This window comes from Pseudomonas sp. NS1(2017) (assembly GCF_002269425.1).
Lineage (GTDB): Bacteria > Pseudomonadota > Gammaproteobacteria > Pseudomonadales > Pseudomonadaceae > Aquipseudomonas > Aquipseudomonas reactans.
In genome coordinates, this window is the sequence record NZ_CP022960.1 from 6595592 (window position 1) to 6651750 (window position 56159).

Consider the following 56159-nt stretch of genomic DNA (forward strand, 5'->3'; position numbering starts at 1 on the left):
GCGCGCTTCGCAACTGGCGATCCTGAATGCCAACTACATTTCCCGTCGCCTCGAAGAGCACTACCCCGTGCTCTACACCGGCAGCAATGGCCTGGTTGCACATGAGTGCATCCTCGACCTGCGCCCACTGAAGGACAGCAGCGGCATCAGCGTGGACGACGTGGCCAAGCGCCTGATTGACTTCGGCTTCCATGCGCCGACGATGTCGTTCCCGGTGGCCGGCACCTTGATGATCGAGCCGACCGAAAGCGAATCCAAGGAAGAACTGGACCGCTTCTGCAACGCGATGATTGCCATCCGCGAAGAAATCCGCGCGGTGGAAAACGGCACCTTGGACAAGGACGACAACCCACTGAAGAACGCGCCGCACACCGCCGCTGAATTGGTGAGTGAGTGGACCCACCCGTACACCCGCGAGCAGGCGGTGTACCCGGTGCCGTCGTTGATCGAAGGCAAGTACTGGCCGCCGGTTGGGCGTGTGGATAACGTGTTTGGTGATCGCAACCTGGTGTGCGCGTGCCCGTCGATCGAGAGCTACGCATAACCTTGTAGGAGCGAGCTCGCTCGCGAAAAACCTGAGGCCCCCCGCGACCATCCTGAAGGAACGCGGTGCCTGTGGGTTCTTCGCGAGCAAGCTCGCTCCTACAGAGGTCCAGGTATCCAATAATAAGAAACCGGAGAACAACTCATGTCTTTAAGCGTGTTCGACCTGTTCAAGATTGGCATCGGCCCCTCCAGTTCCCACACCGTCGGCCCGATGCGCGCTGCCGCCCGATTCGTCGAGGGCCTCAAGCGTGACAACCTGCTGAGCGCCACCACCGGCATCAAGGTGGAACTCTACGGCTCGCTGGGCGCCACCGGCAAAGGCCACGGCAGCGACAAGGCCGTGCTACTGGGTCTGGAAGGCGAACACCCGGACACCGTGAATACCGAAACCGTGGCCACCCGCCTGGCGCAGATGCGCAAGGACGGGCGCCTGAATTTGCTCGGGGAACACAGCATTGCGTTCAACGAGAAAGAACACCTGGCGATGATTCGCAAACCCCTCGCCTACCATCCCAACGGCATGATTTTCCGCGCCTTCGATGCGGCCAATATCCAGATCCGCAGCCGCGAGTATTATTCGGTCGGTGGTGGGTTTGTGGTGGATGAAGACGCCGCCGGCGCCGACCGGATTGTCGAAGACGCCACACCGCTGACCTTTCCTTTCAAGCATGCCAAAGACCTTCTCGGCCATTGCACCACCTACGGGTTGTCCATCAGCCAGGTCATGATGACCAACGAAAGCGCTTGGCGCCCTGAAGCGGAAACCCGCGCCGGGCTGCTGAAAATCTGGCAGGTGATGCAGGACTGTGTGGACGCAGGTTGTCGTAACGAAGGGATTCTGCCCGGTGGTTTGAAGGTCAAGCGTCGCGCCGCAGCCCTGCATCGCCAACTGTGCAAACACCCGGAGTCGGCGCTGCGTGATCCGCTGTCAGTGCTGGATTGGGTCAACTTGTACGCCCTGGCCGTCAACGAAGAAAACGCCAACGGCGGCCGCGTGGTCACGGCGCCCACCAACGGCGCGGCCGGGATCGTGCCGGCGGTGCTGCATTACTACATGCGCTTTATCCCCGGCGCGAACGAAGATGGCGTGGTGCGCTTTCTGCTCACTGCCGCCGCTATCGGCATTCTGTACAAGGAAAATGCGTCGATCTCCGGCGCCGAAGTCGGCTGCCAGGGTGAGGTCGGCGTGGCTTGCTCCATGGCGGCCGGCGCGTTGTGCGAAGTCTTGGGCGGCAGCGTTTCCCAGGTGGAAAACGCCGCCGAAATCGGCATGGAGCACAACCTCGGCCTGACCTGCGACCCGATTGGCGGGCTGGTGCAGGTGCCCTGTATCGAACGCAATGCGATGGGCTCGGTCAAGGCGATCAATGCGGTGCGCATGGCCTTGCGCGGCGATGGGCAGCACTTCGTGTCCCTCGACAAGGTCATCCGCACCATGCGCCAGACCGGCGCTGACATGAAAAGCAAATACAAGGAAACCGCCCGTGGCGGTTTGGCGGTCAACATTATCGAGTGCTGACGCCCAAGGCGCGCCAGCACGTTTTTCAGGAGCTGAATATGTCCACCGAAACCCTGTTGAAAACCCCTCTGCACGCCCTGCACATCGAGCTGGGCGCACGCATGGTGCCCTTCGCCGGCTATGACATGCCGGTGCAATACCCGCTGGGCGTGATGAAGGAACACCTGCACACCCGTGATCAGGCCGGGCTGTTCGACGTGTCCCACATGGGCCAGATCCGCCTCACCGGAGCCAATGCTGCTAAAGCCTTGGAAACCCTGGTGCCGGTCGACATCATCGACCTGCCGGTGGGCATGCAGCGCTACGCGATGTTCACCAATGACCAGGGCGGTATTCTCGATGACCTGATGGTGGCGAACCTGGGTAACGACGAACTGTTCCTGGTGGTCAACGCCGCCTGCAAGGACCAGGACCTGGCCCACCTGCGCCAACATATCGGTGACCAATGCACCATCGAGCCACTGTTTGAAGAGCGCGCCCTGCTAGCCCTGCAGGGCCCGGCAGCGGTGAAGGTGCTGGCGCGCCTGGCGCCGGAAGTCACCAAGATGACCTTCATGCAGTTCGCCACGCTGCGCCTGCTGGGCGTGGACTGTTATGTCAGCCGTTCGGGCTACACCGGCGAAGACGGCTTCGAGATCTCCGTGCCTGCCGCCAACGCCGAAAGCCTGGCCCGCAGCCTGCTGGCCGAGACCGAAGTGCAGGCCATCGGCCTGGGCGCCCGCGATTCGCTGCGCCTGGAAGCCGGCCTGTGCCTGTACGGCCACGACATGAACACCGACACCACACCGATCGAAGCCAGCCTGCTGTGGGCAATTTCCAAGGCCCGCCGTGCCGAGGGTGCGCGCGCTGGCGGCTTCCCAGGTGCAGACAAGATCTTCACCCAGCAGCAAGCCGGTGTGAGCCGCAAACGTGTAGGCCTGTTGCCACAAGAACGCACGCCGGTGCGTGAAGGTGCAGAAATCGTCGACGCAGACGGCACCGTGATCGGCAGCGTGTGCAGCGGCGGCTTCGGTCCGACCCTGGGCGGCCCGCTGGCCATGGGTTACCTGGACAGTGCCTTCATCGCACTGGATACCGAAGTCTCTGCGTTGGTACGTGGGAAAAAGGTGCCACTTCGTGTAAGTAAATTGCCATTTGTGCCGCAACGTTACTACCGTGGCTGATTGACTGTTTCTATAAGTAACGCGATTGCGTTAACGCGCACTAATTTGTAACGCAATCGCCATAAAACAGTGCACTCCCGATAGTCTTTCTTATAGGGACCAAGCTATAACAAGTGATCAACTCTATCGAATAAGTGGGATCCACTACATCCACCCAAGTGCCATAAGCCCAAGCAAAACCTGGGCTTTTGGCAGGGCTTGTTTTTTCTCCATTAGTTGGCGTAGAGTTTGTCCACTGTGTTTGCATGGGTCGCTTTGAACCTGGACCTGGGCAGTAGCTGAAGTAGTTGCGCTACAACCCGTTCGACGTCTTACTTTCCTGCAATCCAGCCCAGTACTCTTTCATGCGAAAGGGGCTGTCATTAATTTTTAGCGTCAAAGGAAAGAAGAAAATGTCTGATCGTCAGAGCGGTACCGTCAAGTGGTTTAACGACGAAAAAGGGTTTGGTTTTATCACTCCAGAGAGCGGTCCGGATCTGTTCGTGCATTTCCGCGCTATTCAGGGCAACGGCTTCAAGAGCCTGAAAGAAGGCCAGAAAGTGACGTTCGTTGCTGTGCAAGGCCAAAAAGGCATGCAGGCTGACCTAGTACAAGCAGAAGGCTGATCCCTCCTGCGACAAAAAGCCCCTGATGGTGACATCAGGGGCTTTTTTATGTGCGTTTGCTCGTAAAATGGCTTTTTAACAAGAGAGCCCTGCCATGTCAAAACCCCAGCTGAGTCCCCAAGGCGAGTTCCCCGCCGTTGGCCTGGGCCGTCGCCTGGCAGCGATGTTCTATGACTTCCTGTTGTGCACTGCCCTGCTGATCGTCACGGCGTTTATCTACAAGCTGATCTGGATCGCGTTTGTCGGCGAGGCGAAGATGCGTACCCTCACCGAATCCGGCGCGCTGGACGGCGACCCATTGCTGTCAACGATTCTGCTATTCGTGCTGTTCGGCTTCTTCGCCAAGTTCTGGACCCATTCCGGGCAGACCCTGGGCATGCAGGTGTGGGGCGTGCGCGTGCAGAACGCCGATGGCTCGCGGATCAGCCTGTGGCAGGCGCTGTTGCGCTTTGTGGTGTCGATTGCGTCGTGGTTGTGCGTTGGGCTGGGGTTCATCTGGTCGCTGTTTGATAAGCGCAAACGCAGCTGGCATGACATCTATTCCGACAGCCAGCTGGTTCGCATCCCCAAACAGAAAAAGTAGCGACTCAGGCGTTGCCGGCCAGCTTCAGGCGGGCAGCCTGAGTGAAATCAAGCATGCGCTTGAGCGGGCGCACTGCCTGCGGGATCACCGACGGCTCAACGAAGATCTCGTTGCTGCCCTCACGCAGGCACTGCAGCGTGCGCTCCAGCGTGTTCATCGCCATCCACGGGCAGTGCGCGCAACTGCGGCACGCAGCGCCGTTGCCGGCGGTAGGCGCTTCCACAAAGACCTTGTCCGGGCACAGCTGCTGCATCTTGTAGAAAATGCCGCGGTCGGTGGCAACGATGAAGGTCTTGTTCGGCAGGCGCTGAGCGGCAGCAATCAATTGGCTGGTCGAACCTACGGCATCCGCCAGTTCGATCACCGAGGTCGGCGACTCAGGGTGCACGAGGATGGCGGCCTCCGGGTACAGCGCCTTCATGTCTTCCAACTGCTTGGACTTGAACTCTTCGTGGACGATGCAGGCACCGTCCCACAGCAGCATGTCGGCACCGGTCTGGCGCTGGATGTAGGTGCCCAGGTGTTTGTCCGGCCCCCAGATAATCGTCTCGCCGTTGTCCATCAGGCTTTCGACGATTTCCAGCGCGCAACTCGATGTCACCACCCAATCCGCCCGGGCTTTGACCGCCGCTGAGGTGTTGGCGTACACCACCACGGTGCGCTCGGGATGCTGGTCGCAGAACGCCGAGAATTCCTCCACCGGGCAACCCAGGTCCAGAGAACACGTGGCTTCCAAGGTCGGCATGAGGATGCGTTTTTCGGGGGTGAGGATCTTGGCGGTCTCACCCATGAAACGCACACCGGCGACCAGCACAGTCTTGGCCGGGTGGGCGGCGCCGAAGCGGGCCATTTCCAGGGAGTCGGAAACGCAGCCGCCGGTTTCTTCGGCCAGAGCCTGAATCACCGGGTCACAGTAGAAGTGGGCAACCAGCACCGCGTCCTGAGCCTTGAGCTCGGCGGCGATGGCGGTACGCAGGCTCGCCTCTTCATCGGCGCTGAGAGCCTTGGGCTGTTTGGCGTCGAGGTGGGCCTGAACCAGAAGGCGTTCGGAAATTTGCGTCATGTTCGCAAGACCTGCAGGCGCAGCTGCGCGAAAGTCGAGTGTACCACCGGCTCTGGAGCCCTTCGGGCGCCGCCGGACGAAGTGATTGTGTTCATCAAGCACGGGTTAAAGTGAAGCTGCGCAAGGCTACAGAATATCCAAGGCTTTCAAAAGCCTAATCTGGTAATCGCAGGTGTGTCTGTCGGGCAAAAAAAAGGCGCCTCCATCACTGGAGGCGCCTTTTTTACAGCCGTGTCAGCGTGCCAGTGCGGACGGATCTTCCTGCAACAGCACCGAAGCATGCAGGTTGGCCAGGGCTTCCTTCACCGTGGACTCCTCCAGCGCATCCTTGGACCTTTTGCTTTCCTTGGCCGCGTATTCGAGCAGCACCAGGTAGTCGCGCTTGACCGACGCCTCTTTCGGCACCGTGGTGTCTTCCACCAACTTGCCCATCGCATATTGCTGCGTGCGGGTGTTCTGGCTGGCACTTTGATCGAGGGTTGCACTGGCCAGCAGGCCATCTTTGTAGGAGAGCCTGGCCGAACTGCTGGCGTTGTCCTGCACTTGCACGTAGCGATAGTTCTGCGACTCTGCGTTGCCGTCCAGGGCTGGCGCTTTGCCGCCCTTGAGCCCTTTATGGAAACTCGCGGAGAGGCTCGACTGCTGGTCCTGGCTGACACTGCGATCCAAGGTGCTGTTGCCGCCGATGCGGGTCTTTTGCGAAACCTCATAGGCGAAACTGTCCACCTCAGACGGGCGCATCGGGTTAGGCGATTCGCTAGCCTGTTTGATAGATGCCTTGAAGTCCGCCAAACCGGTCAGAAAGCCTTGGTCAGTCGAATTGCGTGTCAACGCTTCGGGCAGGGTAACGCCCTGTGGATAATGGCTGTTCATGGCGCTGAAGGCGTCTTTGAACATCGCCATCAGCTCTGGCTTGGCAGTGCCGCGCTCCTGCGCCCGGTCGAATTGGGCGAGATAGCTTTGCAGGGCCTTGGCTTGTTGCTTGGCGTTGCCGAGGATCGCGGCGTTTTTCAGGTCGACGGCCAGGTTCAACTCGCCGAGCGGGCCACTCATGCGGGTGGTGCGGCTCTGGCTATCGGCATGGAAGGCCAGGCTCAGGTCCTGACCGTCCAGGGATTTGAGCGTGGCATTGAGGTCCACCGACGCCAGCAGCTTGGTATCAAACTGCGTCAGTTGGCTCAGGTCGAGCTTCGGCGGCATTGCGGTCAACCCATCCACGGCAGACTGGAAGGCACTGCCCAGTTTGCCGACGGCCTTGAGCTCCTCATCGCTCAAGGTGCCACCGTCTACCGTGGCCTGCACACCCAGGCCATCTTTCTGGCTCGAGAGGCTGAAGGTAACGGTCTTGCCGCTGGCGGTCTTGATGCTGAGGCTGATCAGGTTGTCGGCCTTGGTGTGCAGCAGAGCCTGATCAAGTTTGATTTCACCCGCGTTCGCCGCGCGGTCGGCACTCGCGAACATCACCGACTGGGAAACCCCTGCCCCGTCCTTGGCGAACTGCGCAATCAGGCCGGCGCCCAAGCCGTTGAAGCGGTTGGCCGTCGACTGCGAGTTGAAGTTGGCGTTGAGCGATTTGCTGAGCGCGTCCTGGCTGTCACTTTCCCAGGCGCGCACGGTCTCTTGACCCGGCAATTGCCCGCGACGGGAATAGGTGTTGGCAAGCGTATCGGAGACGACGTTACCCAGATTGACGACTGAAGAGGGCCTCTTCGCACTGACTTCGAAGTTTTGAGCCAGGGTCGTCGCGGGCGTTTCCGTCGGCCGGACGATAAGCGTATTGGCTGCGCTGATGGGTGAAAGCGTGGTCATGACGATCCCTGTCTTGAGCTGAACAATGCTCAATTTAACCAAGTCTTTGGCCGATTGACAGCACATAGGTAGCAAAGAGCCATGCCAAAAACCTGGCTCCTTGCGGTATTGAGAACATTAGAACCGGTAAGTCACCGACCCACCGAACCCATTGGCGCTGTTTTCATACTTGGCATCGTAGGTCAGGCCCACCTGGGAAAGGTTCTGATGGACCTTGATCGGCTCTTCCTTGAGGTAGGAATACGCCACATCGAAGGTCAGGTTGTCGACTGGCGTCCATCCGGCGCCCAGGCTGAAAACAGTGCGGTCACCCGTAGGAATCCGCACGGAACGGTCGGTGTTGTTGGTGGGCGTCTGGTCCACCGAGAACCCGGTCCGCAGCACCAGTTGTTTGTTGACCCGATACGCCGCGCCGATGGCGTGGGACCAGGTGTCATGCCAGTGCTGTTGCTCGGTGATCGAGTCCAGGCCGCCGAACTGCGCGGTGAGGTCGGATACACCATCGTTGTTAATCGTGATCTTCTTCAGTTGGCTCCAACGGGTGTAGGTGCTGCCGAGGTAGAGGGTCCAGTCGTCATTGAGTTGATGGGTGACAGAGAAGTCGACCGAAGACGGTGTGGTGACGTTCAAGCTGGCGTCATAGCGCTGTGGCCCACCGTCAAAGGCATCGGAAATCAAACCGGAGGCGTGGGTCTTGCCGGTGAGGTGGTACACCACCTGCGAGTGGTAGGTCACGCCGATACGCGTACTTTCGAGGGGTTGCACCAGGATACCGGCGTTGAACCCGGTGGCGTTGTCGTCGCCTTTGACCTTCACGCTTTCGCCCGCGCCGCCACCCAGCGGCACATTGGAATCCAGCTCGCCACTGATGCGGTTGAAGGTCGGGCCGAAGCCCACCGACACTTTATCGTTGAAGGCATAGCTGACCGTCGGCTGCACGGTGATGACCGAAACCTTGCTCTTGCTGCCGAAGCCATTGCCCTGGAAGCTGTGCTCATAGTCGGTCACCAGGCCGAACGGTGCATAGATACCCAAACCGAACGCCCAGTGCTCATCGATGGGCGTGACCAGATAGCCCATCGGCACGGCAATACCGGGCACCATGTCGCCTTTGTTGGTGCCTGGGTTGTCGGCACCGAACTGCGAGGAACTGGCGTTTTTGATATCGGTTTTGGCATCGAGGTAAGTCGCACCGAGGCTGACTTCATTCTGCTTCAGGCGAGACATACCGGCGGGGTTGCCGAACACGGTACTGGCGTCTTCGGCCGATGAGGAACGACCGGCATAGCCCGTGCCCATTGAACTGATACTTTGTTCATTGAGCGCGAAACCACCGGCGAACAGCTGGGTTGAGGCAAGGGAAACGGCGAGCGCCAAGGCGCCTTTAAGAGTTTTGTTATTCATTATTAGGACTCGAATTGTGGGGCAGCGACGAGGAAGCTACCAACGTTCGAGCGAGGGGTTTATGAAGAGTTTTTCATGCGAAGGATTGTCGGACAATTCTATGTATATCAAAGACTTTTGTTATTTTACTGTCTCTTTTTTTGACCTTTAAACCCTGTTATGACCGGTCAGTTTCGGTAAGCCAGCAGAGACCGCTGGCTGCCGGGTCGCGCTACACGTTCCAGTATTTATTGGCCGCCGCAATCGTCGCAAATTCCGTCGCGACCACGTGCCCAATGCTGATCAGCATCGCCGCGTCATTGGCATACACATCGCGCAAACGACCGCGTACCGCTTCATCGGGTTGCGTAGCCTTGATCACCAGCCGCGCCATTTTGATAGCCAACTCGCGCCCCTCTTCGGGGGTTGCGGTGACCAGTGAATTGTTGGGTATCAGACTCATCAGGCATTTCCTTTTTATAGATCGCACAGTGCGATGGCACGGAGGATTCTAATCACTGCGAGACCATATTGACAATATTTGTTGTCATTATTGTTTTTTGCTCCGTAAACCGGATTTGATAACGCTATACTCGCTACCCCATCGCCAGCGAACCTGACCGCCCGTGAGTACCAAGAGCGACATCCTGCACCTTCTCCAGCGCGAGCCACTGACCGTGGTGCAGCTCTGCGAACATCTGGCCGTGACCCGCAATGCGGTGATCGTGCAGCTCAAGCAGTTGGAGTCGGAGGGGTTGGTGCGCCGCAGCAAGATCCGTCCGCCCAACACTGTGGGCAAGCCTCCCGTGATCTTCGAAGCAGCACCGGGCAGCGAGGATGTCACCTCAACGGCTTATCAAATTCTGCTCACGCAATTGCTGGCCACCCTGAAGGACCGCTACAACGTCGACGAGCTGGGTGATGTGCTGGAGCAGACTGGCCGCCAATTGGCTCAACGTGCAGGCCTGGCCAAGCCTGAGGGTTTTGACAGCGGCCTGCGCGCGGCCATGGCCGCCGCCGACGCATTGGGCGCGAGTACCGAGGCGGTGCCCCAAGAAGGCGGTGTGATGGTGCGCAACTTCACTTGCCCGGTGGGTAGCGTGGTACGTGAGGAGCAATGCGTGTGCAGGGCGATGGCGGCGTTCTTTTCCGAAGCCACCGGGAGGCCGGCGAGCGAACAGTGCTTGCGGGAAGATCGTCTGATTTGTCAGTACTTTATTGAGCACAGCGCCTGACAGGATTTCCTGAGAAGCAAAAAAGGCCCCGGACTCTTCACGAGCCGGGGCCTTTAATAACGTTTCGAACAAGCAAAAAAAAACCCGGAAATCCTCACTTGCGTGGGCCTTCCGGATTTTCTAAACCGCCAAAAATGGTGGGTCGTGTGGGATTCGAACCTACGACCAATTGGTTAAAAGCCAACTGCTCTACCAACTGAGCTAACGACCCGCTGTGTGGTGGCGCGTATAATACTGATTTCTAAGGATTATTCAACACCTTATTTGAAATAAATCAGAAATAACGCGTTGGGTCAGTAATTCCGGCCGCTTGGAAGCCTTCTGCACGCAGTCGGCAGCTGTCGCATTTCCCACAAGCACGGCCGTCATCGTCTGCCTGATAGCAGGAAACAGTCAGCGAATAATCCACGCCAAGTCCTACACCAGCCTTCACGATATCGGCCTTGCTCAGGTTTTGCAGCGGCGCCAGGATACGGAAGCCCTGCCCTTCTACACCGGCCTTGGTCGCCAGGTTGGCCATGCGCTCGAACGACTCGACGAACTCTGGGCGGCAGTCCGGGTAACCGGAGTAATCCACTGCGTTGACGCCGATGAAGATGTCCCGGGCGTTAAGTACCTCTGCCCAACCAAGGGCCAGGGACAGGAACACAGTATTGCGTGCTGGCACGTAGGTCACCGGGATGCCTTCGCTGGGCGCTTCCGGTACGTCGATGCTGCTGTCGGTCAGCGCGGAGCCACCGATGCCGTTGAGGTTCAGGCCGATCACCTTGTGCTCGACCACACCCATCTCACGGGCGACACGCGCCGCGGCGTTCAGCTCGGCGCGGTGACGCTGGCCGTAGTCGAAGCTCATGGTGTAGCAGCTGTAGCCTTGCGCCTGGGCCATGGCCACCACGGTGGCGGAGTCGAGGCCGCCGGACAGCAGGATTACCGCGCGTTTTTGATCCATTGTGTGTTCAGTCATATCAGCGTCCTGGCTCGTCGTTCCAAAGGTATTTATGCAACTGCAATTGCAGGCGCACCGGTAGGTTGTCTGCAACCACCCAATCAGCGAGGTCGCGTGCGTTCAGGTCATGGTGGCTAGGCGAGAACAGCACTTCGCCTGCGCGGCGGTCCAGCCCGTATTGAATCAGCTTGGAGTTCGCCCAGTCGTAGTCGTCGCGGGAACAGATGACGAACTTGACCTGGTCATTGGCCGTCAGCAGCTCGATGTTCTCGTAGCGGTTGCGGTGCGCTTCCTTGGAGTCGGGGGTCTTGAGGTCGACCACGCGGCTGACACGGGGGTCGACCGCTGAGATGTCCAGGGCGCCACTGGTCTCCAGGGAAACCTCGTAGCCGGCATCACACAGCTGCTTGAGCAATGGGATGGCATTGGGCTGGGCCAACGGTTCACCGCCGGTCACACAGACGTAGCGCGGCTTGTAGCCGGCGACCTGCTCCAGGATGTCATCGAGGGTGCGCACCGTGCCGCCACTGAAGGCATAGGCGCTGTCGCAGTATTGGCAACGCAAGGGGCAACCGGTCAGGCGCACAAACACTGTGGGCAGGCCAGCCGTTCGCGTTTCACCCTGCAACGAGTAAAAGACTTCGGTAATACGTAATGTGTCTTGCATAGTCGCCACGGGCGTAACAGCTAAACAGGCTGTCCGCCTCCGTCAGGCACTTAAAGGAACCCCGCCAACGCGCAGGCCCCAAAAAGCGTGTTTCATAAAAGGGCGTGGATTCTAACGAAAAAACCCGCGCCAGGCGCGGGTTTCTTCTAAACGGACTGTATCGCTTACAAGCGCTGCAGATCCCGTTGAGCCAACTGGGCAGCGGAAGTCCCCGGATATTGGGCCACAACCTGCTGCAGAATGCCTTTTACCTTGTCGGTGTGACCCAGGCGGCGCTCTACGTCAGCGAGTTTGTACAGCGAGTCCGGCACCTTGGCGTGCTTGGGGTACAGCTGGCTGACCTTGGCAAATGCCTGGCCCGCGCCCTGTAGATCACCCTTGGCCAGGTTGACTTCACCCAACCAGTATTGGGCGTTGCCCGCGTACTGGCTGTTCGGGTATTTGCGCAGGAAAGCAGTAAATGCCTGGCTGGCCTTATCGAAATCCTTGGCTTTGATCAGGTCGAAGGCTGCATCGTAGTACAGCTTTTCCTTCGCCGGATCACCCGGTTCGCTGCTCGCAGCAGGGGCTTGGCTGGCAGCCGCCCCTGCTGCTGCACCACCGGCAGCAGCGCTTGGCGCGCCACCGGCAGAAGAATTATCAGGAGTTGCGGCAGGTTGCACGCCGGCTCCAATGCGTCGATCAAGATCCTGGTAACGCTCCAGGCCTTCTTGCTTCAGCTGGTTCACTTGGTTCTGCAGTACTTCAATGGTGCCTTGTTGCTGCGCCAGTTGATCCTGCATACGTTGCAGCTGGTTGAACAGTTCGCCCTGTGCCGAGGGAGCGGACGTAGCCGCTCCCCCCGCATAGGCGCCGTTCGTGCCATAACCCGCTGGCGGATAACTGCTCCCGCTATTGTTATAGCCAGAGTTGCTATCTTCCACAGGAACCGCAGCCCACACCGCAAGCGGTGCGAGGCTGAGAGCCAATACAGTTAGAGCACGACGGCACGTTCGCATGACGAATTACTTACGCAGTTCGACGCGACGGTTTTGAGCCCAGGACTGCTCGTCGTGGCCAGTAGCAACTGGACGCTCTTTACCGTAGGAAACCAGTTCCAGTTGGCCTGGAGCAACACCTTGCAGTACCAGGTAGCGCTGAACGGCTTTCGCACGACGCTCGCCCAGTGCCATGTTGTACTCACGAGTACCACGTTCGTCAGTGTTACCTTCCAGAACAACGCGAGCGCCGTTAGCTTTCAGGTCCTTCGCGTGAACGTCCAGAGCGCGCATGGCTTCTGGCTTCAGGTCCGAACTGTCGTATTCGAAGTAGAAAGTGGTGATAGCGCGCAGAGCAGCTTCTTCGCTCAGGGAGCCGTCAACCGCACCAGTGTTAGCGCCGTAACCAGCGTTTGGATCAACAGCTGCGCCTTCACCGGCATTGTCGCCGCCTTTAGACGAGCAACCAACGGCTACGGACAGAGCCAGAGCCAGAGCAGCAAACTTACCAAACTTCAGCATTTCCATCGTGAAACTCCTAATGAACCCCAGTGTGTTAAGCAAATCTTTTTGTAGCGCCGCGTCAGTTCAGGTAAGGGGACCAGGATGGTTCTCTGACTTCGCCTTGTGCGGTAGGAAGTGGGAGCCTTACGCGTCCATTAATGGACACGAGCATCAAGACTCCCCGGCCCTGCTGGCGGGTGGCGTAGATTACCATGGTGCCGTTGGGCGCAACAGTGGCTGACTCATCAAGGTTGGTATCTGTAAGGATTTTTACGGTTCCGCGCTGCAAATCCTGGGCCGCAACCCGGAAATTAGTGAAACCATCCTGACGGTGAATCATCACCAACGTCTTTTCATCGGCCGAAAGCTTAGGGTTGGCGTTGTAGTTACCGATAAAAGTAACGCGCTCTGCACCACCACCATTCACGTTCGCCTTGTAGACCTGTGGCTTGCCGCCGCGGTCAGAGGTGAAGTAGATGGTCGAACCATCCTTGCCCCAGAACGGTTCGGTATTGATACCCGGGCCGCTGGTTACACGGGAGATCTGGCGCGAAGCCATGTTCATCACGTAGATGTCCGGGTTGCCATCCTTGGACAGCACGAACGCCAGGCGCGAACCATCCGGCGACCAGGCCGGTGCACCGTTGAGGCCTTCGAAGTTGGTGATCTGCTCACGACGGCCAGTATCAATGTGCTGGACGAAGATACGCGGACGCTTCTGCTCAAAAGACACGTAGGCAATACGCTTGCCGTCCGGCGCAAAGCGCGGCGACAGGATGGGCTCACGTGATTGCAGCAATGTCACAGCCCGTGCACCGTCGTAGTCCGAGCGCTGCAAAGTGTAACGAGTGTTGTCTACGGAGAAACGTTCAGCCGTTACGTACAGCAGACGCGTCGAGAAAGCACCCTTGATACCGGTGAGCTTTTCAAAGGACTGGTCCGAGATGTAGTGGGCCATGTCACGGATCTGCTCGGCCGTGCCCGACACGCTACCGGTCAGAACCTGCTGCTCGGTCGCCACGTTGAACAAGGTGTAGGTGATTTGCAGACGACCACCGGCTGGCGTGATATTGCCGACCATCAGGTACTGCGCACCAACCGCTTTCCAGTCGCGGAACACGACTTCGCTGGCCTGGTTTGGCTGGCTGATCATGTTGCCTTTTGGAATCGGTGCGTAGTAGCCGGAGTTGCGCAGGTCGTCACTGACGATCTGGGCCATGTCGTCCGGCAGCACGCTGCCGCCCTGCCAGCCGAACGGTACTACCGCGATCGGGGTGGCCCGATCGCTACCGCTGGTGACCAGGATGTTCTTTTCATCCGCCGCCGCTATCCCTGCCATACAGCAAATAACGACAAGCATTCCTCGAAGAAGGTTTCTCACAAGGCTAGATCCTCAGGTGTGAATGTCATCTTGAATGAACGATAGGGAGCGAAGTCGCTTGGTTTCATTCCCTGCATCTCGGTCAACCGGCCAATATTCTTGACCGCGGCAACCGCCGAACTGTCGAACGAACCGTCACCACTGGACTTGGACACGCTGACCGAAGTCACCGTACCGTCCGGCAACATGCCGATCTGCAGCACTACTGTCATGCCTTTACGTGCCGAAGGTGGACGTGTCCAGCCCTCTGCTGCCCGCGCCCGAATCAGGTCGTCGAAACTGCCCGCGACTTCATCACCACGTTCATCGGCCAAGGCTTGCTGACGCTGCGGCGTGTCGGAGAGCAAGTCTGCCAAGGCCTGGGCCTTTTTCTCTTCGGCGGATTTGCGCGCTGCTTCCTGGGCCTTTTTCTTCTGGGCGTCGGCGGCAGCTTTCTTCTTCGCGTCGTCGGCGACTTTTTTCTTCGCCTCGTCTGCTTCAGCTTTTTTCTTGGCGTCTTCGGCGGCTTTCTTCTTCGCGTCTTCGACTATTTTCTTCTTGGCGTCTTCAGCGGCCTTTTTCTTGGCCTCTTCTTCAGCAGCCTTCTTGGCTTCTTCTTCAGACTTCTTCTTGGCTATATCAGCCAATTGTTTCTCTTCGGCCTTTTTGGCTTCGGCAGCTTTCTCGGCTTTCTTGGCTTCATCAGCCTTTTTCGCCTCGTCCGCTTTCTTGGCTTCGTCAGCCTTTTTCGATTCCTCGGCCTTTTGAGCCGCCTCTTCTTTCTTTTGTTCCGCAGCAGCCTTCACCGCTTCCTGCTCGACCTTCTTCTGTTCCATCTGTTCGACTTCAGTCTGGCGCGCAGCCGACTTCTGGGCCTCACCCGCAATCTTCTGATTGGTCTGGGTGGTGGCCTGACTTTTCGATTTCAGCTGATACAGGGTCGCCTGCACGATCGGCTTGGCTGGCGGCAGGTCCGGGGTCATGGCAAAGCTGACAAACAGCATGCCAAACACCAGGACGTGCAGGGCAATTGCCCAGACGCTAGGCCAGAAGTAGCTTTCCGAGGCGGACGGCTCTCGCTGTTGCTGCATCAGGGCGCCTCGGTAATCAAGCCAACGTTACCCACGCCGGCCTTCTGCAGCCCGCCCATGGCGCCCATGACGGAGCCGTAGTCGACCGATTTATCACCGCGAATGAAGACCTGGGTGTGCTTGCCGCCTTCGTTACCGGAGCGAATGATCTTGGTCACCGCGTCGGTCATCGCCGGCAAGGTCAGGGCCTTGTCCTGCTGCTTCTGAGTGTCGACTTCGCTGCCAAGGTTCCAGTAATAGGTCTTGTCGGACTTGATCGAAATGGTCAGCACCTGGGTGTTGTTGTCCTGGGGCAAGGCTTCGCTGGAAACCTTGGGCAGGTCGACCTTCACGCCCTGGTTGAGCATCGGCGCGGTCACCATGAAGATAACCAGCAGCACCAGCATCACGTCGATGTAAGGCACTACGTTCATCTCGGCGACCGGCTTGCGCTTGGTTCGAGCTCGAGTGATTAAAGCCATCGTGAGATACCTGCTTATTCTTCGCTGGTGTGCACTTTACGGTGCAGGATCGCCTGGAATTCATCGGCGAAGGTGTAGTAACGGCCAATCAGGTTCTCGCCGCGGGCGGCAAAACGGTTGTAGGCGATTACTGCCGGGATAGCAGCGAACAAGCCGATCGCGGTGGCGATCAGGGCTTCGGCAATACCCGGGGCCACGGTGGCCAGGGTCGCTTGCTGGGCCTGGGCCAAACCACGGAAGGAGTTCATGATGCCCCACACAGTACCGAAGAGGCCGATGTACGGGCTTACAGAACCGACGGTGGCGAGGAACGGCAGGCTTTGCTCAAGCTTCTCTTCTTCGCGGGAAATGGCGACGCGCATGGCACGGGCCACGCCTTCCATCACAGCTTCCGGGTCAACACCGGGCTGCTGGCGCAGGCGGGAGAACTCCTTGAAGCCGGCGCGGAAGATCTGCTCGACGCCCGAATCCGGGTCCGGGTTGCTGCCCGCCTGACGGTAGAGCTTGGACAGGTCGATACCCGACCAGAAGCGCTCTTCAAAGCTCTCCAGGGCACGTCGACCGGCACGCAGCAGATTGCTGCGCTGAAAAATCATGACCCAAGAGGTAACCGATGCGGCTACCAGGGTCAGCATGACCAGTTGAACCACAACACTGGCATTGCTGACCAGGCTCCACATGGAGGAATGGTCGACGACGGTAGGTTCCACGCTAAATCTCCTGCTTTGATTGTTTACCCGCGCCGCTTACGTCGGCAAAGGCCGCACGTAGAGCTTCGGGAATGGCCCGGGGTTTCAAACTATTGGTGCGCACACAGGCCACCAGGAACTGCCCCTCACAGAGCAGCGTTGCATCCGTTGCCCGCCTGACCTGCTGCTTGAAACGCAGGCTGACACGGTTCAATTCGATTACTTCAGCGCTGACCAACAACTCGTCGTCCAGCCGCGCCGGCGCGTGATACCGCGCCTCGCTGGAATGCACGACGAATAACAGGTCCTCCCCTGCCAGCTGGGATTGGGCAAAGCCCAGCTCCCGTAGCCGCTCGGTTCGAGCCCGCTCCATGAACTTGAGATAGTTGACGTAATACACGATGCCGCCGGCATCGGTGTCCTCGTAATAAACGCGACAGCGATGTGCGAACGACTGATCCCCGTTTTGCGCGCGCATACTCTAGTGCTTACTCCTCAGGTTGCCAATCCGGCTGGGCAACTGTTTTTTCGTTGTCTGAAACATTTCTTGCTGACTGAATGACGACACCAGCCACTAGGACAGCACAAACCTCGGATAAATCGTCTGGCGTGAAGCTTTTAATCGTCCACTGCATCGAGGAATTCGTCTACTACAGGCATCTCGCCCAATCGTGACGGAATGTTTAACCCGAAGTGCAGATAGGCGTGGCGCGTGACTACTCGCCCCCTCGGCGTACGCATGATGTAACCCTGTTGGATGAGATACGGCTCCAGCACATCCTCAATGGTATGGCGCTCTTCACTGATGGCCGCGGCCAGGCTGTCGACCCCCACCGGGCCACCGTCGAACTTCTCGATCATGGTCAAGAGTAGACGTCGATCCTGGTGATCGAAGCCATGCTCATCCACATCCAGCAGGTTCAACGCCAAGTCGGCCACCGCCTTGGTGATGTGCCCCTTGGCCCGCACCTCGGCAAAGTCTCGCACGCGACGCAGCAAGCGGTTGGCAATCCGTGGCGTACCGCGGGCTCGACGGGCGATTTCAAACGCGCCTTCCGGGTCCAGCGGCAAACCGAGAATGCTCGCCGAACGGCTGACGATGGTCGCCAGGTCTGCCGTGCTATAGAACTCTAGACGTTGAACAATGCCGAAACGGTCTCGCAACGGGTTGGTGAGCATGCCCGCACGTGTTGTGGCACCGACCAACGTGAACGGTGGCAGGTCGAGCTTGATCGAGCGAGCGGCCGGGCCTTCACCGATCATGATGTCGAGCTGGAAGTCCTCCATCGCCGGGTACAGCACCTCCTCGACGATCGGCGAGAGCCGATGGATCTCGTCGATAAACAGCACGTCATGGGGCTCAAGGTTGGTCAGTAACGCCGCCAGATCCCCCGGACGCTCCAGCACCGGGCCGGAGGTGGACTTGATCGACACCCCCATTTCCTGGGCGATGATGTTGGCCAGGGTGGTCTTGCCCAGGCCGGGCGGACCGAAGATCAGCGTGTGGTCCAGGGACTCACTGCGCCCGCGCGCAGCCTGGATGAACAACTCCATCTGCTCGCGCACGGTAGGCTGGCCGATGTATTCGGCCAGGCTCAAGGGGCGGATGGCGCGGTCCTGGACCTCTTCACGGTCGCGCGGGCCAGTGGCTGCAATCAGACGATCAGCTTCAATCACTTAAATCATTCCCTTCAGGGCGCGGCGGATCATGTCTTCACTGCTCAGGTTCTTGTCCTTGATGGCCGACACGGCCTTGCTGGCTTCCTGCGGCTTGTAGCCCAGGGAAATCAGGGCGCTGACGGCATCGCTTTCGGCGCTGGCAACCTGGCCAGCCGGCATATCCGGCTGATTCGGCACCAGGGCGAACATGCTCGGCACCACTTCCCAGGCCTTGAAGCGGTCCTTGAGTTCCACCAGCAGCCGCTCGGCGGTCTTCTTGCCGACGCCCGGCACCTTGGTCAGCGCCGACGTGTCCTGGGCCGACACGGCACGCACCAGCTCATCCACTTCCAGGCTCGACATCAACGCCAGGGCCAGCTTGGGGCCTACGCCGTTAAGGCGGATCAGCTCACGGAAGAAGTCGCGGTCACGCTTGCCAATGAAACCATAGAGTAACTGTGCGTCCTCGCGCACCACCAAGTGGGTGTGCAGCGTAATCGGCTCACCGACCGACGGTAGGCGATACAGGGTGGTCATGGGCACTTCCAGCTCATACCCCAGCCCATTCACATCCAGAATCAGGTGCGGCGGCTGTTTCTCAGCCAGGGTGCCGCGCAAGCGTCCAATCACGGTTCAGATCCTTAAAGCTTGGGGTCAGATCAAGGCCTGACCGGAAATTACGATTGCGCTGATGCTATCAGAGACGCAGCCGCCCGCCACGACTGCGTGCCGTACCCAGCCCATGAGGCAGCAGGCTGGAACGGGTGTGCGCATGGCAGATGGCAATGGCCAGGGCGTCGGAGGCGTCGATCTGCGGTTTTGAGGTGAGCTTGAGCATGTGCATGACCATCATCTGCACCTGCTCTTTATTGGCCGCACCGGTGCCGACCACGGCCTGTTTGACTTGGGTCGCGGTGTATTCGGCGATTTCCATGCCCTCCTCCGCTCCAGCCACGATGGCGGCGCCACGGGCCTGGCCCAGCTTCAACGCCGAATCGGCATTTTTTGCCATGAACACCTTTTCGATGCCCATGGTGACCGGCCCGTAGGTCTGGATCACTTCACGCACGCCGCGATAGACGATCTGCAGGCGCTCGGCCAACTCGCCCGCGCCGGTGCGGATGCAGCCCGAGGCGACGTAGACACAGCCGCGCGGGGTCTGTTGCACCACGCCAAAGCCGGTGATGCGCGAACCGGGGTCGATACCTAGGATTAAAGTCATAACGCCTGCGGTTTTATTGAATTGAGGCATCAGAGACGACGCCTACTCGCTGTAGGAGCGAGCTTGCTCGCGAAAAACTCGAAAGCGCCGCTGGGTGTCAGATGTCCAGCGTTATCGTTGACGATTTTCGCGAGCAAACTCGCTCCTACAGGGGGCAGTTAGCCAAGTTGTGCAGCCACATCTTCCGGGATGTCGGCATTGGAATACACGTTTTGCACATCATCCAGGTCTTCCAGCATATCCAGCATTTTCAGCACCTTCTGCGCACCGTCCAGGTCCAGCTCGGCGCTGGTGGTCGGCAGCATCACGATCTCCGCGTCGGTGCCTTTGAAGCCGGCGGCTTCCAGCGCATTGCGCACGGCGTAGAAGCTGGCAAACGAGGTGAATACATCGATGGAGCCGTCTTCGTTGGTCACCACGTCGTCTGCGTCTGCTTCCATCGCAGCTTCCATCAACGCGTCTTCATCCGTACCCGGAGCGAAGGTGATCTGCCCCTTGCGCTCGAACAGGTAAGCCACCGAACCGTCGGTGCCAAGGTTGCCACCGCACTTGCTGAAAGCATGACGTACGGCTGCTGCGGTGCGGTTGCGATTGTCAGTCATGCACTCGACCATTACCGCCACGCCGCCCGGGCCGTAGCCTTCGTAGCTCAATTCGACCATGTCGTCGGTGTCGGCAGCACCGGCACCACGGGCCACGGCGCGGTCGATGATGTCGCGGCTCATGTTGGCACCCAGGGCCTTGTCCAGCGCCAGGCGCAGACGCGGGTTGGAACCCGGGTCACCACCGCCCTGGCGGGCGGCGACGGTCAGCTCGCGGATCCACTTGGTGAAGATCTTGCCTTTCTTGGCATCCTGACGCTCTTTGCGGTGCTTGATGTTCGCCCACTTGGAATGGCCAGCCATAACACAACTCCGAAATTCTGTAGAAACCTTGATCAACCCCGCCCCAGGCGGGAGGTAGTCCTTTAACGCAAAGGCGCATCCGAAGATGCGCCTTTTTAGACTGCGTAAACCTCAGTGCGCTTTCACGCAGCAGCCTTACTCAGCCTTCGGCGTCTCACGCAGGCGGATGTGCAACTCGCGCAGTGCCTTGGCATCCACCACACCCGGAGCCTGGGTCATGACGTCCGCAGCGCTCTGGGTTTTCGGGAAGGCAATCACTTCACGGATCGACTGGGCGCCGGTCATCAGCATCACCAGACGATCCAGGCCAAACGCCAGGCCACCGTGCGGCGGTGCGCCGTACTTCAGGGCGTCGAGCAGGAAGCCGAATTTCTCTTCCTGTTCCGCTTCGTTGATGCCCAACAGGCGGAATACCGCTTGCTGCATCTCTTTGCGGTGGATACGGATCGAACCGCCACCCAACTCAGTGCCGTTGAGCACCATGTCGTAGGCGCGGGAGAGCGCGCCCGCCGGGTTGGCTTCCAGCTCGGCCGGCGAGCACTTCGGCGCGGTGAACGGGTGGTGCAAGGCGCTGAAGCTGCCGTCGTCGTTCTCTTCGAACATCGGGAAGTCAACGACCCACATCGGGGCCCATTCGCAGGTCAGCAGGTTCAGGTCGTGACCCAGCTTGATGCGCAGCGCGCCCAGGGCCTCGCTGACGATCTTGGCTTTGTCGGCACCGAAGAACACGATGTCGCCGTCAACCGCGCCAACGCGATCGAGGATCGCGTTGAGGTTGTCCAACGGAATGTTTTTCACGATCGGCGATTGCAGACCGTCAACACCGTTGGCGCGCTCGTTGACCTTGATGTACGCCAGGCCCTTGGCACCGTAGATGCCGACGAACTTGGTGTAGTCGTCGATCTGCTTGCGCGGCATGCTCGCGCCGCCAGGCACGCGCAGGGCAGCGATGCGGCATTTAGGGTCGTTGGCCGGGCCGCTGAACACCTTGAAGTCGACTTCTTTCAGTTGGTCGGCCACGTCCACCAGTTCCAGCGGGTTACGCAGGTCTGGCTTGTCGGAACCGTAGCGGCGCATGGCTTCTTCGAAGGTCATGTGCGGGAAGTCGCCGAACTCCAGGTCCAGCACTTCCTTGAACAGGTTGCGGATCATCTGCTCGGTCAGGCCCATGATCTCTTTTTCATCGAGGAAGCTGGTCTCGATATCGATCTGGGTGAATTCCGGCTGACGGTCGGCGCGCAGGTCTTCGTCACGGAAGCACTTGGCGATCTGGTAGTAACGGTCGAAGCCGGCCACCATCAGCAATTGCTTGAACAACTGCGGCGATTGCGGCAGGGCAAAGAACGAACCCGCGTGGGTACGGCTCGGCACCAGGTAGTCACGCGCACCTTCCGGGGTGGCCCGGGTCAGGATCGGGGTTTCAACGTCCAGGAAGCCGTTTTCGTCGAGGAAGCGGCGGATGCTGGTGGTCATGCGCGAACGCAGGCGCAGCTTCTCGGCCATTTCCGGACGACGCAGGTCCAGGAAGCGGTAGCGCAGGCGGGTTTCTTCGCCGACGTCGGAGTATTCGTTGAGTGGGAACGGCGGGGTTTCCGACTCGTTCAGCACTTCCAGCTCATAGCCCAGCACTTCGATGCCGCCGGAGGCCATGTTCTTGTTCACGGCACCGGCCGGACGCAGGCGTACCTTGCCGGTGATCTTCACGACGTATTCGCTGCGCACGCGGTCGGCGGCGGCGAAGCTCTCGGCGCGATCCGGGTCGAACACCACCTGGGCCAGACCATCACGATCACGGATATCGAGGAAGATCACCCCGCCGTGGTCGCGGCGACGGTGAACCCATCCGCAAAGGGTGATTTCCTGACCTTCCAGGGTCTCGTTCAGTTGGCCGCAATAGTGGCTGCGCATCATGGTAGTGGTTTCACTTCTCGTAATTCGAAATTCGGTGGAGGCTTGCCTCGTCACCGTACATTAAAGCAGGGGACGGATAATGCAGGAGCCTGCGCGTAGAGTTCAACTCAGTCTGCTTTGTCGCCGCCCGCCAGATTCTTCTTCGAGCCGGTCTTGAAGTCGGTCTCGTACCAGCCGCTGCCGCTCAGGCGGAAGCCTGGCATGGACAACATTTTCTTGAGCTGCGGCGCTTGGCAGGCCGGGCAATCGACCAGCGGCGCGGCGCTGATCTTCTGAATGGCTTCCAACTGATGACCACAGGAAGCACATTGATAGTCGTACATGGGCATGGCGATGTCTCGGCGATCAGAACGTTACTGCGCCACGCCTGCTCCGGGATTACCCGGCACGCGCAGCAAAGCGCGGGATTATATCTGGTAAATCGAGGCAGCGCAGCCGGCTTTCTGCCCAGGGGCCTTGCCCACCTTAAAGGAGGACATGACCCCGAAGCCCGGTAGCTAAGAAGGTTGAACACGCTCTTTCAAGGCGTGAACCACACACACCACCCTGACCAACCCACTGAAGTTCTTCACGCCGCCATGACGCAAGTGCACTTCCCGGTCCACATAAGACAGCAACGCACTGACCGAACAGGCATTGATCCTGGCGATTTCCGTGAGGATATTCCAATAGATCTGCTCCAGCCGCAGGCACGTGGAAAACCCGTTGAGCCTCACTGACCGGGACAATGGCTTGGCCAGTCCCATGTCGAACCCTTTGACAAAGGGGTCGACCTTTATTTTATGAAAACCAGCGGTTTCCATGATTCCATTACCCACTCCGCGTGACATACACCTGACACTCCATTGCCAAACAGCCGCCCAGGGGGTGTCCCATTGGGCAATGGCCTTATAAAACAGCAGGCAGAGTGCAGCAGCCAGAAGACGCGACGTTGATAGGCGTAGGACAACGCCAGGAAATGCGTGGAAACAAGCAAGCGACGCCGGGAAGGCGCCGCCAAGGGTAGTTATTTACTGATTTTCAAGCAGGGAACGCAGCATCCACGCGGTTTTCTCGTGAACCTGCATGCGCTGGGTCAACAGGTCGGCCGTCGGCTCATCGCTGACCTTGTCGAGCAGCGGGAAGATACCGCGTGCGGTGCGAGTGACCGCCTCCTGGCCGGCGACCAACTGCTTGATCATCTCTTCTGCGCTGGGCACGCCTTCCTCTTCCTTGATGGACGAAAGTCGGGCGTAGATCGAGTAGGCACCCGGTGCCGGGAAACCCAGGGCACGGATACGCTCGGCAATGGAGTCCACCGCCAGCGCCAACTCGTTGTATTGCTCTTCGAACATCAGGTGCAACGTGCGAAACATGGGGCCCGTGACGTTCCAATGGAAATTGTGTGTCTTCAGGTACAGTACATAGGTATCCGAAAGCAGTCGCGAAAGCCCGTCGACGATGGATTTACGATCTTCTTCACTGATACCGATATCGATTGCCATGTTTATCCCCTTCAATTGACAAGCATTCATTGATCAGGTGCAGGACCACTCTAGCAAGTGTGCCGATGATGCGCAGCCCGGCGCGGCAATTCGCCCCGGCCTTGGCCCGCGAAAACAACGAAACCCAAGCCTTAGGTCTACGTAGGAAATAACCCAGCAGGCTGTTTGAAAAGCCCACAGGTGTCTAGGACAAGCGTTTGACGCAGAAATGCCGTCGCCTTTGCAACACCCCGAAATGCTTGATTTGAGTAGGCACAGCCTTTGCTGTTAAATAGGCGGCGTGTCGTCGCCGTTACTTTCTGCGCCAGCGACATAGGCTGATACCCCGCGCACGTGCCCAACGCCTCCCATTGTTCAGAAGCGAACCGTGCCAGTCAGCTCTTCCTTGTGATCCGTCTTAACGTGAGTTAATCAAAATGTTGAAAATCGTCCACCTGCTAACGGGCGTTGCAGCTTTGCTGCTGTCCTTTATCCCGAGCCTGCAGCCTGAAAGCCTGCCGTATCTGGAACAACACGACGCTCTGTACCTGGCCTTGTTCGGCCTTCTTAACCTGACGCTGGCACCGGTAATCCCTTACTGGAACAAAGGCACGCGTCATCAACTGCAAAACCTGGTCAGCGCGCTGTTGGTACTGACTGTTGTTGTACAAACCCTCACCCTCCTGGCACCCATGCCTGAAGTCGGCGGCCACCCGGCCATCCTGCTCAGCCTGGTGATTGCTGTGGTCGCCATTGTTCTTCACCTGGCCATCAGCTTCTACCGTTCGTCCCCTGCGGCCTCGTCGCAAACCTACGACATGACCAATCGGGATACCGGTACCGTCAAGTGGTTCAACACCTCCAAAGGCTTCGGCTTTATTTCCCGTGATTCGGGCGACGATATCTTCGTCCACTTCCGGGCCATTCGCGGCGAAGGCCATCGCGTTCTGGTGGAAGGCCAGCGTGTGGAATTCTCCGTCATGAATCGCGACAAAGGCCTGCAGGCCGAAGACGTGATCGCGGCACTGCCGCGTCGCTGATACCCGCCTTCGCAGCAAAAAAAACCGCGATCCAGCCTGGCTGGGTCGCGGTTTTTTTATGCACGCCTATTAATAGTGAGGCGGCGGCGCTTCTTCTTCGGACGTCTCGAATTGACCGCCCATTTCTTCCTGGCGCTTGAGCAGCGCAGTCATCTGCATTTGCAGGCGCTCGACGGCGCGCTGCTGGGTGACGAGGATGTCATTGAGGGTCTCGATGGTGTCGTCCTGGAAGGCCAGGCGGCTTTCCAGATCGTTGACGCGGTCTTGCAGATCCATGATTCAGCCCTGGGTAAAGACGAAGTCGGCGGACAACAGCGCGCGCAGACGAGCGCGGATGGCGGCCACTTGCTCGTCAGTGTAAGGCTGTGCCGGATGTTTGCCCCACACGGGCGCAGGCCAGGCGGCATCGTCGCGTTTGCGCACGATCACATGCACGTGCAACTGGCTGACCACATTGCCCAAGGCGCCGATGTTCATTTTGTCGGCGGACCAGCCTTCATTCAGCAACTGGGCCAAGGCAGTGGTTTCTTGCCACACACGTTGCTGGTCAACGACATCCAGTTGAAACACTTCGCTGATACCGTTGATGCGCGGCACCAGGATGAACCAAGGGTAGTTCGAGTCATTGGACAGCAGCAGGCGGCACAGGGGGAAATCCCCGATGACCAGTGTGTCTTGTTGAAGGCGTTGGTCTAAAGCGAACACCGCAGGCACTCCGTTCGGCAGGTCAGGTTCAAGGCGCCCAGCATACCTGCGAATCGCTATTGCTTCACGTCGGCCAATACGCGCCCAGGCAAGGCGTGACGAAAAAAAGTGCACCATTTCGAGCCAAACGGATTTTTCGACTACGCTCAATGACCAATCCTTCAGTGATTAGCTAAGCGCTGATCAAAACATTGCGACGAGAACCGCGATGCAGAGGCCTCACAAAACAAGGCATTGAGCCATCATCCAAACACTGAGGCCTCAGAGGCCATGCACCAAAATGACCCAATTGCGCCTCAAAGAGATCCGCCGATTACCCACTGACTGGGGTGAACGGGTAACGTTTTTCCCAGATACAGGATTTATGCACCACAACACAGTTACAGAGCCCGGGCGTCAAGGCCAAACCAATCGGCGTAAAAACCCCGTGCTTATGCGGTTTTCACGAGGCAGTAACGTTTTTCACGAAAAAATGACATTCGATTTACGGTTTGGGCACGCTTGCTGCATTCATCCCTTTATCGTCGGCAACGGCACCGGAAGGGAAGCAGGTGTTTCGCGATGAAAAACAGCAGCGGTTCAATGCACACCAAGGAAGATTTCAAACTTGGAAAGTAACGTTTTTTTGCGTTCTTTTAACGGTCTGGAAACAGTATTGAAGTTGTCAGCCTCGTTACAGTGAGGCTGTGAATTTGCGACATGGATATAGCAATCTACGACAAGCTCGTAAAGAAGCTGAAAGGAAAGTTGGGCAAGTATCGCCAATATTGTCAGCGTGATATAACTTTGCGCCGACACAAAAAGAAAGAGCCGCCCAGACAAAAATATAGGTGGGACGGCAGTACTCTTCCTAAAACCAAAGGAGCAAATCACGATGCGCGTGATGAAGTGGAGCATGATCGCCCTGGCTGTTTCAGCAGGCACTACGCAGTTCGCAATGGCGTCCGCCCAAAGCGATTCCAAAGGCTTTGTTGAAGACAGCACTTTCAGCATTAATACTCGCGCTCTGTACTTCAGCCGCGATTTCCGCAACAACCCGTCGGGCCCAGGCTCCCAGAGCCGTGCCGAAGAATCCGGCCTGGGCTTCAATGCCCTGTACCAATCGGGCTTCACCCAAGGCACCATTGGTGTCGGTGTTGACGTGATTGGCCTGTTGGGCGTCAAGCTCGACAGCGGCAAAGGCCGTGCTGGCACTGGTCTGTTCCCAACCGGTTCCGATGGTCGCTCGCAAGACGACTACTCCAAAGGCGGCGGCGCGGTTAAATTCCGTATCTCCGATACTGTCCTGAAAATCGGTGACCAGTACACCACAGCCCCTGTATTCGCGTCTGACGACAGCCGCTTGCTGCCAGAGCTGCCACAAGGTATCTCGATCACCAGCAATGAAATCAAGGGCCTGAAGCTGGAGGGCGGTCACTTCACTTCCAGCGTCGCGCAAAACCAGACCTACCATGACAGCCTGGGCTTGACCAAAACCGACTTCGTCGGCGGTGTCTACTCCTTCACACCTGAGTTCACCGGTAGCCTGTACTACGCTAAAACTGAAGATTATTTCCGTAAGTACTACAGCAACCTGAACTGGACCCACGCGATCAGCGACGACCAGTCGTTTGCCTTGGACTTCAACATTTACGACACCAAGAGCGAAGGCGAAGGCCTGCAGCGTGCTTCCAAAGACAGCGCACTGCCGTTCGCGCAGCGTACCAAGCTCGATAACCGTGCGTTCAGCTTGCAGGGTGCCTACACCATCGGTGCTCACACCTTCACGCTGGCTGCCCAAAAAGTTACCGGCGACGGTGACTACGGCTACGGCGTAGACGGCGGCGGCACAGTGTTCCTGGCCAACTCCATCGCCCGTTCCGACTTCAACGCCGAAGGCGAAAAGTCCTACCAGGCACGTTATGACATCAACATGGCCACCTTCGGCATTCCAGGCCTGAGCTTCATGACTCGTTACGTGACCGGTAGCGGCGCCAACACCGCCACCACCTCGAACGGTAAAGAGTGGGAACGCGATATCGAAGCCAAGTACGTGATCCAGAGCGGTCCGGCCAAAGACCTGAGCCTGCGTGTGCGTCAAGCGACCTATCGTTCGTCTGATGGCGTGTACTACGGTTCTTCGTCCATCGACGAACTGCGTCTGATCGCGCAATACCCGCTGAACATCTTGTAATTGACGCTTTAATTACAACGATGACTTAAGGCCTCGGCCTTAAACAAAAAGCCGCTCCCTTGTTTAACAAGGGAGCGGCTTTTTTATGGCTTTAATGTTTCAGCAACAAAATAACTAGCAAGCTAACTAACGACATTATCACCGATGGCTTGAACCTGACCTAACGGCCAAGTTCAAGGCAGTTAATTGCCATTACTTGGCAGCTGTTTCCTGCATCACGCGAATAACCCGCTGTGGAAACGGAATATCAATCCCCGCCGCTTTCAAACGATCCCGTGCAAGTTCGTTCAACATGAACACTACGTCCCAATAATCCGCAGTCTTGGTCCAGCAACGTAGGGAAACAGTGATCGAACTGTCACCCAAGGTCGATACCACTGCAACAGCCGCCGGGTCTGCCAGTACACGCGGGTCTTTGGCCAGTTCCAGCAACACTTCACGGGCTTTCTGCAGGTCAGCTTCATAGTCGACACCCACGTCAAACACCACCTTGCGGGTCGGCTGACGGTTGGTGTTGGTGATGAGGCCGTTGGACAAGCTGCCGTTGGGGATGATCACGGTCTTGTTGTCACCGGTACGCAGCACGGTGTGGAAGATCTGGATGCTGTCGACGGTGCCGGAAGTGCCCTGGGCTTCGATCCAGTCACCAATGCGGAACGGACGGAACAACAGAATCAGCACGCCGCCAGCGAAGTTCGCCAGGCTGCCTTGCAATGCCAGGCCAATGGCCAGGGTAGCGGCACCGATCGCGGCCACGAACGAAGTGGTGGCGACGCCGATCATCGAGGCCACGTTGACCACCAGCATGACCTTGAGCGCAATGTTCGCCAGGCTGGTGATGAAGTGTTGCAGCGCCAGGTCAGCATTACGCAATGCCAGCAAACGCCCCACGCGGTGCGTCAACACGTTGATCAGCCACCAACCGATGGCCAGGGTGAGCACCGCCAGCAAAAACCGGCTGCCGTATTCCATGATCATCGGGATCCACGACTCTGAGGTCTTGATCAAGTGATCCACTTCAGCATTCAAATCCATCTACATTCTCCTGTTTACCGGATGTTCGGCGTAGTGAGTGGCCATAAATGCAATTGAGCCCCGTAGGGCTCAATAGTCGGCGCAGGTTCTGGGGCGTGGGACGTCAAAAACGCCCACAGGTTCCCCAAAGTGCCATCAGTCGCGAAAGTTATTGAACTGCAGCGGCATGTCGAAGGTCTTGGCGCGCAGGGCCGCGATGGCCTCTTGCAGGTCGTCGCGCTTCTTGCCGGTGACGCGAACCTGCTCACCCTGGATCGCGGCCTGGACTTTCAGCTTGGCATCCTTGATGTGAGCAACGATCTTCTTCGCCAGCTCCTTGTCGATGCCTTCCTTGAGGACGGCTTCTTGCTTCATCAGCTTGCCGGAGGCGTAGGCGTCCTTGATTTCAAGGCATTGCGCGTCGATCTTGCGCTTGACCAGCGACAGCTTGAGGATCTCGATCATCGCTTCCAGCTGGAAATCGGCTTCAGCGGTCAGGTTGACGGTCAGCTCTTTTTCCTTGAATTCGAAGCTGCCCTTGCCTTTCAAGTCATAGCGACGGTCCAGTTCCTTGACGGCGTTCTCGACGGCGTTGGTGACTTCGTGTTTGTCCAGTTCGGATACCACGTCGAACGAAGGCATGTCATTTCTCCAATATAAGGGGCGGGCTCAGTAGAGATGGTGCGCGCCCAAGCTAAAATGCCGGGGCATTATAGCGGTTCTTTTGTCCCGTTCGCTGCGGGCGACTCTTTGGAGCACAAACTGATGTCGACCATCTGGCATATTCTCGGCGCCGGCAGCCTGGGCACACTCTGGGCCACGCGGCTGGCGCGTGCTGGCGTGCCCGTGCGGTTGATCCTGCGCGATGCAGCGCGCCTGGCCAGCTATCAGGCAGCCAAAGGGCTGACGCTGGTAGAACAGGGCATGGAACACACATACCCGGTAATTGGCGAAATGCCCGACAGTCCCGAACCGATTCATCGCCTACTCGTGGCGTGCAAAGCCTACGACGCACAGAGTGCCGTCGCACAGTTGCAACACCGGCTAGCACCGGACGCCGAACTGATCCTGTTACAGAACGGCCTCGGCAGCCAGGACGCTGTGGCCGCGCAACTGCCCCAGGCACGCTGCATCTTTGCCTCCAGCACCGAAGGCGCGTTTCGCGACGGCGAATGGCGTGTGGTATTCGCCGGCCATGGCTACACCTGGCTGGGAGACGCAAGCCACCCCACCCCGCCGCTTTGGCTGGATGACTTGCAAGCGGCCGGCATCCCCCACGATTGGAGCACCGACATCCTCACACGGCTGTGGCGCAAGCTGGCGCTCAATTGCGCCATCAACCCGCTGACCGTGCTGTACCAGTGCCGTAACGGAGAACTGCAAGCCCATCACTGTGAAGTCGCAACCCTCTGCGCCGAACTCGGCGAACTGCTGGAGTGCTGCGGCCAACCGGCTGCCGCGCAGGACCTGCAACACGAAGTGGAACGGGTGATCCAGGCCACTGCCGCCAACTACTCATCCATGTATCAAGACGTAACCGCCGGCCGTCGCACCGAAATCAGCTATCTATTGGGCTATGCTTGCCAGGCGGCCTCTCGTCACCAACTGAACCTGCCGCACCTGCAACAACTGCAAGTGCGCTTGGTGGAGCACTTGCTTGCACGTGGATTGCCCCGCGACTGAGCCACGCGCTACCCTGCCCGCCTGTCTATCACCTGGGAAAACCCTGATGCCGCTGCGCCAGCGTCTTGAAAACCTACCGGTCGGGCAGAAACTGCTGGCCGCCCTGCTGGTGCTGTTGACCACTGTATTGCTGGTGGCCAACCTGACCTTTATCAGCGCCGCCTACTGGATCTCCCAGGAAAGCATGGCGCCCCAGGCCTTGCAGGCCATCGGCCGCCTGGTGTCCAACCCCGCGCTCGCCGCCGAAGCCCTCGAATCGCCTGCCAAGGCTGACGCGCTGCTCAACGAACTGACCAGCTATTCGCCATTGCGCGCCGCCGCCCTGTACGACGGCGAAGGCAACCGCCTGGCGCAGATGCAACACGGCGACCGCCTGCACCTGCCAGACAACTATCGGCATATCGAAGCCTGGCGCGTCACCGAATTTCGCAGTAACCAGGTCATTACACTCCCCCGCGCCGGCCAGCCGTCCGGGCATTTGTTGTTGGTGGCCAGCAGCGAGTTGCCGGTAGCGTTCTATACCGGCACCTTGACGGCGAGCCTGGGCATCCTGATTTTCAGCGTGTTGTTGTGGCTGATCATCGCCCGCCAGATCAAACGCCTGATCACCCGACCCATCCACGAACTGGAAGAGCTCTCGCGCCAAGTCACCCGCGAGGAGAACTACGCCCTGCGCGCCGGCCGCGGCAACCACGACGAGATCGGCAGCCTGGCCGAAGCCTTCAACACCATGCTGTCGCGCATCGAAGCCCGTGAGCAACAACTCAAGCGCGCGCGGGACGACTCCCAGGCGGCGTATGACCAGGCTCAGGGTCTGGCGGAGGAAACTCGCCACACCAACCGCAAACTGGAACTGGAAGTGCAGGTTCGCAGCAAGATCGAGAAGAAACTCACCGGCTTCCAGAATTACCTGAACAGCATCATCGACTCGATGCCCTCGGCGCTGATCGCCCTGGATGAACAGCTCTACGTCACCCAATGGAACCAGGAGGCCAGCGCCCTCTCCGGCACACGCCTGGACGAAGCCCTCAACCAGCCGATCTACCTGGCGTTCCAGCCGCTCAAACCTTACCTGCCGCAGATCCGGGCGGCGGTTGAGCAACACACCGTGGAGCGCATCGAGCGTGTCACTTGGTTCAAGGACGACGAAGCCAAGCATTACGCCCTGACCTTCTACCCGCTGATGGGCGGGGCCGGGCGTGGCGTGGTGATCCGGATCGATGACATCACCCAGCGCCTGTCTCTGGAAGAAATGATGGTGCAGTCGGAGAAAATGCTTTCCGTGGGTGGCCTGGCTGCTGGTATGGCCCATGAGATCAACAACCCGCTGGGGGCGATCCTGCATAACGTGCAGAACATCCGCCGCCGCCTGTCCCCCGATTTGCCCAAGAACCTGGAGCATGCGGAGCAGGCAGGCATCGAGCTGGAAACGGTCAACCGCTACCTGCAAAGCCGCGAAGTGCCGCAGTTGCTGGATGGCATCCAGCAGGCTGGGGCGCGGGCGGCGAAAATCGTCACCCATATGCTCAGTTTCAGCCGTCGCAGCAACCGGCAGATGGCTCCATGCGACCTGCCTGCGCTGATCGACCAGGCCGTGGAAATCGCCGGCAATGATTTCGATCTGACCATCGGCTTTGATTTCAAGGGCCAGGCGATCATCCGCCAGTTCGATCCACAACTGGGCCCAGTGCCCGGCACCGCCAACGAGCTGGAACAGGTCCTGCTCAACTTGTTGAAAAATGCTGCCCAGGCCATTCACTTGCGTGAAGACGACAGTGAGCCAGGCCGCATCATCCTGCGCACGCGCCTCAACCCGCCGTGGGCGGAGATCCAAGTGGAAGACAATGGCATCGGCATGAGCGAAAACGTGCGCAAGCGCACCTTCGAGCCATTCTTCACCACCAAGGAAATCGGCCAGGGCACCGGGCTTGGGCTGTCGGTGTCGTATTTCATCATCACCAACAATCACAAAGGCCAGATGGAAGTGCACTCGACCCTCGGCCAAGGCACCTGCTTCACCCTGCGCCTGCCCCTGGCCGGTAGCCAACTGCCCCCTTACGAACTGAACCAACTGGAGCACTGACCATGGGCTTTCGCCTGTCGAAGATCTACACCCGTACCGGCGACAAGGGTGAAACCGGCCTGGGCGATGGCCGCCGCGTGCCCAAGGACCACCCACGGGTGGAAGCGATTGGTGAGGTGGATACGCTGAACAGCCAGTTGGGCTTATTGCTGGCCAGCCTGGAAGAACAGAGTGGCAAGCATCCGGAGTTGAGGGATGTGATCGAGGTGCTTACGCCTTGCCAGCATCGTTTGTTCGACCTGGGCGGTGAACTGGCAATGCCGGTGTACAAAGCCTTGAACGCTGCCGAAGTGGATCGGCTGGAAGCCGCGATTGACCGCTGGAATGAGGAAGTGGGGCCGCTGGAGAACTTCATCCTGCCCGGTGGTTCGGCGTTGATCGCCCAAGCCCACGTGTGCCGCAGCCTGGCGCGCAGTGCGGAGCGGCGGTGTCAGCAGTTGAATGCGGTGGAACCGTTGGAAGGCGTGGGGTTGGCGTACATCAATCGGCTGTCGGATTTGCTGTTCGTGGCGGCACGGGTGATTGCCAAGCGCCAGGGTGTGGCTGAGGTTTTGTGGCAAGCCGCCGCAAAACCTCATTGAGCTGCTGCTTCAGACTTCAGGCCAGAATGCCCTAATACCTGCAACACCCTGAGCCCCAGCGTCCCAAGCCTGCTCTCGCTCGGCGGGCCCAACCCCGCCCAGCAGAAATACGGGCTTGCTGAACCCACGGATCAACTCTGCCGCCTGCTCCCATCCCAGTGGCTGCGCATCGGGGTGAGTCTGGGTCGGCTGCACCGGCGACAGTGTGACGAAATCCACGTCCATCATTTCTGCCAGTGCCAACTCTTCTGCGTTGTGGCAAGACGCCGCCAACCAACGATCTTTAGGAAGCGGTCGACCTTTGCTCGCGTATTTACGCAGTTGCGCCGAGGTCATGTGCCAACCGGCCGAAGGAAAATCCCCCAGCCACTCGAACGGCCCCTTGAGCATCAACTGGGCCTTACCCGCGCACAGGCCCACTGCATCCACGGCCAGGTCACGGTACTTGGGGTCGTAGCCGTTGGGCGCACGCAGTTGCACCAGCTTGATGCCGCCGGCTATAGCTTTCTGGATACCCCGCAGTAACGTCGGGGTTTCCAGTTCGCCAGGGGTGATCAAATACTCAGCCGGCAAACGCGCCGCCGCAATGATTGGCGCATTAGCCGCCGGGAACTCATAGTTGAGCAGGTCCCGAGGTGCCACCCATTCCAACGGTTGTCCCTCGACTCCGTGCGGCTCGCCGGTAAACGCCGAGACTTCCCAGACATCCAGCAACACCTGTTTGTCCGGGTAATCATGCTGCACCTTGATCAGCGGCCGCGCAGTGGTGACCTGGATGCCCAGCTCTTCCTGCAATTCGCGGGACAGTGCGGTTTCAACCGACTCATCGGCCTCCACCTTGCCGCCGGGAAACTCCCAGAGGCCGCCCTGATGTTGGGTATCGGCGCGGCGCGCCAGCAGGATCCTGCCGTCGACACCGCGGATCACCGCTGCTGCTACATGCACTCGTTTCACCGCGCTTATCCTCTTAGGTACGGTATTCCGCGTTGATCTTCACGTACTCGTGGGACAGGTCGGTGGTCCAGATGGTTTCGCTGCACGCGCCGCGACCCAGCTCGATGCGAATGGTGATTTCTTCCTGCTGCATCACCGCCGAGCCCTGGGCTTCGGTGTAGGACTCAGCGCGGGCGCCACGGCTGGCGATGCACACGTCGCCGAGGAACACGTCGATCTTGCTCACGTCCAGGTCCGGCACGCCGGCACGGCCCACAGCGGCGAGGATACGGCCCCAGTTCGGGTCAGAGGCGAACAGCGCCGTCTTGATCAGCGGCGAATGCGCCACGGTGTAACCCACATCCAGGCATTCCTGATGATTGCCGCCGCCATTCACTTCAACAGTAACAAACTTGGTGGCGCCCTCGCCGTCACGCACGATGGCCTGGGCCACGTCCATGCACACGTCGAACACCGCCTGCTTCAACGCCGCGAACAACGGGCCGCTGGCCTCGGTGATTTCCGGCAGGTTGGCCTGGCCGGTGGCGATCAGCATGCAGCAGTCGTTGGTCGAGGTGTCGCCATCGATGGTGATGCGGTTGAAGGACTTGTTGGCGCCGTCCAGGATCAGGCTGTGCAGCACGTCGCGGGAGACTTTGGCGTCGGTGGCGATGTAGCCGAGCATGGTGGCCATGTTCGGACGGATCATGCCCGCGCCCTTGCTGATACCGGTCACGGTGACGGTCACGCCATCGTGCACGAACTGGCGGCTGGCGCCCTTGGGCAGGGTGTCAGTGGTCATGATGCCGGTTGCTGCTGCGGCCCAGTTATCCACAGACAGATCGTCCAGCGCGGCTTGCAATGCACCTTCGATTTTCTCGACAGGCAGCGGCTCACCGATCACGCCGGTGGAATACGGCAGCACTTGGCTGGCGTCCACGCCGGTCAGCTGGGCCAGCTTGGCGCAGGTGCGTGCAGCCGCCACCAGGCCTGGCTCGCCGGTACCGGCGTTGGCATTGCCGGTGTTGGTCAGCAGGTAACGGATCGTGCCGGCAACGCGTTGCTTGGCCAGGATCACCGGCGCGGCGCAGAACGCATTGAGGGTGAACACACCGGCGACGGTCGAGCCTTCGGCACAGCGCATCACCACCACATCCTTGCGCCCCGGGCGCTTGATGCCGGCCGAAGCGATACCGAGCTCAAAACCGGCAACCGGGTGCAATGTGGGCAAAGGACCAAGACCAACAGCCATGAATGCGCTCCTTATAAATCAGATAATGTCTGTACCGTCGTGAGCGACGGCGAAATTAATGGCAAAACGCCGCGACGGCAGAGGCCGGTCGCGGCGCAGGGTGTAGCAGCGTCAGGCAAAAATCTTATTCGATCTGGCCGTGGCAGTGTTTGAACTTCTTGCCCGAGCCGCAGTAGCACAGCTCGTTGCGGCCCAGCTTCTGGTCATTGCGAACCGGGGTTTGAGCCAGGGCCACGTCGACCTCTTCGCCCAATACCTCAGGCGCTTCCAGGCCCGGTGCTTCGTCATGCTGGAACTGCATGCGCGCAGCCAGAGCCTCGGCTTCTTGACGCAGGCGGGCTTCTTCCTCGATCGGGTCTTCGCGACGCACCTGAACGTGGGAGAGCACGCGAATCGAATCGCGCTTGATCGAATCCAGCAGTTCGGAGAACAGCGTGAACGACTCGCGCTTGTACTCCTGTTTCGGGTTCTTCTGGGCGTAGCCACGCAGGTGGATGCCGTGACGCAGGTGATCCATGGTCGACAGGTGGTCTTTCCACAGATCGTCCAGCACGCGCAGTACGATTTGCTTCTCGAAGGTGCGCAGTGCTTCGGCACTCGCCTGCTCTTCTTTCTCGTTGTACGCGGCCAGCAGCTCGTTCATCAGCTTCTCGCGCAGCGTTTCTTCGTACAGGTGGTCGTCTTCGTCCAGCCACTGCTGTACCGGCAAGTCCACACCGAAGTCGCTCTTCAAAGCGGCTTCCAGACCGGCAACATCCCACTGCTCTGGCAGAGACTGTGGCGGAATGTGTGCGCTGACGGTGGCGTTGAGTACATCCTGACGGAAATCAGCGATGGTCTCGCCAATGTTGTCGGCAGCCAGCAACGTGTTACGCATGTGATAGATCACTTTACGCTGTTCGTTGTTGACGTCATCGAACTCGAGCAGTTGCTTACGAATGTCGAAGTTGCGGCCTTCAACCTTACGCTGGGCCTTCTCGATGGCGTTGGTCACCATGCGGTGCTCGATCGCTTCGCCGGACTGCATCCCTAAGGCCTTCATGAAGTTCTTCACGCGGTCCGAGGCGAAGATGCGCATCAGGCTGTCTTCCAGGGACAGGTAGAAGCGGCTGGAGCCGGCGTCACCCTGGCGACCGGCACGACCACGCAACTGGTTGTCGATACGGCGCGATTCGTGACGCTCGGACGCGATCACCTGCAGGCCACCGGATTCCAGCACGGCCTGGTGGCGCTTCTGCCAGTCCGCCTTGATCTGGGCAATCTGCTCAGGACTCGGGTTTTCCAGCGCCGCGACTTCCACTTCCCAGTTACCGCCCAACAGGATGTCGGTACCACGACCGGCCATGTTGGTCGCGATGGTCAGTGCGCCTGGGCGGCCGGCCTGGGCAATGATCTCGGCTTCTTTTTCGTGGAACTTGGCGTTGAGGACCTTGTGCTCGATGCCTTCCTTGTTGAGCAGGTTCGATACGTGCTCGGAAGTCTCGATGGTGGCGGTACCCACTAGGATCGGGCGACCCTGGGCCATGCCGTCCTTGATGTCGTTGATGATTGCCGCGTATTTCTCTTCGGCCGTCAGGAACACCAGGTCGTTGAAGTCTTTACGCGCCAAAGGCTTGTTCGGCGGAATGACCATCACGGCCAGGTTGTAGATCTGGTGGAATTCGAACGCTTCGGTGTCGGCCGTACCGGTCATGCCGGACAGTTTGTTGTACAGACGGAAGTAGTTCTGGAAGGTGGTGGACGCCAACGTCTGGCTTTCAGCCTGAATGTTGAGGTGTTCCTTGGCTTCGATGGCCTGGTGCAGGCCTTCGGACAGACGGCGACCCGGCATGGTACGGCCGGTGTGTTCGTCAACCAGCACGACCTGGCCGTCCTGCACGATGTATTCGACGTTGCGATGGAACAGCTTGTGGGCGCGCAGGCCGGCATACACATGGGTCAACAGGCCCAGGTTGTGTGCCGAGTACAGGCTTTCACCCTCGGCCAGCTCGCCGATCTGGGTCAGCATTTCTTCGACGAACTGGTGACCGGCTTCGTTGAGTTCGACCTGGCGGGTCTTCTCGTCGATGCTGAAGTGACCTTCTTTGGTCACCACGCCTTCCACTTCCTCGATGTGCTGCTCCAGACGCGGAATCAACTTGTTGATTTCGGTGTACAGGCGCGAGCTGTCTTCGGCCTGGCCGGAGATGATCAGTGGGGTACGGGCTTCGTCGATGAGGATGGAGTCGACTTCGTCGATCACGGCAAAGTTGAGTTCGCGCTGGAATTTTTCATCCATGCTGAACGCCATGTTGTCGCGCAGGTAGTCGAAACCGAATTCGTTGTTGGTGCCGTAGGTAATGTCGCAAGCATAGGCTGCGCGCTTCTCTTCCGGCGGCTGGAACGGCGTTACCACGCCGACGGTCAGGCCGAGGAACTCATACAGCGGGCGCATCCAGTTGGCGTCCCGGCGGGCCAGGTAGTCGTTCACTGTCACAACATGCACGCCCTTGCCGGACAATGCGTTGAGGTAAACGCCCAGGGTTGCCACCAGGGTCTTGCCTTCACCGGTACGCATTTCGGCAATCATGCCTTCATGCAAGGTCATGCCGCCGATCAACTGGACGTCGAAGTGGCGCATGCCCATGACACGCTTACCGGCTTCACGGGCGACCGCAAAGGCTTCGGGCAGCAGTTTGTCGAGGGTTTCACCTTTGGCTATGCGGGCCTTGAACTCTTGGGTCTTGGCGCGCAATTGCTCGTCCGAAAGGGCAACCATCTGCTCTTCGAAGGCATTGACCAGCTGCACCGTCTTGAGCATGCGTTTGACTTCGCGCTCATTCTTGCTTCCAAAAAGTTTCTTTAACAAAGGCGCAAACATATCGGCAGGTTCTTCCACACATAGGGATGGAGGGCGCACCGTGAGTGGCCCGAGCAGCCCTCACGGCCGCATGCGAACGCGCATTCTACCCGGATTCGTGGGTGAGGAAAGTGGCGTTGTTCCCCGATGCTGGCATGGTGCTGTGAGAGGGCTTGTTTAAAATAAGGGCTTTTGCTGGAACTTCAACCCATGGAGCGCAGAAGTTACCAATTGATTTCATGAGCAAAACCCCACGGATGCATTGCCTGGGGCCGTACAGGCGCGTTCTGCTAAGATGGCGGCTCTGTTACTTAAGGTGTCCAATAATGGCATTTCGCCCCTTATCAGCCCGCGCTCCCGGCGTGTTGCTTCGCGATGCCAAGCCGCTGAAAGCCATCTTCGGCCATGCGCAACGGTTGGGCCGCCTGCAACGGCTGCTCGAGACGCAGCTGCAACCGGCAGCGCGCGAACACTGCCGCGTGGCGTCCTGGCGTGAAGGCAACCTGCTGCTTATTGTCACAGATGGCCACTGGGCGACACGTTTGCGCTATCAGCAAAAACGCCTGCAGCGCCAATTGATGGCCTTTGATGAATTCGCCGGCTTGACGCGCATCCAGTTCAAGGTGCAACCGCCCACCACCCGACCTGGCGTGGCAGAGCATGTTCACGATCTGTCGCCCAATGCCGCCGAAACCATTCAGGCAACGGCCGACGGCATCAGCAACCCAGGTTTGCGCGCGGCGCTTGAACGTCTGGCGGCCCACGCCAAGCCCAAGCCCTGAATCGCTATTTGCGCTTGCTGCCGCCCAATAACGACCCCAACAAGCCACGCACCAGTTGCCGCCCCATCTGATTGGCGGCTTGCTGCATCGCGGACTTCAGCGCCTTGCCTGCGGTCGTGCCGAGAAACGCCCCGGCCTTGTCGGTGAAACTGGGTTCCTCGGCGGCCGGCTTGGCCTCTTCGGTTGGCCCAAGCTCTTTACGCGCCATCAGCACCTCATACGCGGATTCCCGATCAATCGGTTTGTCATACCGACCCAGCAACGGCGAACTGGCCACCAAGGCTGCCCGTTCGGCTGCGCTGAGCGGCCCTATCCGCGATTGCGGCGGTGCGACCAGGACGCGCTGGACGACTTCCGGCGTCCCCTTTTCCTGCAGCGCCCCCACCAAAGCCTCACCCGTGCCCAACTCGGTCAAGACCGAAAGGGCATCAAAAGCCGGGTTTGGCCGAAAACCATCGGCTACGGCGCGCAAGGACTTCTGCTCCTTGGTCGTAAACGCCCGCAGACCATGCTGGATACGCAGGCCGAGCTGGGCCAGCACGCTGTCCGGCAAATCGCCTGGGGATTGGGTGACGAAATACACGCCAACCCCTTTGGAGCGGATCAACCGCACCACCTGCTCCAGACGTTCCTGCAACGCCTTCGGCGTATCGGCGAACAGTAAATGCGCCTCATCGAAAAACAGTGCGAGCAGCGGTTTGTCGGCGTCACCACGTTCAGGCAGTTGCTCGAACAACTCCGCCAACAACCACAGCAGGAAAGTTGCGTACACCTTCGGCGCCTCATGCACCAAGCGGCTGGCGTCCAGCAGATGGATGCGACCACGCCCGTCAGCGGTGGGCTGCAGGATATCTTCCAACTGCAGGGCCGGTTCACCAAACAAGGCCTCAGCGCCCTGCTGCTCCAGCACTGCCAGGCGCCGCAACAGTGCCTGGCTGGAACCAGTGGTCATCAGCGCCGCGTCTTCGCCCAGCAACTCCGGGTGATAGCGCAGATGATTGAGCAGTGCCTTGAGGTCCTTGAGATCGAGCAACAATAAGCCTTCGCGATCGGCCACCTTGAACGCCGCGTAAAGCGCCGACTGCTGGCTGTCGGTGAGTTCCAGCAAACTACCGAGCAACAATGGGCCCATTTCGCTGATGGTGGTGCGCAATGGGTGACCGGACTGCCCGTGGATATCCCACAGCGTGACCGGATAAGCCTTGGCCGTGTAATTGAGGAAAGACATGCCGGCGATGCGCTCGACGACCTTGCCCTGCGGGTTCGCCGCAGCGCCCAGGCCGCACAGGTCGCCCTTGATGTCCGCGGCAAACACCGCCACACCGGCATCACTGAAGGCTTCGGCCAGGCGTTGCAGCGTGACAGTCTTGCCGGTACCGGTGGCGCCAGCGATCAACCCGTGACGGTTGGCCAGGCGCATGGCCTGGGCGATGGGCTGGCCGTCGAGGCCGGCGCCGATTAGCAGTTGCGAGGAGTCAGGCATTTCGTCACCCATGGTTAATCTTTAGTGCGGCCAGGTCGATACAGAGCAGTGTGAGACCCACAAAGTCTAAAAATAGGTCAGATAGTTCCCACAGGGACCACCGGAACCATCACAAGAAGTATCACACCTTTTTTGACGCTGCCATTTTGCGCCTCCCATAAGGACGCGCTTCGGATATTAAGACCTTAGCGGACCCTACAAGCCATGAATAAAAATCTGCGCTTCAGCCACAAAATCCTGCTTGCAGCCTCCCTTATCGTCATTGCCGCATTCGCGCTGTTTACTCTCTACAACGACTACCTGCAACGCAACGCGATACGCGACGATCTCAACAACTACCTGCACGAAATGGGCGATGTCACCGCCAGCAACATTCAAACCTGGCTTAACGGGCGTATAGCCCTGGTGGAAAACGCCGCACAAAACATCGCCATCAACCCCGAGCCGTCCGCGGTTGCTGGCCTGCTGGAACAGAAAACCCTGACGTCTTCCTTCATGGCGACCTACGTCGGCGACAGCAAAGGCGCCTTTACCATCCGCCCAGACACCAAGATGCCAGACGGTTTCGACCCGCGTGTCCGCCCTTGGTACAAGGGCGCCCAGAGCAGCAACGGTTCAACCCTGACCGAGCCGTATATTGATGCGGCCACCGGCAAGTTGATCATTTCCGTTGCCACTCCCAGCACCCAAGGCACCCAGAGCATTGGTGTGGTCGGTGGGGACCTGAGCCTGCAAACCCTGGTGGATAACATCGGCGCGCTGAACTTCGGCGGCATGGGTTACGCGTTCCTGGTCAGCGCCGACGGCAAAGTATTGGTACATCCGGACAAAAATCTGGTGATGAAGACCCTGGCCGACGTGTATCCGAAAAATACGCCGAAGATCAGCGCCGACTTCAGCGAAGTCGAGGCCAACGGCAAAGACAACATCGTGACTTTTACACCGATCAAGGGCCTGCCCTCGGTGAACTGGTACCTCGGTATTTCAGTCGATAAAGACAAATCCTTCGCCATGCTCAGCGAGTTCCGCACCTCAGCGGTCATCGCCACGCTCATTGCGGTGGTGATCATCATTGCCCTGCTCGGCATGCTGATCCGTATCTTGTTGCAACCGCTGCATGTAATGACCCGTGCCATGCAGGACATCGCCGATGGCGAGGGCGACCTGACCCGCCGCCTGACGATCCAGAATAATGATGAATTCGGCATGCTGGGTAACGCCTTCAACCGCTTCGTGGAGCGTATTCATACGTCGATCCGCGAAGTGTCTTCGGCCACCGAACAGGTCAACGAGGTGGCACTGCGGGTGGTCAGTGCCTCCAACTCGTCGATGGTCAATTCCGATGAGCAGGCCAACCGCACCAACAGCGTCGCCGCCGCCATCAATGAACTGGGCGCTGCGGCCCAGGAAATCGCGCGCAATGCAGCGCAGGCCTCCCATCAGGCCAGCGATGCACGGCATCTGGCTGAGGATGGCCAGCAGGTGGTGGAACGCAACATCAAGGCGATGAACCAGTTGTCGTCGATGATCAGCGCCTCCAGCAGCAACATCGAAGCGCTCAATAGCAAGACGGTGAACATCGGCCAGATTCTTGAAGTGATCACCAGTATTTCCCAGCAAACCAACCTGCTGGCATTGAACGCCGCCATCGAAGCGGCGCGTGCTGGGGAAGCCGGGCGTGGGTTTGCGGTGGTCGCGGATGAAGTCCGCAACCTGGCGCATCGCACTCAGGAATCGGCGCAACAGGTGCAGAAGATGATCGAAGAACTGCAAGTCGGCGCGCGGGACTCGGTCAGCACCATGGGTGAAAGCCAGCGACATAGCCTTGAAAGTGTCGACATCGCTAACCTGGCCGGCGAACGCCTGAACAGCGTGACCCAACGCATCGGCGAAATTGATGGCATGAACCAGTCCGTCGCCACTGCCACAGAAGAACAGACCTCAGTGGTGGAGTCGATCAACATGGACATTACCGAGATCAACACCCTCAATCAGGAAGGTGTGGAAAACCTGCAATCTACACTGCGTGCTTGTGCCGACCTGGAACAACAGGCGGCACGTTTGAAACAATTGGTTGGCAGTTTCCGGATCTGATCAGGCGTCCTTGGTCTCGGACTTGGCCCGCTCCTGCTCCCACAGTTCGGCGGCACCGGGAAATTCGGTACCGTCCTCGCTGCTCAGGTCATCCGGGTCGTATCGACTCAAACAGCCCTCCCCTAATGTGGCGGGGGCTTTTGAAGTGGCTTTGTCCAGCGGATCACTCATGACTCAATCCTCGGCAGCATAAAGAAAAAGGGCCTGGGACGATTTAACGCCCAGGCCCTTCATTCTTCAATCACAACAAGTTCGATCAAAACACGACGGTCTTGTTGCCGTGCACCAGCACGCGGTCTTCCAAGTGGTAACGCAGGCCACGGGCCAGCACCATCTTCTCGACATCACGACCGAAACGCACCATGTCTTCAATGCTGTCGCTGTGGCTGACACGCACCACGTCCTGCTCGATGATCGGGCCGGCGTCCAGTTCTTCGGTGACGTAGTGGCAAGTAGCACCAATCAACTTCACGCCACGCAGGGACGCCTGGTGGTAAGGCTTGGCGCCGACGAACGACGGCAAGAAGCTGTGGTGAATGTTGATCACCTTGCCGGCATATTCGCGGCACAGTTCCGGCGGCAGGATCTGCATGTAGCGCGCCAGCACCACCACGTCGGCTTCGTGCTGCTTGACCAGGCGCGAGACCTCGGCGAACGCCGGCTCCTTGTCCTGCGGGTTGACCGGCACGTGGTAATACGGGATGCCATGCCACTCGACCATACTGCGCAGGTCATCATGGTTGGAGATCACACACGCGATCTCGCAGTCCAACTCATCGCTGTGCCAGCGATGCAGCAAGTCGGCCAGGCAATGGGATTCACGGCTGGCCATCAACACCACGCGCTTTTTCTGCTCGGTGTCGGTGATATGCCAGGTCATCGAAAACTCTTCGGCGATCGGCGCAAATGCGTCGCGGAAGGCATCAAGACCAAAAGGCAGCGAATCGGCACGAATCTCGTGACGCATGAAGAACCAACCGCTGAGATTGTCCGAGTGATGACTCGCCTCGGTGATCCAACCGTTGTGGGAGGCCAGAAAGTTACTGACCTTGGCAACGATGCCAACCCGGTCCGGGCAAGCAATCACCAGCCGAAAAGTGCGCATTAGGGGGAAACTCCAGAACTTCGCAAAGGCCGCCATTCTAGCGATTGCGCAGGAAAACTGCAGTATTCGTTGACGCTTATTCTGATCGCCGGCCGACGGCTTGTCCCTTAATAGCCTATGGTTTTACCACCTTTATATGAATTTAGTACGTCACCCTATGGCTGTTTCACGTATTTCAGGGGAATTATCTTAAGGCCTACGCCCTAGTAATTAACTCGAATGCATAGCAATGCTACAAACATTCAAAGTAATTCACATAAATGCGCGCTTAAATGTTTACTTGGGCAAACTGCCTGACTATTATTGGGCCACTGTCCCTGTCAATCAGCGCTCTACATAAGGTAGTCCACATGTCTCTGATCAACGAATACCGTGCCACCGAAGAAGCTATCAAAGAGCTGCAAGCCCGTTTGAAGAACCTGTCCCAAGACGACAAACTGCAAACCGAGCTGGAATTCGAAGGCAAACTGCGCGCCCTGATGGGTGAGTACTCCAAATCCCTGCGTGACATCATCGCGCTGCTGGATCCAGACTCGAAAGTTAAAGCACCGCGTGGCGCCGTGAAAACTACCGGCACCAAACGTGCTCGCAAAGTCAAACAGTACAAAAACCCGCACAACGGCGAAGTGATTGAAACCAAGGGTGGCAACCACAAAACCTTGAAAGAGTGGAAAGCCAAGTGGGGCGGTGACGTGGTTGAAGGCTGGGCAACCCTGCTGGGCTAAGCCTCGCCAGGCTTACGCCTGATACGCGACACATTAAAAACGCCAGCTTGCTGGCGTTTTTTATTGCCTGTGTAGTGTGTGAAGACCGATTACAGGTTCACCTTGCCGGCCAATGAGTCGGCATATTCCTGCCATTGCTCAAGCACCTCGGCCTGAAAGGGCGTCGCACTATCGGCAAATTCTTGTTTAGCCTGTTTAAATGCCGCAAGGGTATTCGGCGCGCCCCACTCCGGGTCCGTCAAACGTTGCTGACAGAAAAGCTGCCAGCGTTGTTGCTCCTCACTGTTCAAGGTATCGGGGAAGTTACGCGCTCGGTAGCGAAACAATAATTCAGGCAGCCGATGATCATCAAAAGGCCATTGCTGGCGAGCTAATTGTGCGGGCTCGGCCATCCGGACTTGTTCACATAAACGTCGATCACGATCTCCGATAAAACCATCGTATAGCTGTTGCTCCGGGTCTGAACTCGGCGCGAAATCTTCCTCGGCATAAATAGCCGCCAACTTATCGCGCCAACACTCCTGTGCGTCGGTTAGCCGCAGGGCACGCACCTGATAAAGATTCATGTCCAAGTGCAGACGCTCACGATCTTCTGCCCGAAGCACATTCAAGGGCGCAACCACAGGGCAGCGGTTGATGTGCACCAACTTGAGCGGCACCGGCAACTCGCCCTCGGCAAGATCGTCATGCCGGGTGTAGAGGCGCTGGCGCAAGGTATCGGCATCCAGGTCCAGCAAACCTTGAGGGTCGAGACCGAGATCGCAAACGATCAGTGCGTTGCGATTGCGCGGGTGCCATGCCAGCGGTAGCACAACCCCCAGGTAGTGACGCTCGGCGGAAAAACGCCCGGAGATATGCACCATGGGTTGCAGCAAACGCACCTGGTCCATCACGCGCTGCTTGCTACGTAGCTGAAACAGCCATTCGTACAGCTTGGGCTGTTTCTCACGCACCCTTCGCGCTAGCGCAATCGTGGCACGTACGTCGGACAATGCATCGTGAGCCTGGCCATGGTCGATACCGTTGGCTTCGGTCAGGCGCTCCAGCTTGAGCGTGACACGCCCATCCTGTTGCGGCCATTCAAGGCCTTCCGGGCGCAGCGCGTAAGCGGTGCGAATTACGTCGATCAGATCCCAGCGACTGTTGCCGCCCTGCCACTCACGCGCGTAAGGATCGAAGAAATTGCGGTACAGGCTGTAGCGCGTCATCTCATCGTCAAACCGCAAGGTGTTGTACCCAGCGCCACACGTACCCGGCGCGGCCAGCTCAGCATGCACCCGAGTCATGAAGTCGGCCTCGGCCAGGCCTTTTTCCGCGAGGATTGCGGGAGTGATGCCGGTAATTGCGCAGGCGATGGGATGGGGCAGGATATCGTCGCTGGGCTGGCAATAAAGATTGACCGGTTCGCCGATCTCATTGAGTTCGTGGTCCGTCCGAATGCCGGCTACTTGAAGCGGGCGATCACTGCGCGGATTGATGCCGGTGGTTTCATAGTCGTACCAGAAAATGGAGGTCACGGGCTATTCCTGTACTGAAGATCGACAAAGTCTAGGCGCTTGACCGCATCTACGGCCAGCATCAATTAAACTGTACAAACATCCAGCAAAACCTTGAGTGGTTGCTTCCATCGCCGACACTGCTAGCATCCGTATCTCCCAGCCACTCTCTGCACTGCCAAGGATCGCGATGCCGTCAGCCCCATTGGACACCCGCTACCAGATCGAGACACCGGAAGGCATCGACCTGCCGTTGCGCCCCGCCGGTCTCGTGCCGCGCGTGCTGGCCTTTGCCTTCGACCTGGGGTTGCGCGCAGTGGTCATGGGCGTTCTGCTGGTGCCATTGGCCATGCTTGGCAACGTCGGAATCGGCCTGGGCTCGCTGCTGCTGTTCCTGATCAGTTGGTGGTACATGGTGCTGTTCGAAGTACTCAACCAGGGATGCTCACCTGGCAAACAGGTCATGGGGTTACGGGTGGTACACGATGACGGCACACCGATCGGCTGGGCCGCGTCACTGATCCGCAATTTGCTGCGGTTTGTCGACATGCTGCCATTCGGTTACTTTCTTGGCGCGATCAGTTGCCTGCAGCATCCTCACTTCAAACGCCTGGGCGACCTGGCCGCCGGCACACTGGTGATCTACCGGGAACAACCGCTTCTGCGTCCCCAGATTCCTCAAGCTGCCGCCCTACGCTTGCCCTTCGCTCTGGATTTGAGCGAACAACGGGCCATCCTTGGCTTTGCGGAACGCCAGGGTGAACTTTCCACGGAGCGCGTTCACGAGTTGGCTTCGATTCTCGCCACGCCCTTGCAGGTATCCCCGGCCCGCGCCGTGGAACAACTCAACGGCGTGGCCCGTGGCCTGTTGGGGCCGACATGAAGCAGAGTCTTTTCGAAAGCCGTCACCAGCCTCAATGGCAGGCCTTTGCCCAATACCTGCAACAATTGGAGCAAGGCAAGGTTAAAGCCAGTGACATGGCCGATTTCCCCCATCAGTACCGACGCCTTTGCCAGCACCTGGCATTGGCCCAGGAACGCGGCTACAGCAGCTACCTGGTAGATCCATTGCAACAACTGGCCTTGCGAGGTCATCAACAGCTCTACCGTCACCGCAGTCAATTGACGGCAAAAGTGCTGGGGTTCGTGCTCGCCGATTTCCCACGGTTAGTGCGGGAACAGTGGCGTTTTGTAATGATCGCCAGCCTGTTGTTCTTTGGCAGCCTCGTGGGTATCGCGCTGCTGGTCTACCTGTTTCCCGACCTGATCTACAGCATCGTCAGTCCCCAGCAGGTTGCCGAGATGCAAGGCATGTATGACCCCGATGCCAGCCGCCTGGGCCGCACCGCTGAGCGTGCATCGAGCGAAGACTGGATGATGTTCGGCTACTACGTGATGCACAACATCGGTATCGCGTTCCAGACGTTTGCCGCCGGTTTGCTGTTCGGCCTGGGCAGCGTGTTCTTTCTGATATTCAACGGCCTGATCATCGGTGCGGTCTCCGGCCATCTGACCGAGATCGGCTACGGCCAGACCTTCTGGTCATTCGTCATCGGGCATGGTGCGTTCGAACTGACGGCCATCGCCCTTGCCGGTGCCTCCGGCTTGCAGCTGGGCTGGGCACTTATCGCTCCCGGGCAACTGGCCCGTGGCGAATCATTGCGGCGGGCGGCACGCAAGAGTGTGCAAATGTTATGCGGAGTCATGCTCTTCCTGTTGATCGCAGCCTTCATCGAAGCGTACTGGTCATCCACCACCCTGATAGCCCCCTGGGTCAAGTACCTGGTTGGCGCGGCACTATGGCTTCTGGTAGCCGCTTACCTGAGCCTTGCCGGAAGGATTCGCCATGCGCCTGAGTGATGCCAGCGTGGTCATCCGCCCGCGTACTGCCTGGGAGGCGATGGATCTTGGCGTGTTGATGGCCCGTGAGCACCGCCTGCTCTTGATGAGCAGTTGGGCGTTGGTGACTCTGCCAGTGTTCGCCGTGCTCACGGCACTGCTGTGGAAGTACCCGTCCACCGCGATTTTCCTGTTCTGGTGGCTCAAGCCAGCCTTTGATCGCTTGCCGCTGTATATCCTGTCCAAGGCGTTGTTTGGCGAAACGCCCAGCATCAAGCAGGCCGTTCGCCAGTGGCCGCGACTGCTCAAAGGCCAGCTGTTGGCCAGCCTGACCTGGCGGCGACTCAGCATGAGCCGCAGCTTTGTGATGCCGGTGAGCCAACTTGAAGGCCTGGATGGCCCCGCTCGCCAAAAACGCCTGGGTGTGCTGCAGCAACGTAATGCCGGGGCCGCGCGCTGGCTAACCACTGTGGGTGTACACCTGGAGATTGGTTTGTGGTTTGGCTGTATGGCACTGTTCTATCTGTTCGTTCCGCAAAACGTCGAAATGGACTGGGACTGGCAACGCCTGGCAACGGCGACGAGCTCGGAAGGGCTTTGGCTGGAACACTTGAGCAACGCTTTCTACGCCTTGATCCTCGTGTTTTGGGAACCTATCTATGTGGCCTGCGGTTTCAGCCTCTACCTGAATCGCCGCACCGTATTGGAGGCCTGGGACCTGGAGTTGGTCTTCCGCCGTCTTCGTCAGCGTCTGAGCAACGTGGCGCCGTTGCTATTGCTGATGATCGGGCTGACGCTGCTGCCATTCAGTGCACCGGTCATGGCAGAAGCATCCGGTCCGTCAAAACCACTGGACACCCAGAGCGCGCGCCAATCAGTCCAATCGCTACTGGACAAGCTCCCCTTCAAGAATCCTGAAACCGTCACGCGGTATCGCTTTGGCGAAGACAAGCCGCCTGTTAAAAACAAGACTCAGCGCGACGGCAAACTTCCGGACTGGCTCAAGGCATTGCTGGACAACCTCAACAGCAAGACCTTCAAGCACATCGCACAAGGCTTGGAGGTGCTGTTGTGGGGACTCCTGATCGGCGTCCTGTTCATGCTGGTGTGGCGTTATCGTGAGTGGTTGCGCACCTTTGTCAGCCGACGCGGGCCACGCAGGCCCCGAGATGTCGAACCTGCACCCACGCAATTGTTCGGCCTTGAATTGGGCACCGAAACGTTGCCTGACGACGTTGCCAGCGCCGCCGAACACCTGTGGGCCACCCAACCAAGGGAAGCCCTTGGCTTACTCTATCGAGGCCTGCTCAACCGACTGTTGCATGACTTCAATGTGCCGCTGAAAAGCGCCGATACCGAAGGTCAGGTCCTGGAGCGGGTTCACCTGTTACAACAACCGCAGCTCCTGGCTTTCAGCGATGAATTGACCCGGCACTGGCAGAACCTTGCTTACGGTCATCACCTGCCTCCCGCCTCAGCGCAACAACAGCTGTGCACTGAATGGCGCACCCTGTTCAACTCAGGTAGCCCCCCATGAACCGGCCATTAGTGTGGGTGGGACTACTGCTGGCGTGCCTGCTTGGAGCGGGTGGTTACTATGCATGGAGCAAGGCAATTCCCTACGACGAGGTGGTGGATCGTGGTCCATCTCCAGAAGCCCTGGCCAACCCCTACTTGGCGGCCGAACATTTTTTACGCCAACAAGGCCTCACGGTAGATCAGGCAAATCGCCTGGAGCGGATGATGACCCTGCCGGGCAAGGGCAACAGCCTGTTGCTGCTCGGCGAGCGCAGCAACATGTCACCGCGCCAGGTAGAGCAACTGCTGGCTTGGGCCAAATCCGGCGGCCATCTGCTGCTGGTGGCCGAGGCTTTGTGGGATGAAGAGACCGGCAGGAGTGGCGATCTGCTGCTCGATCGCTTGCATATCCGCCAGGTATTGAGCGACGAGCCTGAGGAGCCTGCGCCTCCCGGCAAAAAGCTTCTTGGAAAGAAGGCTCCCGACCTCACCAAACTCTACGTCGACAATGAAAACCCACCGGCGTACTTCAGTTTCGATACAGACTTCAACCTCACCGACCCCAAGCACCTGGCCCAGTTTTCTGCCAACAGCGCAAGATCGAGCCACCTGATGCAACTCGACCTCGGGAAAGGCCGCGTCACGGTGATCACCGACAGCGACCTGTGGAAAACCACGAACATAGGCAAGCACGACAATGCCTGGCTGCTGTGGTATCTAAACCAGGGCACAGCGGTGACCTTGTTGTTTAACAGTGACGTCGACGACCTGCTCACCTTGCTGATGCGGTACTTCCCCCAGGCCCTGGTTGCACTCACTTCGCTGATCGCCCTGGCATTGTGGCGGGCCGGCATGCGTCAAGGCCCAACCCGAGCGCCAGCCTCCACTGCTCGCCGCCAACTGCAGGAGCACCTGAAGGCCAGCGCCGATTTCCTGCTGCGCCGCAGTGGCCAGGGCACCCTGCTACGCGCCTTGCAGCGAGATATCCTGCGCGCGGCCCGGCACCGCCACCCCGGTTTTGAGCACCTCGACAATGCAGAACAGTGGCGGGTGCTTGAACACCTGACGCGCCAACCCCCTCACGTCATCAGCCAGGCCCTTGGCCCACGCTCGGCAAAACGGCTTTCCAGCGCCGACTTCAGCCGGCAGGTGGCACGCCTGCAAACCCTCAGGAATGCGCTATGAGTGATTTTCCAAGCACCACTGCCTTGCCCCGTGAAACCTTGCAACGTGCCAGCGGGCAAGCCCAAGCCCTGCGCACTGAATTGCGCAAAGCGGTGATTGGCCAGGACACGGTGATCGACGATGTCCTGACCGCGCTGATCGCCGGTGGGCATGTGCTACTCGAAGGTGTGCCAGGGCTGGGCAAAACCTTGCTGGTACGGGCACTGGCACGTTGTTTTGAAGGCGACTTCGCGCGCATCCAGTTCACCCCGGACCTGATGCCCAGCGATGTCACCGGCCACGCCGTATACGACCGGCACACCGAACAATTCAAGCTGCGCAAGGGGCCGGTATTTACCCATTTGTTGCTGGCCGACGAAATCAACCGAGCCCCGGCCAAGACCCAGGCCGCGTTGCTCGAAGCCATGCAGGAGCGGCAAGTCACCCTCGAAGGCGAGGCGCTGCCCATCGGCCAACCCTTCATGGTGCTGGCGACCCAGAACCCTATCGAACAGGAAGGCACTTATCCCCTGCCAGAAGCGGAGCTGGACCGCTTCATGCTCAAGGTGCGCATGGATTACCCCGATGCGCAGCAGGAAGTGGACATGGTGCGTGAAGTCACGCGTTCGTCTCGGGCCGACATGCTGGATGTACATCCCTTGCGCACGGTGCTGCAGGCCGAAGAGGTGCTGCAGCTTCAACAGATAGCCAGTGAACTGGCACTCGACGAACACGTACTCGACTATGCCGTACGGCTGGCGCGCGCCACCCGTAGCTGGCCCGGGCTGGCCATCGGCGCTGGCCCGCGGGCGTCCATCGACTTGGTACGCGGCGCGCGTGCCCGTGCCTTGTTGCGCGGTGGTGAGTTCGTCACCCCGGACGATATCAAGGGTTGCGCCCTGGCAGTACTGCGCCATCGGGTACGTATCGCGCCAGAGCTGGATATCGATGGGCTGGAAGTCGATCAGGTGCTCAAGCAACTGCTCGATCAGATCCCGGCGCCCCGGCAATGACGCGCCCATGAAACCGACCCGTCTACTGTTGAACTGGCTTGGCGTATTACTGGGCTTGAGCATCCTGCTGGGTACTGCGACGGCGTTGCAGTTCAACGTGCCCAAGACCTTGCACTCAATCGCGTGGGGGTTGCTGCTCGCACTGTTACTGCTCGCCCTGCTGGATGCGATGCGTCTGCGTAGCCGACCATCCCCCCGCGTTCAACGGCAAATGCCCGGAAGCCTGGCACTGGGCCGCTGGGGGGAAATACGCCTGGTTCTTGAACATGACTTCCCACAGCCGCTGAGCGTGCAGGTGTTCGATCATGTCCCTGACGGGCTGTCCGTAGAGCACATGCCCCAATCCATAGACCTGCGCCCCGGTGAACGCAGTGAGTTGGGTTATCGCCTTCGTCCGCTGCGGCGTGGTCATTTCAGTTTCAGCCGCTGTGAAACTCACCTGCCCAGCCCCATGGGCCTGTGGTCTGCACGACGGCTGATCGACGTGAGCGATACCACCCGCGTCTACCCGGACTTCGCCCGTCTGTACGGCGCCCAACTGCAGGGCGTGGACAACTGGCTGAGCCAACTGGGTGTACGCCAACGCCAGCGGCGCGGCTTGGGACTTGAATTTCACCAGTTGCGCGAGTTTCGCGAAGGGGACAGCCTGCGGCAGATCGACTGGAAGGCCACCGCCCGGCAACGTACACCCATCGCTCGGGAATATCAGGATGAGCGTGACCAACAGATCGTGTTCATGCTCGATTGTGGCCGCCGCATGCGCAGCCAGGATGACGAACTGTCCCATTTTGACCACGCCTTGAACGCCTGCCTGCTGCTCAGCTACGTCGCGTTGCGCCAGGGTGATGCGGTAGGGCTTTGCACCTTTGCCGGTGACCAGCCACGCTACCTGGCGCCGGTCAAAGGCAGTAGCCAGTTGAACCTGCTGCTCAACGCGGTATACGACCTTGATACCACGCGACGGAATGCCGACTATCAGGCTGCGGCAAGCCAACTGCTGGCTCGGCAGAAACGGCGCGCATTGGTGATCGTGATAACCAACCTGCGGGATGAGGATGATGAAACACTGCTGGCTGCCGTCAAGCGTATCAGCCGTCAACACAGGGTGCTGGTGGTCAGCCTGCGCGAGGAGGCCCTCGATCAACTGCGCCAAGCCCCCGTACAAACCTTGCCCGAAGCCTTGGCCTACAGCGGCACCATCGACTACCTGAACACCCGCAACGAACTGCATGACCGACTCAGCGCCCAAGGCCTGTCCCTATTGGACAGCTTGCCGTCTGAACTGGGACCGGCGTTGGTCACGCGCTACCTGGGGTGGAAGAAAGCCGGGGTGCTCTGAAAAAGGCCCGCTAACGCGCATTACCTAAGCCGAAGCCTGCAAAGGATCAAAGCTGAAGTAATGCAACAAGACGTTGATCAACTGCCCATATTCCTCAGGTGCCTGGAGCACCCTGAATCCGGAATCATAATGTTGCGGATTGATATCCTCATGACTCCATAGGCAGCTCGCCGTGAGATCAATGGGATGGAAGGTGCCGTCAGCCGCCGGAATCTTCAAACGCAGCTCAAAGTCCACGTCGATCATCATGGGCAGTTGACTGATCAACATCAGTCCGTCTTCCGAGACATTGCCCAAGAAGCCGATAGGCTTGTCGGTAAGACGATTAAATACTTGCAGGAAATAAGGTAGTTGATGCCGCTCGATCCGTCGGTCGGTAAACATGGTGATATCGCCATCCAGTGGCCATGAATGCGGCCGCGCCAGTGATTCGGAACGGGCAATATCGCCCGCTCTCCCTGGATCTCGGTGCGACAACAAGCAATTGCCTGCCGCTAGACAGCCACCCAGTCCGGGCCCCACATCCATGTGCATAGAAACTTATACAAATGAACATTCAAAGAATAGCCCAAGACTGGCAACGGGCCAGTTATTGAATGACGAATATCATCACAAAGAAGCGGGTCGCGGTTGCGCGACGCTTGCACCAGGGTAATGCCCCAGTTGTTGCAGGGTGTCGAGCCGCGCGCGGGCGCGGTAGGCGTACTCGCTCGAGGGGTATTGATTGATAATGAATTGGTAGGTTTGCACCGCGTCGACGAACAGCTTCTGCCGTTCCAGGCACTGGCCGCGCAACATCGAGACTTCCGGTTGCACATAACGTCGGCTGCGACTTTCACGGTCGACCTGGGACAATTCCAGGGTAACGCGCTCGCAGTCACCGACCTTGTAGGCGCGGTAGGCGTTGTTCAGATGGTGATCCATCGACCAGCGGGTGCAGCCGACAACACTGACGGCCAGGGCAGCAATGAGCAAAATTCGCATGAGGGTTCTCCTGTCTTGTGCAGTGTATCGACCCCTCGTCGAAAATCTTCAAGGATGTTCGTATTCAGCCGCAGCGAAAACAAGTCAATCATCGATAAGTAGTGCAAACGAACAATGACTACAACGAAAGAGCATAGTAGCCTTCCTCAGCGCTTGAACTCAGGAGTCTGTGCATGTCCGTCCGTCGTACCAAAATCGTCGCCACCCTTGGCCCGGCCAGCAACTCGCCGGAAGTCCTCGAACAGCTGATTCTGGCTGGTTTGGACGTTGCCCGTCTGAACTTCTCCCACGGCACCCCGGACGAGCACAAGGCTCGCGCCAAGCTGGTGCGTGACCTGGCCGCCAAGCACGGTCGCTTCGTCGCACTGCTGGGTGACCTGCAAGGCCCGAAAATCCGTATCGCCAAATTCACCAACAAGCGGATCGAGTTGAAGATCGGTGACACCTTCACCTTCTCTACCAGCCATCCGCTGACCGAAGGCAACCAGCAAGTCGTGGGTATCGACTACCCGGACCTGGTCAAGGACTGCGGCGTCGGCGACGAGCTTCTGCTGGATGATGGCCGCGTAGTAATGCGCGTCGAAACCGCGACCCCGACCGAACTGCACTGCGTCGTGCTGATCGGTGGTCCGCTGTCCGACCACAAAGGCATCAACCGTCGTGGGGGTGGCTTGACCGCACCGGCCCTGACGGAAAAAGACAAGGCCGACATCAAGCTCGCCGCCGAAATGGAAGTGGACTACCTCGCCGTGTCCTTCCCGCGCGACGCCGCCGACATGGAATACGCCCGTAAACTGCGCGACGAGGCCGGCGGCACCGCCTGGCTGGTGGCGAAGATCGAACGCGCCGAAGCCGTGGCCGATGACGAAACCCTCGACGGCCTGATCAAGGCTTCCGACGCGGTGATGGTTGCCCGTGGCGACCTGGGTGTGGAAATCGGTGACGCCGAACTGATCGGTATCCAGAAGAAGATCATCCTGCACGCTCGCCGCCACAACAAGGCAGTGATCGTGGCGACCCAGATGATGGAGTCGATGATCCAGAACCCGATGCCGACCCGCGCCGAAGTGTCCGACGTGGCCAACGCCGTGCTCGACTACACCGACGCTGTAATGCTCTCGGCTGAAAGTGCCGCCGGCCCGTACCCGCTGGAAGCCGTGCAAGCCATGGCACGTATCTGCCTCGGCGCTGAAAAGCACCCGACCAGCAAGACCTCCAGCCACCGTATCGGCAAAGAGTTCGAAAGCTGCGACCAGAGCATCGCCCTGGCGGCCATGTACACCGCGAACCACTTCCCCGGTGTGAAGGCGATCATCGCGCTGACCGAAAGTGGCTACACGCCATTGATCATGTCGCGCATCCGTTCCTCGGTGCCGATCTACGCGTTCACTCCGCACCGTGAAGCCCAGGCGCGCACCGCGCTGTTCCGTGGTGTGTACACCGTTCCGTTCGATCCGGCTTCGCTGGCACCGAACGAAGTCAGCCAGAAGGCGATCGACGAGCTGGTCAAGCGTGGCGTCGTAGAGAAAGGCGACTGGGTCATCCTGACCAAGGGCGACAGCTACCACACAACCGGTGGCACCAATGGCATGAAGATCCTGCACGTGGGCGACCCGCAGGTCTGAGTGACACGCTGAAAAACAAAAGCCCCGCCCTGTGAATGGCGGGGCTTTTTGCTTTCTCAGGACCGGTTGATAAACCCCGACAACGCCGCAATCGCTTCCGGCGACTTCAACCGCTGGACAAACAGCGCACCCTCTTCCTCAATTACCTGACGCAATTGCTCACGATCCACACTCTTCATGAGTTGCTTGGTCACCTGCACCGCCCCCGGTGCCAGGGTTTCGAAGCGCTCGGCCATTTCCCGCGCCTTGGCCAACGCCGCCTCGCCGCTACCCAGCGCCTCGGTGGCAATCCCCCAGGCTGCCGCCTGCTCGCCGGTAAAGCCCTCGCCCAGCAACAATAATTCCGCAGCCTTCGCGTGCCCCAACAACCTCGGCAGGATCAGGCTCGACCCAAACTCCGGGCACAGCCCCAGGTTGACGAATGGCATGCGCAACCGCGCATCCCGGCTGATGTATACGAGATCGCAATGCAGCAACAGGGTTGTCCCGATCCCGACCGCAACGCCCGCCACGGCGGCAATCACCGGTTTGCGGCAGTTGAGCAGGCTTTTCATGAAATAAAAGGGTGGGCTGTCGAGATCGCTGGGCGGTTGTTCGAGAAAATCGCCAATGTCGTTACCAGCAGTAAAACAGTCACTGCTGCCCTGGATCAGTACGCAGCGGATGTTCTCATCCGCATCAGCCTGCTCCAGTGCCTCGGCCAGTTGCGTGTACATGGCGCGGGTCAGGGCGTTTTTCTTGTCGGGGCGATTGAGCTGCAAGGTCAGCAACCCGCGTTCGCGGTGTTGCAGGATGGCATCGGTCATGGCGAATCTCGCGGCTGTAGAGTTCAGCGCTCAACCACGGGGCAGGAACACATCGGCCAGCAGTTGATTACGCGGCAGTCCTGCCAGGAACAGACGCTTGGAAAACGCCTCGACACTGGCCG

At 59.0% G+C, this 56159-nt stretch carries 57 protein-coding genes, 1 tRNA gene and 1 pseudogene (2 of these 59 running past the window's edge); 22 read left to right on the forward strand and 37 right to left on the reverse strand.

Going from position 1 to position 56159, the window contains the following annotated elements; translation table 11 throughout:
- From gcvP to CI807_RS30730, 5 genes are all read left to right on the forward strand, one after another.
- A protein-coding gene (gcvP, locus tag CI807_RS30710) for an aminomethyl-transferring glycine dehydrogenase (protein ID WP_095017429.1) crosses the window boundary here: on the forward strand, positions 1–544 show its final stretch. 2294 nt of this gene lie to the left of the window's left edge; 544 of the gene's 2838 nt are visible here — the last part of the coding sequence; the start codon falls outside the window, past its left edge; the stop codon is at positions 542–544.
- A 144-nt stretch (positions 545–688) separates the two neighbouring features.
- Positions 689–2065 (forward strand): L-serine ammonia-lyase, encoded by a 1377-nt coding sequence (locus CI807_RS30715; protein ID WP_095017430.1) that lies wholly within the window; start codon positions 689–691, stop codon positions 2063–2065.
- 38 nt (positions 2066–2103) lie between these two features.
- Complete coding sequence (gene gcvT, locus CI807_RS30720; RefSeq protein ID WP_095017431.1) at positions 2104–3228, forward strand: glycine cleavage system aminomethyltransferase GcvT; 1125 nt, start codon at positions 2104–2106, stop codon at positions 3226–3228.
- Positions 3229–3620: 392 nt separating this feature from the next.
- Positions 3621–3833, forward strand: coding sequence for a cold-shock protein (locus CI807_RS30725; protein WP_095017432.1), 213 nt, complete (start codon positions 3621–3623; stop codon positions 3831–3833).
- 94 nt (positions 3834–3927) lie between these two features.
- Positions 3928–4416, forward strand: a complete 489-nt coding sequence (locus tag CI807_RS30730; RefSeq protein ID WP_095017433.1) for an RDD family protein — start codon at positions 3928–3930, stop codon at positions 4414–4416.
- 4 nt (positions 4417–4420) lie between these two features.
- Here CI807_RS30730 and nadA read toward each other — a convergent pair whose 3' ends face one another.
- From nadA to CI807_RS30750, 4 genes are all read right to left on the reverse strand, one after another.
- Positions 4421–5479 carry a quinolinate synthase NadA gene (gene nadA, locus CI807_RS30735; protein ID WP_095017434.1) on the reverse strand — a complete coding sequence of 353 codons (1059 nt, stop codon included), beginning with the start codon at positions 5477–5479 and terminating at the stop codon, positions 4421–4423.
- 234 nt (positions 5480–5713) lie between these two features.
- The gene (locus CI807_RS30740) at positions 5714–7288 is read right to left on the reverse strand and encodes a lactate dehydrogenase (protein ID WP_256578689.1); all 1575 of its coding nucleotides are present in this window, start codon (positions 7286–7288) and stop codon (positions 5714–5716) included.
- A 117-nt stretch (positions 7289–7405) separates the two neighbouring features.
- On the reverse strand, positions 7406–8692 hold the full coding sequence (locus CI807_RS30745) for an OmpP1/FadL family transporter (RefSeq protein WP_095017435.1): 1287 nt from the start codon (positions 8690–8692) through the stop codon (positions 7406–7408).
- Positions 8693–8903: 211 nt separating this feature from the next.
- Positions 8904–9134 (reverse strand): hexameric tyrosine-coordinated heme protein, encoded by a 231-nt coding sequence (locus CI807_RS30750; RefSeq protein WP_033902227.1) that lies wholly within the window; start codon positions 9132–9134, stop codon positions 8904–8906.
- 163 nt (positions 9135–9297) lie between these two features.
- Here CI807_RS30750 and CI807_RS30755 point away from each other — a divergent pair, with 163 nt between their 5' ends.
- Entirely contained in the window at positions 9298–9906 is a 609-nt protein-coding gene (locus CI807_RS30755; protein ID WP_095017436.1) for a metalloregulator ArsR/SmtB family transcription factor, read from the forward strand.
- A gap of 135 nt (positions 9907–10041) precedes the next feature.
- Here the strand turns inward: CI807_RS30755 and CI807_RS30760 are convergent.
- The 18 genes from CI807_RS30760 to CI807_RS30845 all read right to left on the reverse strand — a co-directional run bounded on the left by CI807_RS30760 (position 10042) and on the right by CI807_RS30845 (position 23782).
- A tRNA-Lys gene (locus tag CI807_RS30760) sits at positions 10042–10117 on the reverse strand.
- Positions 10118–10180: 63 nt separating this feature from the next.
- Positions 10181–10855, reverse strand: coding sequence for a 7-cyano-7-deazaguanine synthase QueC (gene queC / locus CI807_RS30765; RefSeq protein ID WP_028617741.1), 675 nt, complete (start codon positions 10853–10855; stop codon positions 10181–10183).
- A gap of 16 nt (positions 10856–10871) precedes the next feature.
- The gene (queE, locus tag CI807_RS30770; RefSeq protein WP_010208116.1) at positions 10872–11519 is read right to left on the reverse strand and encodes a 7-carboxy-7-deazaguanine synthase QueE; all 648 of its coding nucleotides are present in this window, start codon (positions 11517–11519) and stop codon (positions 10872–10874) included.
- Positions 11520–11683: 164 nt separating this feature from the next.
- Positions 11684–12517: a tol-pal system protein YbgF gene (gene ybgF, locus CI807_RS30775; protein WP_016975447.1), complete on the reverse strand. Its 834-nt coding sequence runs from the start codon at positions 12515–12517 to the stop codon at positions 11684–11686.
- A 6-nt stretch (positions 12518–12523) separates the two neighbouring features.
- Positions 12524–13024 (reverse strand): peptidoglycan-associated lipoprotein Pal, encoded by a 501-nt coding sequence (pal, locus tag CI807_RS30780; RefSeq protein ID WP_003209827.1) that lies wholly within the window; start codon positions 13022–13024, stop codon positions 12524–12526.
- Positions 13025–13079: 55 nt separating this feature from the next.
- Positions 13080–14360 (reverse strand): Tol-Pal system beta propeller repeat protein TolB, encoded by a 1281-nt coding sequence (gene tolB / locus CI807_RS30785; protein ID WP_032864323.1) that lies wholly within the window; start codon positions 14358–14360, stop codon positions 13080–13082.
- Between the two features lie 17 nt (positions 14361–14377).
- Positions 14378–15451, reverse strand: a complete 1074-nt coding sequence (gene tolA, locus CI807_RS30790; RefSeq protein WP_016975448.1) for a cell envelope integrity protein TolA — start codon at positions 15449–15451, stop codon at positions 14378–14380.
- Positions 15451–15903, reverse strand: a complete 453-nt coding sequence (tolR, locus tag CI807_RS30795) for a protein TolR (RefSeq protein WP_161979898.1) — start codon at positions 15901–15903, stop codon at positions 15451–15453. The genes tolA and tolR overlap by 1 nt, the downstream gene beginning before the upstream one ends.
- 23 nt (positions 15904–15926) lie before the next feature.
- The gene (gene tolQ, locus CI807_RS30800) at positions 15927–16622 is read right to left on the reverse strand and encodes a protein TolQ (RefSeq protein WP_010208111.1); all 696 of its coding nucleotides are present in this window, start codon (positions 16620–16622) and stop codon (positions 15927–15929) included.
- Position 16623: 1 nt separating this feature from the next.
- Positions 16624–17079, reverse strand: a complete 456-nt coding sequence (ybgC, locus tag CI807_RS30805; protein ID WP_015885610.1) for a tol-pal system-associated acyl-CoA thioesterase — start codon at positions 17077–17079, stop codon at positions 16624–16626.
- 140 nt (positions 17080–17219) lie between these two features.
- The gene (gene ruvB, locus CI807_RS30810; protein ID WP_003193867.1) at positions 17220–18278 is read right to left on the reverse strand and encodes a Holliday junction branch migration DNA helicase RuvB; all 1059 of its coding nucleotides are present in this window, start codon (positions 18276–18278) and stop codon (positions 17220–17222) included.
- Entirely contained in the window at positions 18279–18890 is a 612-nt protein-coding gene (gene ruvA / locus CI807_RS30815; protein WP_003175802.1) for a Holliday junction branch migration protein RuvA, read from the reverse strand.
- 67 nt (positions 18891–18957) lie between these two features.
- Positions 18958–19482, reverse strand: a complete 525-nt coding sequence (gene ruvC / locus CI807_RS30820) for a crossover junction endodeoxyribonuclease RuvC (RefSeq protein WP_016975450.1) — start codon at positions 19480–19482, stop codon at positions 18958–18960.
- A gap of 158 nt (positions 19483–19640) precedes the next feature.
- Positions 19641–20387 carry a YebC/PmpR family DNA-binding transcriptional regulator gene (locus tag CI807_RS30825; protein WP_016975451.1) on the reverse strand — a complete coding sequence of 249 codons (747 nt, stop codon included), beginning with the start codon at positions 20385–20387 and terminating at the stop codon, positions 19641–19643.
- 135 nt (positions 20388–20522) lie between these two features.
- Positions 20523–22298 carry an aspartate--tRNA ligase gene (aspS, locus tag CI807_RS30830; protein ID WP_021491234.1) on the reverse strand — a complete coding sequence of 592 codons (1776 nt, stop codon included), beginning with the start codon at positions 22296–22298 and terminating at the stop codon, positions 20523–20525.
- 107 nt (positions 22299–22405) lie between these two features.
- The gene (locus tag CI807_RS30835) at positions 22406–22627 is read right to left on the reverse strand and encodes an FmdB family zinc ribbon protein (protein ID WP_016975453.1); all 222 of its coding nucleotides are present in this window, start codon (positions 22625–22627) and stop codon (positions 22406–22408) included.
- 168 nt (positions 22628–22795) lie between these two features.
- A complete protein-coding gene (locus tag CI807_RS30840; RefSeq protein ID WP_095017437.1) occupies positions 22796–23128 on the reverse strand; it encodes a ribbon-helix-helix domain-containing protein in 333 nt (110 codons plus the stop codon).
- A gap of 180 nt (positions 23129–23308) precedes the next feature.
- Positions 23309–23782: a Dps family protein gene (locus tag CI807_RS30845; RefSeq protein WP_003193874.1), complete on the reverse strand. Its 474-nt coding sequence runs from the start codon at positions 23780–23782 to the stop codon at positions 23309–23311.
- 416 nt (positions 23783–24198) lie between these two features.
- Here CI807_RS30845 and CI807_RS32035 point away from each other — a divergent pair, with 416 nt between their 5' ends.
- Positions 24199–24801 carry a cold-shock protein gene (locus CI807_RS32035; protein WP_038845968.1) on the forward strand — a complete coding sequence of 201 codons (603 nt, stop codon included), beginning with the start codon at positions 24199–24201 and terminating at the stop codon, positions 24799–24801.
- A 69-nt stretch (positions 24802–24870) separates the two neighbouring features.
- Here CI807_RS32035 and CI807_RS30855 read toward each other — a convergent pair whose 3' ends face one another.
- Together CI807_RS30855 and CI807_RS30860 are read right to left on the reverse strand one after the other, a co-directional pair.
- Complete coding sequence (locus CI807_RS30855) at positions 24871–25077, reverse strand: SlyX family protein (RefSeq protein ID WP_016975456.1); 207 nt, start codon at positions 25075–25077, stop codon at positions 24871–24873.
- Positions 25078–25080: 3 nt separating this feature from the next.
- Entirely contained in the window at positions 25081–25506 is a 426-nt protein-coding gene (locus tag CI807_RS30860) for an HIT domain-containing protein (RefSeq protein WP_095017438.1), read from the reverse strand.
- Between the two features lie 874 nt (positions 25507–26380).
- On the opposite strand from CI807_RS30860, the gene CI807_RS30865 reads away from it, so the two are divergent.
- Positions 26381–27679 (forward strand): OprD family porin, encoded by a 1299-nt coding sequence (locus CI807_RS30865; RefSeq protein ID WP_095017439.1) that lies wholly within the window; start codon positions 26381–26383, stop codon positions 27677–27679.
- Between the two features lie 192 nt (positions 27680–27871).
- On the opposite strand, the gene CI807_RS30870 is transcribed toward CI807_RS30865, so the two are convergent.
- Complete coding sequence (locus CI807_RS30870) at positions 27872–28714, reverse strand: mechanosensitive ion channel family protein (RefSeq protein ID WP_016975459.1); 843 nt, start codon at positions 28712–28714, stop codon at positions 27872–27874.
- Positions 28715–28849: 135 nt separating this feature from the next.
- Complete coding sequence (locus tag CI807_RS30875) at positions 28850–29335, reverse strand: YajQ family cyclic di-GMP-binding protein (RefSeq protein WP_003175814.1); 486 nt, start codon at positions 29333–29335, stop codon at positions 28850–28852.
- A 123-nt stretch (positions 29336–29458) separates the two neighbouring features.
- On the opposite strand from CI807_RS30875, the gene CI807_RS30880 reads away from it, so the two are divergent.
- Genes CI807_RS30880 through CI807_RS30890 form a run of 3 tightly spaced genes read left to right on the forward strand, consistent with a single transcriptional unit; the run spans position 29459 to position 33040 of the window.
- Positions 29459–30376 (forward strand): putative 2-dehydropantoate 2-reductase, encoded by a 918-nt coding sequence (locus CI807_RS30880; protein WP_095017440.1) that lies wholly within the window; start codon positions 29459–29461, stop codon positions 30374–30376.
- A 46-nt stretch (positions 30377–30422) separates the two neighbouring features.
- Entirely contained in the window at positions 30423–32459 is a 2037-nt protein-coding gene (locus tag CI807_RS30885; RefSeq protein ID WP_095017441.1) for an ATP-binding protein, read from the forward strand.
- Between the two features lie 2 nt (positions 32460–32461).
- Complete coding sequence (locus tag CI807_RS30890; RefSeq protein ID WP_095017442.1) at positions 32462–33040, forward strand: cob(I)yrinic acid a,c-diamide adenosyltransferase; 579 nt, start codon at positions 32462–32464, stop codon at positions 33038–33040.
- Between the two features lie 9 nt (positions 33041–33049).
- Here CI807_RS30890 and CI807_RS30895 read toward each other — a convergent pair whose 3' ends face one another.
- From CI807_RS30895 to secA, 3 genes are all read right to left on the reverse strand, one after another.
- A complete protein-coding gene (locus CI807_RS30895) occupies positions 33050–33994 on the reverse strand; it encodes a Nudix family hydrolase (protein WP_095017443.1) in 945 nt (314 codons plus the stop codon).
- A 13-nt stretch (positions 33995–34007) separates the two neighbouring features.
- Positions 34008–35225 (reverse strand): bifunctional glutamate N-acetyltransferase/amino-acid acetyltransferase ArgJ, encoded by a 1218-nt coding sequence (gene argJ / locus CI807_RS30900; RefSeq protein ID WP_095017444.1) that lies wholly within the window; start codon positions 35223–35225, stop codon positions 34008–34010.
- A gap of 124 nt (positions 35226–35349) precedes the next feature.
- The gene (gene secA, locus CI807_RS30905; protein WP_095017445.1) at positions 35350–38085 is read right to left on the reverse strand and encodes a preprotein translocase subunit SecA; all 2736 of its coding nucleotides are present in this window, start codon (positions 38083–38085) and stop codon (positions 35350–35352) included.
- Between the two features lie 305 nt (positions 38086–38390).
- On the opposite strand from secA, the gene CI807_RS30910 reads away from it, so the two are divergent.
- On the forward strand, positions 38391–38846 hold the full coding sequence (locus tag CI807_RS30910) for a DUF721 domain-containing protein (RefSeq protein WP_095017446.1): 456 nt from the start codon (positions 38391–38393) through the stop codon (positions 38844–38846).
- A gap of 4 nt (positions 38847–38850) precedes the next feature.
- On the opposite strand, the gene CI807_RS30915 is transcribed toward CI807_RS30910, so the two are convergent.
- Positions 38851–40329 (reverse strand): helicase HerA-like domain-containing protein, encoded by a 1479-nt coding sequence (locus tag CI807_RS30915; protein WP_095017643.1) that lies wholly within the window; start codon positions 40327–40329, stop codon positions 38851–38853.
- Between the two features lie 204 nt (positions 40330–40533).
- Here CI807_RS30915 and CI807_RS32235 point away from each other — a divergent pair.
- Both CI807_RS32235 and CI807_RS32240 read left to right on the forward strand, forming a co-directional pair.
- Positions 40534–41565 (forward strand): annotated as a pseudogene (locus CI807_RS32235) (cache and HAMP domain-containing protein); the annotation flags it as partial.
- Positions 41566–41658: 93 nt separating this feature from the next.
- A complete protein-coding gene (locus CI807_RS32240; protein ID WP_370590840.1) occupies positions 41659–42423 on the forward strand; it encodes a methyl-accepting chemotaxis protein in 765 nt (254 codons plus the stop codon).
- Here the strand turns inward: CI807_RS32240 and CI807_RS31545 are convergent, their stop codons facing one another.
- Together CI807_RS31545 and purU are read right to left on the reverse strand one after the other, a co-directional pair.
- Complete coding sequence (locus CI807_RS31545) at positions 42424–42594, reverse strand: hypothetical protein (protein ID WP_016975469.1); 171 nt, start codon at positions 42592–42594, stop codon at positions 42424–42426.
- An 85-nt stretch (positions 42595–42679) separates the two neighbouring features.
- Complete coding sequence (gene purU, locus CI807_RS30925; protein WP_010208067.1) at positions 42680–43528, reverse strand: formyltetrahydrofolate deformylase; 849 nt, start codon at positions 43526–43528, stop codon at positions 42680–42682.
- A 350-nt stretch (positions 43529–43878) separates the two neighbouring features.
- On the opposite strand from purU, the gene mvaT reads away from it, so the two are divergent.
- A complete protein-coding gene (mvaT, locus tag CI807_RS30930; protein ID WP_095017448.1) occupies positions 43879–44253 on the forward strand; it encodes a histone-like nucleoid-structuring protein MvaT in 375 nt (124 codons plus the stop codon).
- A gap of 89 nt (positions 44254–44342) precedes the next feature.
- Here the strand turns inward: mvaT and sbcB are convergent, their stop codons facing one another.
- Positions 44343–45770, reverse strand: a complete 1428-nt coding sequence (gene sbcB, locus CI807_RS30935; protein WP_095017449.1) for an exodeoxyribonuclease I — start codon at positions 45768–45770, stop codon at positions 44343–44345.
- Positions 45771–45939: 169 nt separating this feature from the next.
- Here sbcB and CI807_RS30940 point away from each other — a divergent pair, with 169 nt between their 5' ends.
- Genes CI807_RS30940 through CI807_RS30965 form a run of 6 tightly spaced genes read left to right on the forward strand, consistent with a single transcriptional unit; the run spans position 45940 to position 52622 of the window.
- On the forward strand, positions 45940–46632 hold the full coding sequence (locus CI807_RS30940) for an RDD family protein (protein ID WP_095017450.1): 693 nt from the start codon (positions 45940–45942) through the stop codon (positions 46630–46632).
- Positions 46629–47609, forward strand: coding sequence for a stage II sporulation protein M (locus tag CI807_RS30945; protein WP_095017644.1), 981 nt, complete (start codon positions 46629–46631; stop codon positions 47607–47609). The genes CI807_RS30940 and CI807_RS30945 overlap by 4 nt, the downstream gene beginning before the upstream one ends.
- Positions 47596–49125 carry a DUF4129 domain-containing protein gene (locus CI807_RS30950; RefSeq protein WP_095017451.1) on the forward strand — a complete coding sequence of 510 codons (1530 nt, stop codon included), beginning with the start codon at positions 47596–47598 and terminating at the stop codon, positions 49123–49125. Before CI807_RS30945 ends, CI807_RS30950 begins: the two co-directional genes overlap by 14 nt.
- Positions 49122–50291 (forward strand): DUF4350 domain-containing protein, encoded by a 1170-nt coding sequence (locus CI807_RS30955; RefSeq protein WP_095017452.1) that lies wholly within the window; start codon positions 49122–49124, stop codon positions 50289–50291. The genes CI807_RS30950 and CI807_RS30955 overlap by 4 nt, the downstream gene beginning before the upstream one ends.
- The gene (locus tag CI807_RS30960; protein ID WP_095017453.1) at positions 50288–51283 is read left to right on the forward strand and encodes a MoxR family ATPase; all 996 of its coding nucleotides are present in this window, start codon (positions 50288–50290) and stop codon (positions 51281–51283) included. Before CI807_RS30955 ends, CI807_RS30960 begins: the two co-directional genes overlap by 4 nt.
- 7 nt (positions 51284–51290) lie before the next feature.
- Complete coding sequence (locus CI807_RS30965) at positions 51291–52622, forward strand: DUF58 domain-containing protein (RefSeq protein WP_095017454.1); 1332 nt, start codon at positions 51291–51293, stop codon at positions 52620–52622.
- Positions 52623–52646: 24 nt separating this feature from the next.
- Here CI807_RS30965 and CI807_RS30970 read toward each other — a convergent pair whose 3' ends face one another.
- Together CI807_RS30970 and CI807_RS30975 are read right to left on the reverse strand one after the other, a co-directional pair.
- Positions 52647–53006, reverse strand: coding sequence for a PilZ domain-containing protein (locus CI807_RS30970; protein ID WP_095017455.1), 360 nt, complete (start codon positions 53004–53006; stop codon positions 52647–52649).
- Positions 53007–53231: 225 nt separating this feature from the next.
- Positions 53232–53606: a hypothetical protein gene (locus tag CI807_RS30975; protein WP_016975478.1), complete on the reverse strand. Its 375-nt coding sequence runs from the start codon at positions 53604–53606 to the stop codon at positions 53232–53234.
- 173 nt (positions 53607–53779) lie between these two features.
- Between CI807_RS30975 and pyk the strand changes: the two genes are divergently transcribed.
- The gene (pyk, locus tag CI807_RS30980; RefSeq protein WP_078050031.1) at positions 53780–55231 is read left to right on the forward strand and encodes a pyruvate kinase; all 1452 of its coding nucleotides are present in this window, start codon (positions 53780–53782) and stop codon (positions 55229–55231) included.
- Between the two features lie 56 nt (positions 55232–55287).
- Here the strand turns inward: pyk and CI807_RS30985 are convergent, their stop codons facing one another.
- Both CI807_RS30985 and CI807_RS30990 read right to left on the reverse strand, forming a co-directional pair.
- The gene (locus CI807_RS30985) at positions 55288–56037 is read right to left on the reverse strand and encodes an enoyl-CoA hydratase-related protein (RefSeq protein WP_095017456.1); all 750 of its coding nucleotides are present in this window, start codon (positions 56035–56037) and stop codon (positions 55288–55290) included.
- A gap of 30 nt (positions 56038–56067) precedes the next feature.
- A protein-coding gene (locus CI807_RS30990; RefSeq protein WP_095017457.1) for an iron-sulfur-binding ferredoxin reductase crosses the window boundary here: on the reverse strand, positions 56068–56159 show its 3' end. 841 nt of this gene lie beyond the right edge of the window; only the last 92 of its 933 coding nucleotides appear in the window; its start codon lies off the right edge, out of view; it ends in the stop codon at positions 56068–56070.

What these genes read in the sequence shown, in the direction of transcription:
- mvaT (WP_095017448.1), top strand. Translation starts at nt 43,879, where the DNA reads ATGTCTCTGATCAACGAATACCGTGCCACCGAAGAAGCTATCAAAGAG.
- tolA (WP_016975448.1), bottom strand. Translation starts at nt 15,451, where the DNA reads ATGCAGCAACAGCGAGAGCCGTCCGCCTCGGAAAGCTACTTCTGGCCT.
- CI807_RS30845 (WP_003193874.1), bottom strand. Translation starts at nt 23,782, where the DNA reads ATGGCAATCGATATCGGTATCAGTGAAGAAGATCGTAAATCCATCGTC.
- CI807_RS32240 (WP_370590840.1), top strand. Translation starts at nt 41,659, where the DNA reads ATGGTCAATTCCGATGAGCAGGCCAACCGCACCAACAGCGTCGCCGCC.
- CI807_RS30985 (WP_095017456.1), bottom strand. Translation starts at nt 56,037, where the DNA reads ATGACCGATGCCATCCTGCAACACCGCGAACGCGGGTTGCTGACCTTG.
- CI807_RS30725 (WP_095017432.1), top strand. Translation starts at nt 3,621, where the DNA reads ATGTCTGATCGTCAGAGCGGTACCGTCAAGTGGTTTAACGACGAAAAA.
- CI807_RS30715 (WP_095017430.1), top strand. Translation starts at nt 689, where the DNA reads ATGTCTTTAAGCGTGTTCGACCTGTTCAAGATTGGCATCGGCCCCTCC.
- CI807_RS30890 (WP_095017442.1), top strand. Translation starts at nt 32,462, where the DNA reads ATGGGCTTTCGCCTGTCGAAGATCTACACCCGTACCGGCGACAAGGGT.
- CI807_RS30840 (WP_095017437.1), bottom strand. Translation starts at nt 23,128, where the DNA reads ATGTCACGCGGAGTGGGTAATGGAATCATGGAAACCGCTGGTTTTCAT.
- CI807_RS31545 (WP_016975469.1), bottom strand. Translation starts at nt 42,594, where the DNA reads ATGAGTGATCCGCTGGACAAAGCCACTTCAAAAGCCCCCGCCACATTA.
- CI807_RS30745 (WP_095017435.1), bottom strand. Translation starts at nt 8,692, where the DNA reads ATGAATAACAAAACTCTTAAAGGCGCCTTGGCGCTCGCCGTTTCCCTT.
- CI807_RS30835 (WP_016975453.1), bottom strand. Translation starts at nt 22,627, where the DNA reads ATGCCCATGTACGACTATCAATGTGCTTCCTGTGGTCATCAGTTGGAA.
- CI807_RS30910 (WP_095017446.1), top strand. Translation starts at nt 38,391, where the DNA reads ATGGCATTTCGCCCCTTATCAGCCCGCGCTCCCGGCGTGTTGCTTCGC.
- queC (WP_028617741.1), bottom strand. Translation starts at nt 10,855, where the DNA reads ATGGATCAAAAACGCGCGGTAATCCTGCTGTCCGGCGGCCTCGACTCC.
- ruvC (WP_016975450.1), bottom strand. Translation starts at nt 19,482, where the DNA reads ATGACTTTAATCCTAGGTATCGACCCCGGTTCGCGCATCACCGGCTTT.
- CI807_RS30855 (WP_016975456.1), bottom strand. Translation starts at nt 25,077, where the DNA reads ATGGATCTGCAAGACCGCGTCAACGATCTGGAAAGCCGCCTGGCCTTC.
- CI807_RS30970 (WP_095017455.1), bottom strand. Translation starts at nt 53,006, where the DNA reads ATGTTTACCGACCGACGGATCGAGCGGCATCAACTACCTTATTTCCTG.
- CI807_RS30950 (WP_095017451.1), top strand. Translation starts at nt 47,596, where the DNA reads ATGCGCCTGAGTGATGCCAGCGTGGTCATCCGCCCGCGTACTGCCTGG.
- nadA (WP_095017434.1), bottom strand. Translation starts at nt 5,479, where the DNA reads ATGACGCAAATTTCCGAACGCCTTCTGGTTCAGGCCCACCTCGACGCC.
- CI807_RS30730 (WP_095017433.1), top strand. Translation starts at nt 3,928, where the DNA reads ATGTCAAAACCCCAGCTGAGTCCCCAAGGCGAGTTCCCCGCCGTTGGC.
- CI807_RS30825 (WP_016975451.1), bottom strand. Translation starts at nt 20,387, where the DNA reads ATGGCTGGCCATTCCAAGTGGGCGAACATCAAGCACCGCAAAGAGCGT.
- aspS (WP_021491234.1), bottom strand. Translation starts at nt 22,298, where the DNA reads ATGATGCGCAGCCACTATTGCGGCCAACTGAACGAGACCCTGGAAGGT.
- CI807_RS30960 (WP_095017453.1), top strand. Translation starts at nt 50,288, where the DNA reads ATGAGTGATTTTCCAAGCACCACTGCCTTGCCCCGTGAAACCTTGCAA.
- CI807_RS30880 (WP_095017440.1), top strand. Translation starts at nt 29,459, where the DNA reads ATGTCGACCATCTGGCATATTCTCGGCGCCGGCAGCCTGGGCACACTC.
- secA (WP_095017445.1), bottom strand. Translation starts at nt 38,085, where the DNA reads ATGTTTGCGCCTTTGTTAAAGAAACTTTTTGGAAGCAAGAATGAGCGC.
- ybgF (WP_016975447.1), bottom strand. Translation starts at nt 12,517, where the DNA reads ATGCGAACGTGCCGTCGTGCTCTAACTGTATTGGCTCTCAGCCTCGCA.
- CI807_RS30965 (WP_095017454.1), top strand. Translation starts at nt 51,291, where the DNA reads ATGAAACCGACCCGTCTACTGTTGAACTGGCTTGGCGTATTACTGGGC.
- CI807_RS30865 (WP_095017439.1), top strand. Translation starts at nt 26,381, where the DNA reads ATGCGCGTGATGAAGTGGAGCATGATCGCCCTGGCTGTTTCAGCAGGC.
- CI807_RS30915 (WP_095017643.1), bottom strand. Translation starts at nt 40,329, where the DNA reads ATGCCTGACTCCTCGCAACTGCTAATCGGCGCCGGCCTCGACGGCCAG.
- tolB (WP_032864323.1), bottom strand. Translation starts at nt 14,360, where the DNA reads ATGCTTGTCGTTATTTGCTGTATGGCAGGGATAGCGGCGGCGGATGAA.
- CI807_RS30940 (WP_095017450.1), top strand. Translation starts at nt 45,940, where the DNA reads ATGCCGTCAGCCCCATTGGACACCCGCTACCAGATCGAGACACCGGAA.
- pal (WP_003209827.1), bottom strand. Translation starts at nt 13,024, where the DNA reads ATGGAAATGCTGAAGTTTGGTAAGTTTGCTGCTCTGGCTCTGGCTCTG.
- queE (WP_010208116.1), bottom strand. Translation starts at nt 11,519, where the DNA reads ATGCAAGACACATTACGTATTACCGAAGTCTTTTACTCGTTGCAGGGT.
- gcvT (WP_095017431.1), top strand. Translation starts at nt 2,104, where the DNA reads ATGTCCACCGAAACCCTGTTGAAAACCCCTCTGCACGCCCTGCACATC.
- CI807_RS30885 (WP_095017441.1), top strand. Translation starts at nt 30,423, where the DNA reads ATGCCGCTGCGCCAGCGTCTTGAAAACCTACCGGTCGGGCAGAAACTG.
- CI807_RS30955 (WP_095017452.1), top strand. Translation starts at nt 49,122, where the DNA reads ATGAACCGGCCATTAGTGTGGGTGGGACTACTGCTGGCGTGCCTGCTT.
- CI807_RS32035 (WP_038845968.1), top strand. Translation starts at nt 24,199, where the DNA reads ATGTTGAAAATCGTCCACCTGCTAACGGGCGTTGCAGCTTTGCTGCTG.
- CI807_RS30975 (WP_016975478.1), bottom strand. Translation starts at nt 53,606, where the DNA reads ATGCGAATTTTGCTCATTGCTGCCCTGGCCGTCAGTGTTGTCGGCTGC.
- purU (WP_010208067.1), bottom strand. Translation starts at nt 43,528, where the DNA reads ATGCGCACTTTTCGGCTGGTGATTGCTTGCCCGGACCGGGTTGGCATC.
- CI807_RS30740 (WP_256578689.1), bottom strand. Translation starts at nt 7,288, where the DNA reads ATGACCACGCTTTCACCCATCAGCGCAGCCAATACGCTTATCGTCCGG.
- CI807_RS30870 (WP_016975459.1), bottom strand. Translation starts at nt 28,714, where the DNA reads ATGGATTTGAATGCTGAAGTGGATCACTTGATCAAGACCTCAGAGTCG.
- CI807_RS30750 (WP_033902227.1), bottom strand. Translation starts at nt 9,134, where the DNA reads ATGAGTCTGATACCCAACAATTCACTGGTCACCGCAACCCCCGAAGAG.
- pyk (WP_078050031.1), top strand. Translation starts at nt 53,780, where the DNA reads ATGTCCGTCCGTCGTACCAAAATCGTCGCCACCCTTGGCCCGGCCAGC.
- CI807_RS30875 (WP_003175814.1), bottom strand. Translation starts at nt 29,335, where the DNA reads ATGCCTTCGTTCGACGTGGTATCCGAACTGGACAAACACGAAGTCACC.
- ybgC (WP_015885610.1), bottom strand. Translation starts at nt 17,079, where the DNA reads ATGCGCGCGCAAAACGGGGATCAGTCGTTCGCACATCGCTGTCGCGTT.
- CI807_RS30945 (WP_095017644.1), top strand. Translation starts at nt 46,629, where the DNA reads ATGAAGCAGAGTCTTTTCGAAAGCCGTCACCAGCCTCAATGGCAGGCC.
- argJ (WP_095017444.1), bottom strand. Translation starts at nt 35,225, where the DNA reads ATGGCTGTTGGTCTTGGTCCTTTGCCCACATTGCACCCGGTTGCCGGT.